Source organism: Enterobacter sp. WCHEn045836 (assembly GCF_003965585.1).
Classification (GTDB): Bacteria; Pseudomonadota; Gammaproteobacteria; order Enterobacterales; family Enterobacteriaceae; genus Enterobacter; species Enterobacter dissolvens.
On sequence record NZ_RXPT01000028.1, the window covers coordinates 1 to 43,574 of the forward strand.

37 protein-coding genes, 5 tRNA genes and 1 pseudogene are annotated in these 43,574 nt (G+C 55.0%); 26 read left to right on the forward strand and 17 right to left on the reverse strand.

The window, feature by feature from the left end; genetic code table 11:
- Positions 1-73: 73 nt before the first annotated feature.
- Positions 74-2,104 (reverse strand): alpha-amylase, encoded by a 2,031-nt coding sequence (locus EKN38_RS24190; protein WP_014830203.1) that lies wholly within the window; start codon positions 2,102-2,104, stop codon positions 74-76.
- A 314-nt stretch (positions 2,105-2,418) separates the two neighbouring features.
- Between EKN38_RS24190 and EKN38_RS24195 the strand changes: the two genes are divergently transcribed.
- The gene (locus EKN38_RS24195; RefSeq protein WP_014830204.1) at positions 2,419-3,243 is read left to right on the forward strand and encodes a protein bax; all 825 of its coding nucleotides are present in this window, start codon (positions 2,419-2,421) and stop codon (positions 3,241-3,243) included.
- A gap of 37 nt (positions 3,244-3,280) precedes the next feature.
- Here EKN38_RS24195 and xylR read toward each other — a convergent pair whose 3' ends face one another.
- The 4 genes from xylR to xylF all read right to left on the reverse strand — a co-directional run bounded on the left by xylR (position 3,281) and on the right by xylF (position 8,258).
- Complete coding sequence (gene xylR / locus EKN38_RS24200; protein WP_014830205.1) at positions 3,281-4,459, reverse strand: D-xylose utilization transcriptional activator XylR; 1,179 nt, start codon at positions 4,457-4,459, stop codon at positions 3,281-3,283.
- 33 nt (positions 4,460-4,492) lie between these two features.
- On the reverse strand, positions 4,493-5,674 hold the full coding sequence (xylH, locus tag EKN38_RS24205; RefSeq protein ID WP_014830206.1) for a xylose ABC transporter permease XylH: 1,182 nt from the start codon (positions 5,672-5,674) through the stop codon (positions 4,493-4,495).
- A complete protein-coding gene (locus tag EKN38_RS24210) occupies positions 5,652-7,193 on the reverse strand; it encodes a xylose ABC transporter ATP-binding protein (protein ID WP_014830207.1) in 1,542 nt (513 codons plus the stop codon). Before EKN38_RS24210 ends, xylH begins: the two co-directional genes overlap by 23 nt.
- Positions 7,194-7,265: 72 nt before the next feature.
- The gene (xylF, locus tag EKN38_RS24215) at positions 7,266-8,258 is read right to left on the reverse strand and encodes a D-xylose ABC transporter substrate-binding protein (RefSeq protein WP_014830208.1); all 993 of its coding nucleotides are present in this window, start codon (positions 8,256-8,258) and stop codon (positions 7,266-7,268) included.
- Between the two features lie 370 nt (positions 8,259-8,628).
- Here xylF and xylA point away from each other — a divergent pair, with 370 nt between their 5' ends.
- The 4 genes from xylA to EKN38_RS24240 all read left to right on the forward strand — a co-directional run bounded on the left by xylA (position 8,629) and on the right by EKN38_RS24240 (position 13,028).
- A complete protein-coding gene (gene xylA / locus EKN38_RS24225) occupies positions 8,629-9,951 on the forward strand; it encodes a xylose isomerase (protein WP_014830210.1) in 1,323 nt (440 codons plus the stop codon).
- Between the two features lie 59 nt (positions 9,952-10,010).
- A complete protein-coding gene (gene xylB / locus EKN38_RS24230) occupies positions 10,011-11,465 on the forward strand; it encodes a xylulokinase (RefSeq protein ID WP_014830211.1) in 1,455 nt (484 codons plus the stop codon).
- 103 nt (positions 11,466-11,568) lie between these two features.
- Positions 11,569-12,108 carry an isochorismatase family protein gene (locus EKN38_RS24235; RefSeq protein WP_014830212.1) on the forward strand — a complete coding sequence of 180 codons (540 nt, stop codon included), beginning with the start codon at positions 11,569-11,571 and terminating at the stop codon, positions 12,106-12,108.
- Positions 12,108-13,028: a GlxA family transcriptional regulator gene (locus tag EKN38_RS24240; protein WP_014830213.1), complete on the forward strand. Its 921-nt coding sequence runs from the start codon at positions 12,108-12,110 to the stop codon at positions 13,026-13,028. The genes EKN38_RS24235 and EKN38_RS24240 overlap by 1 nt, the downstream gene beginning before the upstream one ends.
- Here the strand turns inward: EKN38_RS24240 and EKN38_RS24245 are convergent.
- Positions 13,021-14,016 carry an acyltransferase gene (locus tag EKN38_RS24245; protein WP_014830214.1) on the reverse strand — a complete coding sequence of 332 codons (996 nt, stop codon included), beginning with the start codon at positions 14,014-14,016 and terminating at the stop codon, positions 13,021-13,023. The genes EKN38_RS24240 and EKN38_RS24245 overlap by 8 nt on opposite strands.
- Before the next feature lie 182 nt (positions 14,017-14,198).
- Here EKN38_RS24245 and EKN38_RS24250 point away from each other — a divergent pair, with 182 nt between their 5' ends.
- From EKN38_RS24250 to EKN38_RS24265, 4 genes are all read left to right on the forward strand, one after another.
- Positions 14,199-14,504, forward strand: a complete 306-nt coding sequence (locus EKN38_RS24250) for a YsaB family lipoprotein (protein ID WP_014830215.1) — start codon at positions 14,199-14,201, stop codon at positions 14,502-14,504.
- Between the two features lie 160 nt (positions 14,505-14,664).
- Positions 14,665-15,576: a glycine--tRNA ligase subunit alpha gene (gene glyQ, locus EKN38_RS24255; protein ID WP_003860141.1), complete on the forward strand. Its 912-nt coding sequence runs from the start codon at positions 14,665-14,667 to the stop codon at positions 15,574-15,576.
- 9 nt (positions 15,577-15,585) lie between these two features.
- On the forward strand, positions 15,586-17,655 hold the full coding sequence (glyS, locus tag EKN38_RS24260) for a glycine--tRNA ligase subunit beta (protein WP_014830216.1): 2,070 nt from the start codon (positions 15,586-15,588) through the stop codon (positions 17,653-17,655).
- A 232-nt stretch (positions 17,656-17,887) separates the two neighbouring features.
- Entirely contained in the window at positions 17,888-19,507 is a 1,620-nt protein-coding gene (locus EKN38_RS24265; protein WP_014830217.1) for an ABC-F family ATP-binding cassette domain-containing protein, read from the forward strand.
- Between the two features lie 46 nt (positions 19,508-19,553).
- On the opposite strand, the gene EKN38_RS24270 is transcribed toward EKN38_RS24265, so the two are convergent.
- On the reverse strand, positions 19,554-19,841 hold the full coding sequence (locus EKN38_RS24270) for an HTH-type transcriptional regulator (protein WP_013094972.1): 288 nt from the start codon (positions 19,839-19,841) through the stop codon (positions 19,554-19,556).
- A 331-nt stretch (positions 19,842-20,172) separates the two neighbouring features.
- On the opposite strand from EKN38_RS24270, the gene EKN38_RS24275 reads away from it, so the two are divergent.
- Positions 20,173-20,883: a DUF3053 domain-containing protein gene (locus EKN38_RS24275; RefSeq protein WP_014830218.1), complete on the forward strand. Its 711-nt coding sequence runs from the start codon at positions 20,173-20,175 to the stop codon at positions 20,881-20,883.
- 247 nt (positions 20,884-21,130) lie between these two features.
- Complete coding sequence (gene cspA / locus EKN38_RS24280; protein WP_003860775.1) at positions 21,131-21,343, forward strand: RNA chaperone/antiterminator CspA; 213 nt, start codon at positions 21,131-21,133, stop codon at positions 21,341-21,343.
- A gap of 58 nt (positions 21,344-21,401) precedes the next feature.
- Here the strand turns inward: cspA and ghrB are convergent, their stop codons facing one another.
- The 6 genes from ghrB to EKN38_RS24310 all read right to left on the reverse strand — a co-directional run bounded on the left by ghrB (position 21,402) and on the right by EKN38_RS24310 (position 27,402).
- Positions 21,402-22,376, reverse strand: coding sequence for a glyoxylate/hydroxypyruvate reductase GhrB (gene ghrB / locus EKN38_RS24285; RefSeq protein WP_014830219.1), 975 nt, complete (start codon positions 22,374-22,376; stop codon positions 21,402-21,404).
- 26 nt (positions 22,377-22,402) lie between these two features.
- On the reverse strand, positions 22,403-23,683 hold the full coding sequence (locus EKN38_RS24290; protein ID WP_014830220.1) for an MFS transporter: 1,281 nt from the start codon (positions 23,681-23,683) through the stop codon (positions 22,403-22,405).
- Positions 23,684-23,797: 114 nt separating this feature from the next.
- The gene (locus EKN38_RS24295; RefSeq protein WP_014830221.1) at positions 23,798-24,736 is read right to left on the reverse strand and encodes a sugar kinase; all 939 of its coding nucleotides are present in this window, start codon (positions 24,734-24,736) and stop codon (positions 23,798-23,800) included.
- A gap of 3 nt (positions 24,737-24,739) precedes the next feature.
- The gene (locus tag EKN38_RS24300) at positions 24,740-25,489 is read right to left on the reverse strand and encodes a sugar phosphate isomerase/epimerase family protein (RefSeq protein WP_014830222.1); all 750 of its coding nucleotides are present in this window, start codon (positions 25,487-25,489) and stop codon (positions 24,740-24,742) included.
- 104 nt (positions 25,490-25,593) lie between these two features.
- A complete protein-coding gene (locus EKN38_RS24305) occupies positions 25,594-26,610 on the reverse strand; it encodes a LacI family DNA-binding transcriptional regulator (protein WP_014830223.1) in 1,017 nt (338 codons plus the stop codon).
- 129 nt (positions 26,611-26,739) lie between these two features.
- Positions 26,740-27,402, reverse strand: coding sequence for an OmpA family lipoprotein (locus tag EKN38_RS24310; protein ID WP_014830224.1), 663 nt, complete (start codon positions 27,400-27,402; stop codon positions 26,740-26,742).
- Positions 27,403-27,566: 164 nt separating this feature from the next.
- Here EKN38_RS24310 and EKN38_RS24315 point away from each other — a divergent pair, with 164 nt between their 5' ends.
- Positions 27,567-29,894, forward strand: a complete 2,328-nt coding sequence (locus EKN38_RS24315) for a molybdopterin guanine dinucleotide-containing S/N-oxide reductase (protein ID WP_071841821.1) — start codon at positions 27,567-27,569, stop codon at positions 29,892-29,894.
- On the opposite strand, the gene EKN38_RS24320 is transcribed toward EKN38_RS24315, so the two are convergent.
- Both EKN38_RS24320 and tag read right to left on the reverse strand, forming a co-directional pair.
- A complete protein-coding gene (locus EKN38_RS24320; protein ID WP_014830226.1) occupies positions 29,857-30,303 on the reverse strand; it encodes an N-acetyltransferase in 447 nt (148 codons plus the stop codon). The genes EKN38_RS24315 and EKN38_RS24320 overlap by 38 nt on opposite strands.
- Positions 30,281-30,862, reverse strand: a complete 582-nt coding sequence (gene tag, locus EKN38_RS24325) for a DNA-3-methyladenine glycosylase I (RefSeq protein ID WP_014830227.1) — start codon at positions 30,860-30,862, stop codon at positions 30,281-30,283. The genes EKN38_RS24320 and tag overlap by 23 nt, the downstream gene beginning before the upstream one ends.
- 161 nt (positions 30,863-31,023) lie before the next feature.
- Here tag and EKN38_RS24330 point away from each other — a divergent pair, with 161 nt between their 5' ends.
- Positions 31,024-31,722, forward strand: a complete 699-nt coding sequence (locus EKN38_RS24330; RefSeq protein ID WP_014830228.1) for an autotransporter domain-containing protein — start codon at positions 31,024-31,026, stop codon at positions 31,720-31,722.
- Positions 31,723-31,827: 105 nt separating this feature from the next.
- Here the strand turns inward: EKN38_RS24330 and EKN38_RS26115 are convergent, their stop codons facing one another.
- Positions 31,828-31,962, reverse strand: coding sequence for a hypothetical protein (locus EKN38_RS26115; protein WP_257256371.1), 135 nt, complete (start codon positions 31,960-31,962; stop codon positions 31,828-31,830).
- On the opposite strand from EKN38_RS26115, the gene EKN38_RS24335 reads away from it, so the two are divergent.
- From EKN38_RS24335 to dppF, 8 genes and pseudogenes are all read left to right on the forward strand, one after another.
- The gene (locus EKN38_RS24335) at positions 31,961-33,163 is read left to right on the forward strand and encodes an MFS transporter (protein WP_014830229.1); all 1,203 of its coding nucleotides are present in this window, start codon (positions 31,961-31,963) and stop codon (positions 33,161-33,163) included. The two genes, EKN38_RS26115 and EKN38_RS24335, sit on opposite strands and share 2 nt — an antisense overlap.
- Before the next feature lie 239 nt (positions 33,164-33,402).
- Positions 33,403-35,097: a kdo(2)-lipid A phosphoethanolamine 7''-transferase gene (gene eptB, locus EKN38_RS24340; RefSeq protein WP_014830230.1), complete on the forward strand. Its 1,695-nt coding sequence runs from the start codon at positions 33,403-33,405 to the stop codon at positions 35,095-35,097.
- Between the two features lie 91 nt (positions 35,098-35,188).
- Positions 35,189-35,265: transfer RNA gene (locus EKN38_RS24345), tRNA-Pro, on the forward strand.
- Positions 35,266-35,885: 620 nt separating this feature from the next.
- Positions 35,886-37,493: a dipeptide ABC transporter periplasmic-binding protein DppA gene (gene dppA, locus EKN38_RS24350; RefSeq protein ID WP_014830231.1), complete on the forward strand. Its 1,608-nt coding sequence runs from the start codon at positions 35,886-35,888 to the stop codon at positions 37,491-37,493.
- Positions 37,494-37,654: 161 nt separating this feature from the next.
- A pseudogene (gene dppB, locus EKN38_RS24355) lies at positions 37,655-38,674 on the forward strand (dipeptide ABC transporter permease DppB).
- A 9-nt stretch (positions 38,675-38,683) separates the two neighbouring features.
- On the forward strand, positions 38,684-39,586 hold the full coding sequence (gene dppC, locus EKN38_RS24360) for a dipeptide ABC transporter permease DppC (protein WP_014830233.1): 903 nt from the start codon (positions 38,684-38,686) through the stop codon (positions 39,584-39,586).
- 10 nt (positions 39,587-39,596) lie between these two features.
- A complete protein-coding gene (gene dppD / locus EKN38_RS24365; RefSeq protein ID WP_013094994.1) occupies positions 39,597-40,580 on the forward strand; it encodes a dipeptide ABC transporter ATP-binding protein in 984 nt (327 codons plus the stop codon).
- On the forward strand, positions 40,577-41,590 hold the full coding sequence (gene dppF / locus EKN38_RS24370) for a dipeptide ABC transporter ATP-binding subunit DppF (RefSeq protein ID WP_014830234.1): 1,014 nt from the start codon (positions 40,577-40,579) through the stop codon (positions 41,588-41,590). The genes dppD and dppF overlap by 4 nt, the downstream gene beginning before the upstream one ends.
- A 44-nt stretch (positions 41,591-41,634) precedes the next feature.
- Here dppF and coaA read toward each other — a convergent pair whose 3' ends face one another.
- A complete protein-coding gene (gene coaA, locus EKN38_RS24375; RefSeq protein WP_126522944.1) occupies positions 41,635-42,585 on the reverse strand; it encodes a type I pantothenate kinase in 951 nt (316 codons plus the stop codon).
- 317 nt (positions 42,586-42,902) lie between these two features.
- On the opposite strand from coaA, the gene EKN38_RS24380 reads away from it, so the two are divergent.
- From EKN38_RS24380 to EKN38_RS24400, 5 genes are all read left to right on the forward strand, one after another.
- Positions 42,903-42,978, forward strand: a tRNA-Thr gene (locus EKN38_RS24380).
- An 8-nt stretch (positions 42,979-42,986) separates the two neighbouring features.
- A tRNA-Tyr gene (locus EKN38_RS24385) sits at positions 42,987-43,071 on the forward strand.
- 117 nt (positions 43,072-43,188) lie between these two features.
- Positions 43,189-43,263: transfer RNA gene (locus EKN38_RS24390), tRNA-Gly, on the forward strand.
- Positions 43,264-43,269: 6 nt separating this feature from the next.
- A tRNA-Thr gene (locus tag EKN38_RS24395) sits at positions 43,270-43,345 on the forward strand.
- Positions 43,346-43,463: 118 nt separating this feature from the next.
- Positions 43,464-43,574, forward strand: a 111-nt coding sequence (locus EKN38_RS24400) for a GTP-binding protein (protein WP_001336758.1), incomplete at its 3' end; no start/stop codon positions are given.

A 43,574-nucleotide genomic window follows, 5' to 3' on the forward strand; every position in this document is an offset into this window, starting at 1 on the left:
TAACATTCGTCGCTTTTGGTAAAAAATTACTGGGGATCCCTCAGCCCCTTGGGGAGAGGGTTAGGGTGAGGGGCTATTGATTTCCCGCCCAGACGACCATCACCTTATCGCCATTATGTTCCCGTAAGAATCCATACCCCTCTTTCAGCGAAAGCGTGGTTTGCTTGCCTTCACCTATCGCCGGATGGCGGGCGCGGAACTGACCCAGCGTTTGCCAGTGGGCGACGGTCAACGCCTGTTTGCCCGTCACATCCTGCCAGTTCATATCCGAGCGTGTTCCCTGCAGAGGATCGGAACCCGTCGGCCCAAACGGACGCTCTGATTCATCCCCATAATAGATTTGTACGCTGCCCGGCGCTAATAGCAGCAGCTCTGCCGCGCGCTGGCCCCCTTCGCGGAACAGGCGGGTGTCATGCGAGGAGAGATAGCTCAGGACGTTAAAGCTTTGCAGTTTTTCCGCCATCTGCTGCCAGGTCAGATCGATATCGGCCAGGCAGTTCACCGCTTTTGCCGCCTGCTCCTGATAATCGAAGTTAATCATCGCATCAAAGCCGTGGCGGTAATAATCGCTCTGCATGACCCCGTGGCCCCAGGATTCACCCGTCATCCAGAATGGCGCATTGTCGAGTTTTTTGTCCGGGTGAGCACCTTTCCAGGCTGCCAGCGCCTGGCTTGCCTGGTCCTTCAACTGCTGCCAGGCCGCCAGCTCAACGTGTTTTGCCGTATCAACACGGAAACCGTCAATACCATATTCGCGTACCCACTGGCTCAGCCAGTGCGTCAGGTAATCTCGCGGGGTGTATCCCGGGATAGCTTTGGCATGGGTATCGGCCTTGTGTTGATAGAAGTTCGGCAAACCGGATGGCGTGGTGGATTCCGTTTTCAGGTCGGGTAAAAACGCCAGCGACATGGTCAGGTCGTCAAAGCCTGGGTTGTCGTAATCACCAATATCGGTGCGGATCCATTTTTTACCCCACCATTTTTCCCATGCGGCTTTATCGCTGAAGTTAATGTAATCATTAAAGCTGTGCCAGCTTTGTCCTGTGCCCGGCTTCCAGTCCGTCCAGCGTTCACCCAGCGTTTTCTTCAGCTCATCACCCTGCAGATAGAGCGCGCCAAACTGGTACTCCTGCATGTCGGCAAGCGTCGCGTAACCCGCGTGGTTCATGACGATATCGAACAGAATGCGGATGCCGCGCTTGTGCGCTTCATCGACGAGATGACGTAAATCATCTTCGGTGCCCATGTTGGCATCAAGCTTTGTCCAGTCCTGCGTGTAGTAGCCGTGGTAAGCATAGTGGGGGAAATCCCCTTTGGTGCCACCGCCGACCCAGCCGTGGATCTGCTCAAGCGGGGAACTTATCCAGAGTGCGTTTATCCCCAGTTGTTGCAGATAATCAAGCTTGCTCGCAAGCCCTTTCAGATCGCCGCCGTGGAAGGTACCAATCTCCTGCATCCCATCTTTATGGCGACCATAGCTGTTGTCGTTGGTGGGGTCGCCATTCACAAAGCGGTCGGTCAGTACGAAATAGACGGTAGCGTTTTGCCAGCTAAACGGCGCGGGTTTGTCGGTTTCGGCGCGCTCAAGCAGCAGCAGGCCGTTGCTGTTGGCAGCAGGCTGAAGGGTAATTTTTCCCTGTTGTACCGTCGCGGTTTGTTTACTGTAGAAATCTCGCACCACGGAGCCTTCCGGGAACGTATTCCCCACCTCCAGCGTCAGCGGTTTTCCGTCCCATTTTGGACACTGGCGGATAACGTCTGCCACCGGCTGTTCTGCTGTGCTCTTGATGGTCAGCATCAGGGTTGGCGTGCCGGATCGGGTATCGACACGCATCTGGTACTCTCCGTCGCGGAACAGACGCCACTGCGGCGGCGTGCCGTCACACGGTTTGAGCGACAGCATCTCGTTGAGTTTTATCGCTTCTGTTGGCTGCCAGCACGTGTTGTCAAAACTCACTGTCAAAGGGCGCGTACCCTTCGCAAGCTTTGCCTGGCTGGTGAACACGCCGGTGCCTTCGGCGCTAAAGGCGCTAAATCCCGGTGATGACCAGTCGGCATGTGCCAGTGCGGGTAACATCAGAAAAGCCAGTGCGGTGCGTTTCATTCCATTTTCCTGTCGCGGCATTTTTGACCAGTGTGCCATCAGGTGTTGGGTAAAAACTCATCCCCCGGCGCTTTCTGCAAGGATGACGTGAGAGGATGAGTGATCCCGCGCAAAATTAGGCAGTTATCTGCGAGAACGCACACAAATTTTCAGAATTGATGTTTAAATGAGCACGTTTCAGGTGACATAGTTTCGGAATTGGACTATTTCTATACGTGCTCTTGAAGTCTATTTTTGATATGATTTGAGATTCCGCTCTCAAATTTGTGAAAAAAATAAGGTGTTGGAATGTTTATATCCGACCAGGAGACCTAATGATATCGACTCCCATTCGACGATATGGGGCCGCGATACTCATGTTACTCACCACGACATTTTCGGGTGGGGTGCTTGCGAAGACGCACACGGATACAACGAGTAAGAAAGCCCACGTAATAAAGACGACAAGTAGTAAGGTTAGCAGTAAACAAGAGTATTCTCGCAATAGTGCAAAGAGTAGTTCACTTCCTGATTTGCGAAAATACCCTTCCGGAACACCAAGGAAAAAAGCGTTTCTCCGGACGGTAATGCCTTACATCACAAGTCAAAACGCCGCGATTACGGCGGATCGTAACTGGTTGATCGCCAAACAGTACGATAGCCGCTGGACGCCGTCCGAGCGTGCGCGCCTGAAAGATATCGCAAAGCGCTACAAGGTGAGCTGGAACGGTAACACCCGTCGTGTGCCGTGGAATTCGCTCCTTGAGCGTGTCGACATCATTCCGGGCAGCATGGTCGCGACAATGGCTGCAGCCGAAAGTGGCTGGGGCACCTCGAAGCTGGCGCGCAACAACAATAACCTCTTCGGCATGAAGTGTGTGAAGGGGCGTTGTAAAAATGCGCCGGGTAAGGTGAAGGGCTACTCGCAGTTTGAATCGGTGAAGGATTCAGTGAACGCCTATGTGGTAAACCTGAACACGCATCCGGCCTACTCGTCGTTCCGTAAGTCGCGTGCTCAGCTGCGTAAAGCGGATCAGGAAGTGACGGCCAGTACGATGATCCACAAGCTGAAAGGTTATTCCACCCAGGGTCAGCGCTATAACAACTACCTGTTTGCGATGTACCAGGATAACCAGCGACTTATCGCCGCCCATATGTAATCCCAATAACGCCTTCCACTGGAAGGCGTTTTCTTTTCTACATCATGACTTCGCTGTGGCGTTCCCGATACTCTTTCGGCGTGTTGTCATACTCTTTACGGAACACCGAATAAAAATACTGCAGCGACGGATAGCCGCACATCTGCGAGATTTCGTTGATCGACAGCGACGTGGAAATGAGCAAACTGCGCGCTTTCTCCAGCTTCTCAGCGTGAATGACCGCATGGATGGTTTCGCCCACTTCCTCTTTAAAACGCTTCTCCAGATTCGAACGGGAAATACCCACGGAATCCAGCACCTGATCGACCTTGATACCTTTGCAGGCGTGGTTGCGGATGAAGTGCATCGCCTGGATGACCGCCGGGTCGTTCAGGGAGCGGTAATCCGTTGAGCGACGTTCTACCACGCGGACCGGGGGAACCAGCAGGCGCTGAAGCGGCAGGGATTCGTTATCCAGCAGACGATGCAGTAATTTTGCGGCCTGGTACCCCATCTGTCGGGTGCCCTGCGCCACTGAAGAGAGAGCCACGCGAGAAAGGTAACGGGTCAGCTCCTCGTTATCGATGCCAATCACGCACAGCTTTTCCGGCACCGGAATGTGCAAATGTTCGCAGACCTGCAATACGTGGCGCGCACGGGCGTCCGTCACGGCAATAATGCCGGTTTGCGGCGGCAGCGTCTGCAGCCAGTCAGCCAGACGGTTTTGCGCGTGCTGCCAGTTTTCCGGCGCGGTTTCCAGCCCCTGATAGACCACGCCGCGGTATTTCTCCTGGGCGACAAGCTGACAAAAGGCGTGTTCGCGCTCAACGGCCCAGCGTTTGCCGCTGGAGGCCGGTAAACCATAGAACGCAAAGCGATGGACGCCTTTCTCCTTTAAATGCAGAAACGCGCTTTCAACCAGCGCATGGTTATCGGTGGCGATATAGTGAACGGGAGGATAGTGCTCGGGCGAATGGTAAGAGCCGCCGACGCCCACAATCGGGACGTCGACGTCTGTCAGTAATTGCTCAATGACAGGGTCATCATAGTCAGCGATGACGCCATCGCCCAGCCAGTCTTTGATGTTCTCGAGTCGGGTGCGGAAATCTTCTTCAATAAAGATATCCCACTCGGATTGCGACGCCTGCAAATATTCACCAACGCCCTCTACCACCTGCCGGTCGTAAGCTTTGTTGGCATTGAATAACAACGTAATGCGGTGACGCTTTTCAAACATGGCTCGCTTCCCAAATAAGTCACAATACGGTTATCAGGCACGCCGCTTGGTGGCAGAGTCCATCCAGACTGCCAGCAAAAGAATGGCCCCCTTGACGATATACTGCCAAAACGTCGGGACGTCCATCATACTCATCCCGTTATCCAACGAAGCCATGATAAATGCCCCCATCACCGCACCCGCCACGCTGCCGACACCGCCCGCGAGGCTGGTACCGCCAATGACGCAGGCGGCGATAGCATCCAGCTCGGCAATGTTCCCGGCTGACGGGGAACCCGCCCCGAGACGCGAGCTGAGGATCAACCCGGCGATAGCCACCATCAGGCCGTTAATGGCGAACACCGCCAGCTTGGTGCGCTCTACGTTAATGCCTGACAGACGGGCGGCCTCAAGGTTGCCGCCGATGGCGTAAATACGGCGGCCAAACGCGGTGCGCGTGGCCATAAACATGCCGCCCAGCAGCAAGAGGGCCAGCAGGAGAACCGGCGTAGGCACGCCGCGATAGTCATTCAGGAGCCAAATCGCGCCGAGCACGATCACCGCTGTCAGCGCCTGACGTCCCACCACGGATGTTGATGGGGAGGAGGCAAGACCCAGCGACTGACGGCGCATACGGCCACGCCACTGCCAGGCCACGAACGCCAGCAGCCCGACCACGCCGAGGGTAAAGCCCACGCTATCGGAGAGGTAGCTCTGACCTATCTGTGACATGGCCGCGCTGGTGGGGGAGACGGTGGTGCCGTTGGTGATACCAATCAATACGCCGCGGAAGGCCAGCATTCCTGCCAGAGTAACAATGAACGACGGGACTTTCCGGTAGGCAACCCACCAGCCATTCCAGGCGCCAAGGACCAGACCCAACACCAGCGTCACCGCCACGGTCAGCGGCAGCGGCCAGCCAAGCCAGACGTCAAAAATGGCCGCGACGCCGCCGAGCAGGCCCATCATCGACCCGACCGACAGATCGATTTCCGCCGAGATAATGACGAAGACCATGCCCACGGCAAGAATGCCGGTGATGGCAGTCTGGCGTAGCAGGTTAGAGACGTTACGCGCGCTCAGGTAGGAGCCATCGGTCATCCACGTAAAGAACAACATAATGGCGATAATCGCCGCGATCATCACGAATACCTGCAGATTCAGCGCTTTTAACCCCGCGAATGCGCCGGGCGTCTGAACAGCGACTTTGATATCAGACGGATTGCTTTTCGACATGACGTTCGCTCCTTAAAGCGGCTTCCATCACCTGCTCCTGCGTCAGGTTCTGGTTAATCAGATTGGCTTTCAGTTTGCCCTCGTGCATGACCAGCACACGGTCGCTCAGGCCGAGCACTTCGGGTAATTCAGAGGAGATGACAATGACGGCAATCCCTTGCTGTACAAGCTGATTAATCAGTTTGTAGATTTCGTACTTCGCACCGATATCAATGCCACGCGTCGGCTCATCAAGGATCAATATGCGTGGATTGAGGAGCAGGCAGCGCGCCAGAATGGCTTTTTGCTGGTTGCCTCCGCTCAGGCGTCCAATGGCCAGTTCCGGTGAGGATGTTTTCACTTTGAGGCGGGCGAGAGACTGCAGAATGCACTGTTGCTCAGCGGCATCATCAAGGCTGCTCAGCGCGCCGGAGAACTGATCGAGTGCCGCGAGCGTGATGTTTTTACCCACCGCCATTACCGGCACGATGCCGTCTTTTTTGCGGTCTTCCGGCACCATGGCAATTCCGTGGGCAATCGCCTGCTGGCAGTTGTCGATTTTTACCGGCTTACCATCGATATAAACCTTACCTTCCCAGCGCCCTGGCCAGACGCCGAACAGGCACTGTACGGCTTCAGTCCGCCCGGCACCGACGAGCCCGGCAACACCGAGAATTTCACCCCGGTGCAGGGAAAAGGAGATGTTGTTAACGCGTTTGATATGGCGGTTAACCGGGTGCCACGCGGTCAGGTTCTCCACGCGTAATACTTCATCACCCGTTGTGTGAGGTTCATTCGGGTAAAGGGCCGTCAGCTCGCGCCCCACCATCATGGTGATGATGTCATCCTCGCTCATGCCTTCGGCTTCTCGTGTGCCAATGTGTTGGCCATCGCGGATCACGCAGATGGTGTCAGAAATGGCTTTGACCTCGTTGAGCTTGTGCGAAATGTAGATGCAGGCGATACCGTGGTTTTGCAGATCGCGGATGATATCCAGCAGGACGGCCGTTTCCTGTTCGGTGAGAGAGGCCGTGGGTTCGTCGAGGATCAGCAGCCTGACCTGTTTGTTCAGCGCCTTAGCGATTTCAACCAGCTGTTGCTGCCCCAGACCCAGGTCTCCCACGCGGGTATCTGGCGAAATGGCCAGACTGACCTGCGCCAGCAGTTTTTCACAGCGTAGCGTCATGGTGTCGTAATCCAGCACGCCGCGTCGCGAAATTTCGGCCCCGAGGAAAATATTCTCCAGCACGGTGAGATGCTTCACCAGCGCCAGCTCCTGGTGGATGATGGCGATACCCTTACGTTCAGTATCGCGAACGTGGGTGGCCTGAATGACCTCACCGGCAAAGACAATTTCACCTTCGTAGCTGCCATGCGGATAGATCCCGCACAACACTTTCATCAGCGTCGACTTACCCGAACCGTTTTCGCCGCAGAGCGAAACCACTTCACCAGGATTTAGCCGCAGGCTCACGTTATCGACCGCTTTCACCGCGCCAAAACGCTTGGTGATGCTCTTCATTTCAAGTAAATAAGGCATAACTGCTCCACATGACCCGAGGTAAAAACAGTACAAGTCGATGCGCCCCCGCAGGGCAGGGGCTGCGCTGGATTACAGTTCACTCTTCTTGTGGAAACCGTCTTTGATGACGGTGGCGTCAATGTTCTCTTTATTGACTTCAATTGGCGTGAGCAGGCGAGCCGGCACATCTTTCAGACCGTTGTTCAGCGTCGCGTCGGCTTTCGGTTGTTTACCGTTCCCCAGCTCTACGGCGATCTCCGCAGCCGTGTTGGCCAGTTCAGTGATGGGCTTATACACCGTCATGGTCTGGGTGCCCGCGATGATGCGTTTGACACCGGCGAGATCCGCATCCTGGCCTGAAATGGCCACTTTCCCGGCCAGCCCTTGGGCGCTCAGCGCCTGAATGGCACCACCGGCTGTGGCGTCGTTGGAGGCGACGACGGCATCAATTTTGTTGTTATTCGCGGTTAGCGCGTTTTCCATAATTTTCAGCGCATTTTCAGGCAACCAGCCGTCCGCCCACTGATCGCCAACCACTTTAATCTTGCCGCTGTCGATATACGGCTTGAGGACTTTCATCTGGCCTTCGCGGAACAGTTTGGCGTTGTTATCCACCGGCGAGCCGCCCATCAGGAAATAATTGCCCTGCGGCACTTTATCGACCAGGCTTTTTGCCTGCAGTTCACCCACTTTTTCATTGTCGAACGAAATATAATAATCAATGTCCGCATTATTAATCATGCGGTCATAGGCCAGGACTTTTATCCCTTCTTGCTTCGCTTCTTTCACGACGTTGCTTAATACCTGGCCGTTATAAGGGATAATGACCAGTACATCAACGCCACGGTTAATCATATTCTCAATTTGCGACATCTGCGTTTCTTCGTTGCCATTTGCAGACTGCACAAACACACTTGCGCCAAGTGATTCCGCTTTTTTAACAAAAATATCGCGATCTTTTTGCCAGCGTTCCAGACGCAGGTCATCAATCGCCATGCCAATTTTGACCTCTTTGGCATGTCCTGCAAAGCATGCAAGGAGGAGAGTAGTGCAGAGCGTTAGGGTCAGGTTCTTTATCTTCATAATTATTAGGCCTTTTGTAGGGGTATGTGTTGCTGAGATAAAAGAAACATTCACTGCTGAGACGCAGCAAATTTTTAACGCGGAAAGGCGGGCTGGCAATTACAGATTTTTATCTTCTCATTACGATATTTGGTTTATTTCTGAATTTATGACCGCGATCGGATTTTAAAATACGTAAGGTCTTAATTACATTTGATTATGGAATCTGCGCCGAAAAATAGTTTGCTTGCGCATTATTTTGCGAGCCAGCGCACAGTTGCGCATTCTCTCAATAGCAGTGTGAAATAACGTAATTGAGCAACCCAAAATGTCTATTCACTATTACTCCTGTATCAACGACTCGCCGCATACCCTGATTATGGAGCTCAATATGCAAGCTTATTTCGACCAACTCGATCGTGTTCGTTACGAAGGCCCGAAAACGACCAATCCTTTAGCATTTCGTCACTACAACCCGGATGAGCTGGTGCTGGGTAAGCGCATGGAAGATCATCTGCGCTTTGCCGCCTGTTACTGGCATACCTTCTGCTGGAACGGCGCCGATATGTTCGGTGTGGGTTCCTTTGACCGCCCGTGGCAACAGCCGGGTGAGGCTATCGAGCTGGCGAAGCGCAAAGCGGATGTGGCATTTGAATTCTTCCACAAGCTGAACGTGCCGTATTACTGTTTCCATGACGTGGATGTGTCGCCGGAAGGCGCATCGCTGAAAGAGTACCTGAACAACTTTGCGCAGATGGTGGATGTGCTGGCGGCGAAGCAGCAGCAAAGTGGCGTGAAGCTGCTGTGGGGCACAGCGAACTGCTTCACCAACCCTCGTTATGGCGCCGGAGCGGCAACTAACCCGGATCCGGAAGTGTTTAGCTGGGCGGCCACCCAGGTCGTGACCGCAATGAATGCCACGCATCAGTTGGGCGGCGAGAACTATGTTCTGTGGGGCGGCCGTGAGGGTTATGAAACCCTGCTGAATACCGACCTGCGTCAGGAGCGCGAGCAGATTGGCCGCTTCATGCAGATGGTGGTTGAGCATAAGCATAAAATCGGTTTCCGCGGCACGCTGCTGATTGAACCGAAGCCACAGGAACCAACCAAGCACCAGTACGATTACGACGTCGCGACCGTGTACGGCTTCCTGAAGCAGTTCGGCCTGGAAAAAGAGATTAAAGTTAACATTGAAGCCAACCATGCCACCCTGGCGGGTCACTCTTTCCATCACGAAATTGCGTCTGCCATTGCGCTGGGCATCTTCGGCTCGGTCGATGCTAACCGTGGTGATGCACAGCTGGGCTGGGATACCGACCAGTTCCCGAACAGCGTGGAAGAGAATGCGCTGGTGATGTATGAAATCATCAAAGCGGGTGGTTTTACTACCGGCGGTCTGAACTTTGACGCCAAAGTACGTCGTCAGAGCACCGATAAATACGATCTGTTCTACGGCCACATTGGCGCGATGGATACCATGGCGCTGGCGCTGAAAGTCGCTGCGCGCATGATTGAAGACGGTGAGCTGGATAAACGTGTCGCGAAGCGTTATAGCGGCTGGAACAGTGAACTGGGCCAGCAAATTTTGAAAGGCCAGTTATCGCTGGCGGAAATTGCGAAGTACGCTGAACAACATCAGCTGGCGCCGCAGCACCAGAGCGGACACCAGGAACTGCTGGAAAATCTGGTCAATCACTACCTGTTCGACAAGTAAAAACGTAGGCCCGGTAAGCGGAAGCGCCACCGGGCATTTCTGTCAAAGGAGCCACCACAATGTATATCGGGATTGATCTTGGCACATCGGGTGTGAAAGCCATCCTCTTAAGCGAGCAGGGTGACGTGTTAGCAACGCAGACTGAAAAACTGCAGGTTTCGCGTCCGCATCCGTTATGGTCGGAACAGGACCCGGAGCAGTGGTGGCTGGCGACGGATCGCGCAATCAAGGCCTTAGGTGAACAGCACAGTCTGCGTGAGGTCACCGCGCTGGGTATCGCCGGACAGATGCACGGCGCTACGCTGCTGGACAGCCAGCATCGCGTGCTGCGCCCTGCGATCCTCTGGAATGATGGCCGCTGTGCGGAAGAGTGCGTACTCCTTGAAGAGCGAGTGCCTGCGTCCCGTGACATCACCGGCAACCTGATGATGCCCGGCTTCACCGCGCCGAAGCTCCTCTGGGTGCAACGCCATGAGCCGGCGATTTTCCGTCAGGTGGCGAAGGTCTTACTGCCAAAAGATTATCTGCGTTTTCGCATGACGGGGGATTTTGCCAGCGACATGTCCGACGCCGCCGGCACCATGTGGCTCGACGTGGCGAAACGCGACTGGAGCGAGGCGATGCTGGATGCCTGTCATCTCACCCGTGAGCATATGCCCGCACTCTTTGAAGGCAGCGAAATTACCGGCACCTTACAGTCCGCCGTTGCGGAACGCTGGAATATGCCTGCTGTGCCGGTGGTGGCCGGCGGTGGGGATAACGCGGCGGGCGCCGTGGGTGTCGGGATGGTTGATGCGGGGCAAGCCATGCTGTCTCTCGGCACCTCTGGCGTCTATTTTGCCGTCAGCGACGGATATCGCAGCAACCCGGAAAATGCGGTGCACAGTTTCTGCCATGCGCTGCCAGGAAAATGGCATTTGATGTCGGTGATGCTCAGTGCAGCGTCTTGCCTGGACTGGGCGGCGAAGCTGACCGGGATGGCCGATGTTCCGGCATTGATTACCGCAGCACAGCAGGCGGATGAAAATGCCGGTACCGTCTGGTTTTTACCGTATCTCTCCGGTGAGCGTACGCCGCACAACAACCCGGAAGCGAAAGGGGTGTTTTTTGGTTTAACCCATCAGCACGGTCCTGCGGAACTGGCGCGTGCGGTTCTGGAAGGCGTGGGCTATGCGCTGGCGGACGGAATGGACGTGGTCCATGACTGCGGCCTGAAACCAGCAAGCATCACCCTGATCGGCGGTGGCGCACGTAGCAGCTACTGGCGCCAGATGCTTTCTGATATCAGTGGATTGCAGCTGGACTATCGTACCGGGGGTGACGTGGGCCCGGCGCTGGGTGCCGCGCGGCTGGCGCAGATAGCCATGAACCCGGAAAAACCGCTTTCGCAACTGTTGCCACAGCTCACGCTGGAACAGGCTCATCTGCCCGACGCAACTCGCCACGCGCGATATGCTGAAAGGCGCGATGTGTTCCGCAAAATCTATCAGCAGTTGCTGCCGCTGATGTCATAAGCGTGATTGTCTGTCAGAGGCACGAGGATGTCCTTTTTTGGTCTGTCCGTGTGCCTGTTTCCTCGCCAGTATGTACGCATACCCACTGGCGAGGAGATTCATCATGTCACGTATTGCATTAATCAACATCGATACCCAACAGTCTTTTCATCACCGCGATTACTGGCAGGAGCAAGATATGCCGGCCTTTCAGCAGGCAATGCTGGGGCTGACAGAAGGCTGTCAATCACGCGGCATTCCCGTCGTCGATATTTTCCATGTGGATGAAAACGGCCCTTTCTCACTGCAAAGCGGCTACGTCAAACCGATGACCTTTTTACGTCATCAGCCGGATGTGGTTTTCCAGAAACACGTCCATAATGCCTTCACGGACACGGGCCTGGATCGCTGGCTGCGCGAGCGCGATATCAACCAGCTGATCGTGTGCGGCATTCGCACTGAACAGTGCTGCGAAACCACCGCACGGGTGGCATCCGATCTGGGTTATGCTGTGACCTTTGTTAGCGAGGCAACGCTGACGTTTCCCATGACGTACAAGGGAATTACCCTTAGCGCAGCGGAAATTCGTCATCGTACCGAAGCGGTACTGTCTGGGCGTTTTGCCGGAATTAAAACGGTAGCGGAGACGCTGGAGTCACTGTAATGCGCATCGACGTTTGGTTCGTTATGTTGCCCGGGGTGTTGTCATTAGACATGACCGGCCCGGCAGAAACCTTTGTCCTGGCAGGCGATGCCTTTCGTCTGCATTACATTGGCCCGCAACCTGAGGTTCAAACGTCGATTGGTTTGATGATGAGCGGTATCACGCCATTGCCGGAAAGGCTTCCGGAAGGGAGCCTGCTGGTTCTGCCCGGTGTAAGCGACTCCCGCGTTCAGTTTTCTACGCCGCAGGCGATGCAGATCCAGCACTGGCTGATGCGCCTGCAGCCGGCTATTCAGCGCCAGGATATCACCGTGATGTGCGTCTGTTCAGGGGCATTGCTGGCAGCAAAATCAGGGCTGCTGAACAACCGGCAGTGCACAACGCATCATGAAGTTATCGGGCGTTTACGTGCTGCCGCCCCTACGGCGACGATTAAAGAGAACCGGATATTCGTGCAGGATGAGAATGTCTGGACCAGCGCAGGGATCACCTCGGGTATCGACCTGGCGCTGCATATGATTAACCGCCTGTGCGGCCCAGAAAGGGCCCTGGCTGTGGCGCGCGAGATGGTGGTCTGGTTCCGCCGGTCCGGGGACGATCCGCAGCTATCGCCATGGTTACGCTACCGCAATCATCTTCATCCGGCTATCCATCGTGCTCAGGATGCGCTGACCGCAGACCCACAAAAAGCCTGGAACGTGCCGGATATTGCCGCGCTGGCGCATGTCAGCCCGCGCCATTTAACCCGCCTGTTCCAGACGCATTTGGGGATAAGCGTTCGTGATTACCTGGAACAGCTGCGTCTGGCGGTGGCGGAGCAGTGGTTATTGCAGGGGCGTGGCGTGGAGCAGGCCTCCCTGGCGGCAGGGTTTTCCTCCCCGCGCCAGTTTCATCGGGCCCGACAGCGCGTCGTCAACTGACGAAGCGGCGGGTGTCTACCTTCTGTAGCAGCATCGACAGCAGCAGGCTTACGACCAGTGTGACGGAGAAAATCCAGACGATATCCACCACTGGCCAGCTTTTGAGTTCAACGCCTCTCGTGCGTAGCGCATGGATCACCAGCGCGTGAAAGCCGTAAATGCCCAGCGAGTGCCGCGAGATAAACCCCAGCACGGGAAGAGGGCGCGCGTTCAGGGTGTTTTTAACGAGCGTCAGCAGGGAAACGGCACAGATGAAGACTATCGGCCCGCAGTACAGATACCAGGTATCAGCAAAATTGCCGCGCCATTGCAGCTCATGCAACGTCCCGCGTGAAATGACAATCACGCCGATGATAAACAACGCCCCACATAGCCAGTTGATGCCGCGCTTTTGAGTATCCATCATGCCGATAGCACGTCCCAGCATGCCGTAAATTACGTAGTAAAAGGTATCGCCATTGATGTAAAGGTTTACCGGCAGCCACTCAAAACCGTCAATTTTTTGTGAGACGGTATTCGGGTTGGCGATGATGCCAATCACCACCATCAGCGCCAGAAGCATCTTTCCGCTGACGTTTTTTACCTGAATCAACGGTGATACCAGGTAGATAACGATAATGGCGAAGAAAAACCACAGGTGATAAAACACCGGCTTTTGCAGCAGATATTTGAGTGACAGGCCGGGGTTAATTGAGGTGAATAGCGTGATGTAAATCAGCGCGACGGCGCTATAAAACCCCAGGCATGCGGCGATGCGGATGAAGTGTCGCGGTTGCGCGCTACGCTCGCCAAAAAAGAGAAAACCGGAAATCATAAAGAACAGCGGCACGCTCACGCGCGACGCGGAGTTGAGAATATTCGCGATATCCCAGTCAACGGGGCTGATACTGTGTGCGTTTGTGACATACCATGTCGTCGCGTGGATCATGACCACCATCAGACACGCTATTCCTCGCAGATTATCAATCCAGTTAATTTTTGACTGCATCAGTTCCTCTTTTCCCTGTAAATAGAGTGTGACTGCTATTGTGTAAAAGTCTTTCCTTGGAAAAATCTGAGTTTTAATACGCGGACTTGTATGGCAAACGCGAGATTCGCAGAATGCCAGACCGTAATCTATAAAAGCTTTGCTACTAAAAATAACAGCCACTGACCAGGGCGGTAATAAAAATGATGATGAAACGTGTGGGGTCACTCTTTCTGCTGGTGGTACTGGCCGGATGTAGTGCGCCTCAGGAAGCACCGGTGCAAAAAGCGCAGCAGGGCAAGATCAGCCCGGAACGCTCCCTGAATATGGAACAGCTGTGTAAAGATCAGGCGGCTCATCGCTATAACCTGGACGCACAGAAAATTGATGTCATCGGCTTTGAGCGCTTTCAGGGCAGCTATGAGCTGCGGGGCCATACTTCTCGTAAAGAGGGCTTTGTCTGCTCGTTTGATGCGGACGGCCAGTTTTTGCATCTCTCCATGCGCTAACCTGCTCGCATAATCGACAGCCAGACGCCCGCCGCGTTCTGGCTCGTACGCTTATTTCCCAATTTTCCCTAAACAACCCCGTTTCGTACTGTATATCTTGCAGCCAGCGGGTATACTGGTCCCTTCCATTTAAAACCACACGTATCCAGCACGAAATACTATGCAAAAGTTTGATACCAAGACCTTCCAGGGCCTGATCCTGACCTTACAGGATTACTGGGCTCGCCAGGGCTGCACCATTGTTCAACCTTTGGACATGGAAGTCGGCGCAGGCACCTCACACCCGATGACCAGCTTGCGCGCGTTGGGGCCAGAGCCAATGGCGACTGCTTATGTGCAGCCTTCCCGTCGTCCGACCGATGGCCGTTACGGCGAAAACCCAAACCGTCTGCAGCACTACTATCAGTTCCAGGTGGTGATTAAGCCATCGCCAGACAATATTCAGGAACTGTACCTTGGGTCACTGAAAGAGCTGGGTATGGATCCAACCATTCACGACATTCGTTTCGTGGAAGATAACTGGGAAAACCCAACGCTGGGTGCCTGGGGTCTGGGTTGGGAAGTGTGGCTGAACGGCATGGAAGTGACGCAGTTCACCTACTTCCAGCAGGTTGGCGGTCTGGAATGTAAACCGATTACGGGTGAAATCACCTACGGCCTGGAACGTCTGGCCATGTACATTCAGGGCGTAGACAGCGTTTACGACCTGGTCTGGAGCGACGGCCCGCTGGGTAAAACCACTTACGGCGACGTGTTCCATCAGAACGAAGTGGAGCAATCCACCTATAACTTCGAATACGCGGACGTGGACTTCCTGTTCACCTGCTTCGAGCAGTACGAGAAAGAAGCGCAGCAGCTTCTGGCGCTGGAGACTCCGCTGCCGCTGCCTGCCTACGAGCGTATTCTGAAGGCCGCCCACAGCTTCAACCTGCTGGACGCCCGCAAAGCGATCTCCGTGACTGAACGTCAGCGCTACATTCTACGTATTCGCACCCTGACCAAAGCCGTTGCAGAAGCGTACTATGCGTCCCGTGAAGCCCTTGGCTTCCCGATGTGCAACCGAAACAAATAAGAGGCGGCCATGTCTGAGAAAACTTTCCTGGTGGAAATTGGCACCGAAGAGCTGCCACCAAAAGCCCTGCGCAGCCTGGCTGAATCTTTTGCTGCGAACGTGACTGCCGAGCTGGATAACGCTGGCCTGGCGCACGGTAAAATTGAGTGGTTTGCTGCTCCGCGTCGTCTGGCGCTGAAAGTGGCTAACCTGGCGGCGTCACAGCCGGATCGTGAAGTGGAAAAACGTGGCCCGGCGATTGCCCAGGCGTTCGACGCGGAAGGCAATCCAAGCAAAGCCGCAGAAGGCTGGGCGCGTGGTTGCGGCATCACCGTTGACCAGGCCGAGCGTCTGACCACGGATAAAGGCGAATGGCTGCTGTATCGCGCTCACGTAAAAGGTGAACGCGCCGAAGCGCTGCTGCCAGACATGATCGCCACTTCGCTGGCTAAGCTGCCCATTCCTAAGCTGATGCGCTGGGGCGCGTCCGACGTACACTTCGTGCGTCCGGTACACACCGTGACCCTGCTGCTGGGCGACACCGTTATTCCGGCGACCATTCTGGGCGTGGCATCCGATCGCGTGATTCGCGGTCACCGCTTCATGGGCGAGCCAGAGTTCACCATCGACAATGCCGACCAGTATCCGCAGATCCTGCTGGAGCGCGGTAAAGTCATTGCTGACTACGAACAGCGTAAAGCCAAAATCAAAGCCGATGCAGAAGAGGCGGCGCGCAAGATTGGCGGTAACGCTGACCTGAGCGACAGCCTGCTGGAAGAGGTCACCTCGCTGGTGGAATGGCCGGTTGTGCTGACCGCGAAGTTCGAAGAGAAATTCCTCGCGGTTCCGGCAGAAGCGCTGGTGTACACCATGAAGGGTGACCAGAAATACTTCCCGGTTTATGCCAACGACGGCAAGCTGCTGCCAAACTTTATCTTCGTGGCGAACATCGAATCGAAAGATCCGCAGCAGATTATCTCCGGTAACGAGAAAGTGGTACGTCCACGTCTGGCGGATGCGGAGTTCTTCTTCAACACCGACCGTAAAAAGCGTCTGGAAGATAACCTGCCGCGCCTGCAGACCGTGCTGTTCCAGCAGCAGCTGGGTACGCTGCGCGACAAGACCGACCGTATCGCGGAGCTGTCCGGCTGGATCGCCCGTGAAATTGGCGCGGACGTTAACCATGCCACCCGTGCGGGTCTGCTCTCCAAGTGCGACCTGATGACCAACATGGTCTTCGAGTTTACCGACACCCAGGGCGTCATGGGCATGCACTACGCGCGTCACGATGGCGAAGCGGAAGATGTGGCGGTAGCCCTGAACGAGCAGTATCAGCCGCGCTTTGCAGGCGATGAACTGCCGTCTAACCCGGTAGCTTGTGCGGTCGCGATTGCCGATAAGATGGACACCCTGGCGGGTATCTTCGGTATCGGTCAGCACCCGAAAGGGGATAAAGACCCGTTCGCGCTGCGTCGTGCGGCGCTGGGCGTGCTGCGTATCATCGTTGAGAAGAACCTGAACCTCGATCTGCAGACTCTGACCGAAGAAGCGGTGCGTCTGTACGGTGACAAGCTGACCAATGCCAACGTGGTGGATGACGTGATCGACTTTATGCTCGGTCGCTTCCGCGCGTGGTATCAGGACGAAGGTTACACCGTGGATACCATTCAGGCGGTGCTGGCGCGTCGTCCAACGCGTCCGGCTGACTTCGATGCGCGTATGAAGGCGGTTTCTCACTTCCGTACGCTGGAAGCGGCATCTGCCCTGGCGGCGGCGAACAAGCGTGTCTCCAACATTCTGGCGAAATCTGACGAAACGCTGAACGAGCGTGTGAACGCCGCGACGTTGAAAGAGCCGGAAGAGATCGCCCTGGCGATGCAGGTTGTGGTGCTGCGTGACAAGCTGGAGCCATACTTCGCAGAAGGCCGTTACCAGGAAGCGTTGGTAGAGCTGGCGGAGCTGCGTGACGTTATCGACGCCTTCTTCGAGAAAGTGATGGTTAACGTGGAAGATAAAGATCTGCGTATTAACCGTCTCTCTATGCTCGAAAAACTGCGTGAGCTGTTCCTGCGCGTGGCGGATATTTCGCTGCTGCAGTAATGTGCCCGCCGGGCATGTACAGGCTAAAAACCCGCTTCGGCGGGTTTTTTTATGGCGTACCGGTGAAAATTTAATCTTGAAATGGTCAACACATTACCGCTATCCTTACCGGCGTTAACTTTCTCCCTCAGGAGCGCATTCCGAAAATGAACAAACACGACTGATGAATTTCGATCCTTGCTAAACGCGACCGCGTCGGCAGGGGATGTTTTGATTTCATTCAGGAGTGTTTATGGCTCATTTTGCGCAGTCCCCTTCTTTTATTTTGCATCAGGTCACCTGTCAGTTTGCGACGGGCGATACCCTTTTTGGTCCACTGAATCTCTCTCTGGCTCCGTCCCTGTGCGCGCTGGTTGGGCGTAACGGCAGCGGAAAAACGCGTCTGCTGCGTATGCTGGCGGGGCTGGATGAACCTGCCAGCGGTCATATTGAGCGTTTTGTCTCACATGTCTATGTGGCGCAGCAGCAGGATATCTCCCCGCAGACAACGCTTGCTGAACTGCTCGGTTACGACGCGATTTTTGCCGCGCGTAAGCGCATCGATCGCGGTGATTACCAGCCTGACGATCTGGAGACGCTCGACGGCTACTGGGATTTAGCCGAACGCCTGAGCGAGGCGTTTGTCCATGCGAAACTGCCATCGTTTGACCCCAATAAACCTGCCGCCGAATTCAGCGGTGGCGAGCGGATCCGCGCGCTGCTGTGTGGTGCCTTTACGGCTGAAGCGGATTTCCTGCTGCTGGACGAGCCCACCAACCATCTGGATCGACAAGGCCGGGCGTGGTTTTACGACCAGCTGAGTCGTTATCAGGGCGGTGCGCTGGTTGCCTCCCACGATCGTGAGTTGCTGGCGCAGATGCCGCGTATTCTTGAACTGAGCGCCTCCGGGCTGCGCAGCTATGGTGGCAATTACGCAGACTATAAACAGCAACGTGATGCCGAACAGCAGGCTGCCCGCGCGGCGCTGGAGCATGCGGCAACGGAGCGCAAACGCACCCGCGCACGAATGCAGAAAGAGCATGACGACAGCCAGCGGCGCTCGGCGAAGACTTTGCGTACGGTCGATACCCTGAATATCGCGTCGTTTGAGCGGGTCAAATACAAAGGCGCGGCAAAGGAACGTATTGGCACATGGAAAAAGCAGCACAGCGAACAAAACGATGCGCTGAATGCCGCGGTCAACAAGGCGCGGGAACGGGTGGAAGAAGATGCCCCGGTCATGTTTACCCTGCCGGGAAGCCAGATTGCCGAGGGGAAACAGGTGCTGGTGCTGGAGGAACTGCAATTGCCGCATGTCTCACTTCCGCCAATGCACTGGCGGATGGACGGCCCGATGCGCGTGGCGCTCAGGGGGCCCAATGGCTGCGGGAAATCAACGCTGTTGAAAGTGATCCTCGGTGAAACCGCACCCCGTGCAGGCAGCTGCAAGGTCTCGGTAACGTGTGCGTATCTCGATCAACACCTGTCGCAGCTGGATCTGACGCAGTCGGTGATGGCGCATCTCAATCTGAGCAATACGCCGCTGGAAGAGGGGGCGTTGCGTACCCGTCTGGCACAGCTTCAGCTGGGGGCGGATAAAGTCTCACTCCCACTGGCAGCGCTGAGCGGAGGTGAACGTCTGAAAGCCGCTCTGGCCTGCGTATTGTGGCGCGAGAACGCCGCGCAGCTGTTGCTGCTTGATGAACCGACCAACCATCTGGATCTGGCATCGGTCCAGGCGATTGAAGCGGCCCTGGCCGGTTTCCCGGGGGCACTGCTGGTGGTGTCACACGATGAAGGCTTTCTGCAAGGGTTAGCGTTAACACATCAACTGGTGTGGGGGGAGGCGGGTTGGCGTTGTGAAAGCCTTTAAAACACAAGCCCCCGCAAAGGCGGGGGCGGTAACTCACTTTACTGCATCATGCTATCTGTTTGCTGAGTGCAGGGTTGGCCTGAATCAGGCGCATCAGCTTTAACTCGGTTGGCGTGGGTTTCTCTCGTTTCGACTCCCACTCCAGCACCATCGCCACGCTGACACCCATCGCTCTGGCGAATTCATCCGTTTTTAGTCCTGTCCCTTTGCGCAATTGCTCATATTCTGTAAAGGGATTGGATTTTTGTTGCAGGGTAACGGTCTGCGGCACATCTTTAAAAATAATCTGTTCCAGGCTGCTCAGCAGCTCAAACTCAGGATCTTTATATTCCATTGAGAACTCCTCTTAAATCACACACCGGGATCAAGAACATCAGAGAGCCCATTAAGAATAGTCCCTAATACAGACGAGGGATCGTTGTGGTTGTGATTAATCGTGCGGGTGCTGTCGCTTTACGCGTTTCAGCCATATGGATAGTTATGCTAATTACCTGATTAACCATATGTCGGCTTCGCCAGGTATTTTTTTGTAAAGGCTAAGAAATAAAACGGCAATAGCCGTTTTGCATGAAAAGAGTATCTTGCGACGCTGACCTGGACTATCCTTGTCAGCGTTGGGCACGCGTGTGCCGGTGTGCGCTTTTTTGGGTGAAAGGAGTAATGAAATGGCGACAGGAAAGTCCTGCTCTCGCTGGTTTGCGCCTATTGCGGCGTTGTTAATGGTTGTTAGCCTGAGTGGGTGTTTTGATAAAGAAGGCGATCAGCGCAAGGCGTTTATCGATTTTCTGCAGAATACAGTGATGCGCAGCGGCGAGCGTTTGCCGACGCTGACTGCGGATCAGAAAAAACAGTTTGGCCCCTTCGTGTCTGATTACGCCATTCTCTATGGTTATTCACAGCAGGTGAGCCAGGCGATGGACTCCGGTATTCGTCCGGTTGTGGATAGCGTTAACGCCATTCGTGTCCCGCAGGATTATGTGACCCAGCGTGAACCGCTGCGCCAGTCTAACGGTGCGCTCGGTGTGCTGAGCCAGCAGTTGCAGAATGCAAAAATGCAGGCTGATGCGTCACGTTCCGCGCTGAAACAGGGCGACGATCTCAAACCGGTCTTCGACAAAGTGTATGAGAAAGTGGTGACCAAACCGTCTGACGCCATGCAACCGCTGATCCCGGCCGCGCAGATCTTCACGCAGCAGCTGGTTCAGGTGGGGGATTTTATCTCCCAGCAAGGGACTCAGGTGAGTTTTGTTGCCAACGGTATTCAGTTCCCGACCTCACAGCAGGCAAGTCAGTACAATACGCTGATTGGGCCGCTGGCCTCCCAGCACCAGGCCTTTAGCCAGGCGTGGAGTGCGGCCGTCGCTGCCACAGAATAAACCGAAAAAACCCCGCTTCAGGCGGGGTTTTTTTACTGATGTCGAAAATAACGCTTGTCATTCCTCTACCACATCGGTATAACTGTTCGCGTCGGTTTGTTACACAGACCTAAAGCAGTTTAGTAAAGCAGTCCAGATTGTTATCCATAGATACCCTTCGTTGTGACCCTTCCTTCATCGCTTAAAAATCTGTAACGCAATCCATCAAGCCGGAAGGCTCAATATATTTGTTAATTAAGGTAATTCTATGTCTGCTAAAATGACTGGTCTGGTAAAATGGTTCAACGCTGATAAAGGTTTCGGCTTCATCACTCCTGACGATGGCTCTAAAGACGTGTTCGTACACTTCTCTGCTATCCAGAACGATGGCTACAAATCTCTGGACGAAGGTCAGAAAGTTTCCTTCACCATCGAAAGCGGCGCTAAAGGCCCAGCAGCTGGTAACGTTGTAAGCCTGTAAGCTTCCAACCCAGTAGCAAAGAATTTAAAAACCCGCCTTCTGGCGGGTTTTTTCGTTTCTACTGTTGGACCTGGGGATTGACGCAGTTTTTCTCCACGTTTCCACGCAGCGCGGCGATCAGATTTTCCACCGCGGTGGCCGCCATGTTGTAACGCGTCTCATGCGTGGCAGAGCCGATGTGCGGCAGCGCGACAACATTCGGTAGCGACAGCAGCGGGGAATCTACCGGCAGCGGCTCCTGTTCAAACACGTCCAGACCGGCCGCGTGGATCTCGCCATTTTGCAGCGCCGCAATTAACGCCTTCTCATCCACGACCGGACCACGACCCGCGTTGATGAAAATGGCCGATTTCTTCATCTTTTCAAACGCCGCTTTGCCAATCAGATGACGGGTTTCGTCCGTCAGAGGCAGGATCAGACAGACAAAATCCGCTTCCTGCAACAGCGTATCTAACTCGCAATAACGGGCGTTGAAGCGTTCTTCGGCTTCACTGTGATGGCGACGCGCGTTATACAGAATCGGCATGTTAAAGCCGAAATGTGCACGCTGTGCCAGGGCCAGACCGATCCGGCCCATGCCCACAATCCCCAGCGTTTTGCCATGAACATCCACCCCGAACCAGTCCGGGCCGATGCTTTTTGTCCATTCGCCCGCTTTGACGCGCCCGGCCACTTCCACCACACGGCGGGCAGTACTGAGTATGAGCGCCATCAGCGTGTCGGCCACGGTCTCCGTCAGGGCATGAGGTGTATGCATCAGCAGGATCTTGCGGGCGTTGAGGGCGTCCACGTCAAAATTGTCGTAACCCACGGAAACGGTTGAGGTAGCACGAAGCTTCGGCATTTTTTCCAGCAACGCCACATCCACTTTTTCGCTTGAACCCAGCAGGCCTTCGGCACGGGCGAACACATCGGCGTGTTGTGCCACGGTCTCCGGACTTAGGTTCTTCACCTGTGTGACGGTGAAGTGTTCTTCCAGGCGTTTTTGCAGATCATCAGGCAGTGCTTTATACAAAATGACGGACGGCTTCATGCTTATCTCCGTTGATTTTTAAAGATTCAGGCGTGGCGTGCGCCGACGGGAATTTGTTGATTATTAGCAGGCTTAACAATCAGAGTAAGCCACACAGAGGCGAAAAGTGCCACCCCCATAAAAATGTATGAGGCTGACGGGCTGCCGGTTGCACCGTTCAGGTAACCGACAAACCACGACCCGCAGAACGACCCCAGCGCACCCATACTGTTAATCAGTGCCATGGCACCGCCTGCCACGTTACGCGGCAGCATCTCCGGGATGATCGCAAAGAAGGGACCATACGGGGCGTACATCGCCGCACCGGCAATCACCAGCAGCGTATACGAGGCCCAGAAGTGGTTAGTGCCCACGGCCCAGGAGCCAATGAAGGCAAAGGCAGCGATCAGCAGCAGTGGCCAGACAAACAGTTTACGATTTTGCAGTTTGTCCGATGCCCAGGACGCAATGATCATCGCTATGGTCGCCGCCAGATACGGGACGGATGACAGCCAGCCCACTTCGACCATGCCGAGGTTTTCACCGCCGCTGCGGATAATGGACGGCAACCACAGCACGAAACCATACACGCCGATGCTCCAGGTAAAATACTGCGCACACAGCAGGATTACGTTGCGGGAACGGAAGGCTTCGCCATAGTTACGCACCGCCTTCAGCCCTTGCTGTTCTTTATCCAGCTGCGCCTGCAGGGCAGCTTTTTCATCTTCGGAGAGCCATTTCGCCTGAGCAGGCTTATCTTTTACCAGCACCCACCAGCAGAAGGCCCAGATGATTGCCGGCACCCCTTCGATGATAAACATCTCGCGCCAGCCGAAAGACTGGATCAGGTAGCCGGACACCACTGACATCCACAGCACGGTGACCGGGTTACCGAGGATCAGGAAGGTATTCGCACGGGAGCGTTCAGATTTGGTAAACCAGTTGCTGATGTAGATCAGCATGGCCGGCATAACCGCCGCCTCAACTACCCCAAGGATAAAGCGAATGGCGGCCAGGGCAGGGATATTATTGACTACGCCGGTCAGTGACGCGCAGGCACCCCACAGGATCAGACAGATGAAGATCAGCTTACGCACGCTGCGGCGTTCGGCATAGATTGCGCCGGGGATCTGGAAGAAGAAGTAGCCCAGGAAGAAGAGGGCGCCCAGCAGAGACGAAATACCTTTGGTGATCCCGAGGTCTTCGGTGATCCCCGCGGCGGATGCGAAACTGAAGTTGGCACGATCAAGGTACGCCAGGCTGTACGTGATAAACACGATTGGCATGATGTACCACCAGCGTTTTACTGCATTGGTCGAACTGTTCATAGGCTTGCCTCTGTTGTTGAGGTTGTTACCGCCGTTGTCTGTAGGGTACACGGTGGTTTAATTATATGTGCGGGTCGTTGCCCTCACCCTGGCCCTCTCCCATGGGAGAGGGATTTACTCGTTAAGCTGTGCGCGCGTCGGCAATCCTTCACTGTCACCCTGCACCTGAATGGCCAGCGAGCCGATCCAGTTGCCCCGAGCGATAGCCTGCGGCAGCGGTTTGCCTTCCAGCAGGGCGCTTATGACCCCGACGGCAAAGCCATCACCCGCACCGACGGTATCGACCACGTTCTCAACCTTCACGGCTGCGACGGCGCCTTGCTCGCCATCCGCTGTTTTAAACCATGCGCCATCGGCACCGGTTTTCAGTACCACCGCTTTTACCCCTTTATTCAGGTAAAAATCGGCAATCCCTTCCGGTGTGTTTTCACCGGTGAGGATTATTCCTTCTTTCACGCCCGGAAGAACCCAGTCAGCCTGGAACGCCAGACGGTTCAGCTTCTCGACCATCTCCGCCTCGCTTTTCCACAGCACCGGGCGCAGGTTAGGATCAAAAGAGATCGTCTTACCCTGGGTCTTCATGGTGGTCGCGGCATGATCGAGCAGCTCATATGAGCTGGCTGACAGCGCGGCTGCCACGCCGCTCAGGTGCAGATGGCGTGCACTCGCAAAGTAGTCGGCGTGATAATCTTCCACCGAGAGATGGCTTGCCGCCGACCCTTTGCGAAAGTATTCCACGATGGGATCGGTTCCATTTTCGACTTTCGATTTCAGCTGAAAGCCGGTCGGGAAGCGTCCATCGAGCGTCACGCCTGCGGCATCAATCCCCTCTTTTTTCAGCGAATCGAGAACGAAGTGACCAAAGCTGTCATCACCCACGCGGCTGACCCAGCCTGTTTTCAGGCCAAGGCGTGCCAGCCCCGTCGCCACGTTCAGCTCTGCGCCAGCCACGCGTTTGATAAAGTGCTCTACCGTGCTCAGCTCACCGGTTTCGGTGGCAACAAACATCGCCATGGCTTCACCGATAGTGATGACATCCAGCGTCTTGTGCATGGTTTACTCCTCGCGCAGCAGGTTAACGTAATGGCGGGTGACGGCGGTTAAGTCCGCCCCTTCCAGCGGGAACTCGATCCCGCGTGGGGCATCGGCAGGAAGCTGACTGAGCAGAGCCAGCCAGCGCGCATCGGCGCGATCCGGCGCGACAGCGCGGAACTGCGCTTTATGCGGTACGGCAGCTTTCACGTGGATATAGCTGACCGCCGGAGCCAGATGGTGTGCCGCTTCTTCCGGCGAGTCGCCAACCCACAGCCAGTTTCCCATGTCGAACGTCAGCGTAACGGGGAGCGCCATTTCCCGGCAGGCGGTCTGGAAGCGCTGCATCGGCGCAAGCTGGCCGCAGTCCGTCTGGTCGTTTTCGACCACCAGCGCCATGCCGCTCTCATTGAGCAGGGTACGCAGAGCGTCTGGCGGTTGCGTGTCGCTGAAATGTCCCAGAGAAACCTTCAGCCACAGGGCGTTCAGCGTGCTGGCTTCGGAGAGATAGCGGGGAAGATCGGGATTGAGGGTACCGTCGGGCATAAACAGCGCAGCGGGCGCGGAATAACACGCCAGCAGACCCAGCAGCTCGATAGATTCACCCAGCGCAGGTAGCGCCAGTAACTCTTCGTTGCTGAACAACTCCCGACGGATTTCTACGCCGTCGGCCCCCGCGCCCGCAATCACGGGCAGCATTGCCCGTTGACCACCCGCCTGTCGCACCTGTTCCGCGCCATACGCGGCGGTAACCACCATTATTTTCCTGCCCATCTTTGGACTCCATCCAACGCACATCGATACTATTACGCTAGATGGAACCGGTTCCAAAGAAAAGTTCAGGATGTTGAATTTATGATCGACATCACAAGGGGAAATTAACGGGCTGTGGAGCCGCGAACAATCAGCTCGCCGGAAAACACCTGCTCGCGCACGGCATCGCTGATCCCTTCAATGCGACGAACCACTTGTTCAACAGCGGCATAGCCGATTTGCCAGGTGGGTTGTTTCAGCGTGGTAATGCCTACGCCGGCCAGTTCAGCCCACTCCAGTTCATCGAAGCCCAGCAGACCGATATCGCTGCCCCAGTGCAGACCAATGCGTTTGAGTGAGCGGGCGACCTGGAGGGTCAGCGCCCCGTTGGCGGAGATGACGGCTTTGCGCATTCCGCGGTGGCGGGTGTGGAACTGGCGCAGGGTATTGTCGAGCTGGTCGGCTTCATGAAGCGGGGTTTCGGCATTTTCGGCGATCACGCCAGGATAGCGCTCAAGCGTGGCGCGAAATGCGCTCAGTCGCTCGCGACGGGTATTCACCATGCCCAGCGGTTCGCTCAGGAACAGGATTGCTTCGAAGCCCTGTTCGATCAGATGTTCGGTGGCAGTCGTGGCCGCCTGGGTGTTATCCAGCCCGACGACGTCGCAGGCGAACTCCGGGATTTTACGGTCGATAAGTACCATCGGCAGGGAAGATTGCTGTAGCCGGTTTAACCCTTCCTCCCGCATCCCCACGGCATTGACCACGATACCTTCCACCTGGTAGCTGCGCAGCAGATCGAGATAATGCAGCTCCTGATCAACCTCGTTGTTGGTGTTACAGACCAGCGGGGTAAAACCTTTCTCGCGACAGGCGGCTTCGATACCGCTCAGCACGTTTACCGAGTAGGGGTTGGTAATATCGGCGATGATAAGTCCGATAAGACGGGTACGGCCACGTTTAAGCCCGCGCGCCATGATGCTGGGGCGGTAGTCGAGATCGGCAATGGCCTGCTCAATTCGTGCCAGCAGCGCATCGGAAAGCAGGTGTTTCTCGCCGTTGAGATAGCGTGAAATACTGGTTTTACCGGTTCTGGCGGCTTTCGCCACGTCGCTGATGGTGGCCCGCGTTGGTTTGCTCATCACTGAATTCCCTGACTTTAGTGAGAATACCTTAGCGGGAAAATCAACGATGGCAAGGGGTTCATGCCGGGGTGTGCGGTCTGATGCCCTCACCCCGACCCTCTCCCATGGGGAGAGGGGGAAATGCGATTACTGAATTGGACTTAACGTAATTTCAACGCGACGGTTCTGCGCTTTGCCTTCCGCCGTGCTGTTGCTGGCGATAGGGTTTGCCGGGCCCATGCCGCTGGTGCGGATACGGGTCGCTTCAACGCCCTGGGTGATCAGCGAGCTGGCTACGGAATCAGCACGCTGCTGAGACAGACGCATGTTCAGATCCTGGCTGCCGGTGCTGTCGGTGTAGCCAATCACGTTCACGGCGGTCTTGTTGTACTCTTTCAGCACCATCGCCACGCCGGTCAGGGTGTTCGCACCGGCTGGTTTCAGCGTTGCGCTGCTGCTGTCGAAGGTCACGTTGTTAGGCATATTCAGGATGATGTTGTCTCCGCTGCGCGTGACGCTCACGCCGGTGCCTTTCATTTTGTCGCGCAGTTTCGCTTCCTGTACATCCATGTAATAACCGACGCCGCCACCGAGCGCTGCGCCTGCCGCTGCGCCAATCAGCGCGCCTTTACCGCGATCTTTTTTGGAGGAGGAGAGCGCACCGACACCCGCCCCGACCAGTGAACCGATACCCGCGCCGATGCCGGATTTACCCGCTTCGCGTTCACCGGTGTATGGGTTTGTTGTGCAGCCAGAAACAGCCAGTGCACCGCTCACCAGAGCGGCAATAACGAGTACGCGTTTTTTCATCTTCTTTCCTTAATCCTTTTTATTCTTTGCCACGACGGACGTGGCAGTTGATTATGACGTCCGGATACGGAGAAAATTCCGGGGATAACTCTGAAATTTGTGACAAACCATAAACGGCCTCAATAACAAGACCGTAAACCTGCACGCAACCAGGAGCGCACGCTTTGAGCACCTCAACAAAAACCATTCTGACCGCCGCCCACTGGGGACCGATGCTGGTTGAAACCGACGGCGAAAATGTCCTGTCTTCCCGTGGGGCATTGCCAACACAACACCCCAACTCTTTACAGACCGTCGTTCGCGATCAGGTGCACAGCAAAACCCGCGTGCGCTGGCCGATGGTGCGTAAAGGATTTCTGGCTTCGCCGGACAAGCCGCAGGGCATTCGGGGACAGGATGAGTTTGTGCGTGTGAGCTGGGATGACGCGCTGGCGCTGATCCACGCCCAGCACAAGCGCATCCGCGACAGCTACGGGCCTGCATCCATTTTTGCCGGCTCTTACGGCTGGCGATCCAACGGCGTGCTGCATAAAGCATCGACATTGCTGCAGCGCTACATGAGCCTGGCTGGCGGCTACACGGGCCATCTGGGGGATTACTCCACTGGCGCGGCGCAGGCGATCATGCCGTACGTCGTCGGCGGTAATGAGGTTTATCAGCAGCAGACCAGCTGGCCGCTGGTACTGGAGCATACCGAGGTGGTGGTGCTGTGGAGTGCCAACCCTCTCAACACGCTGAAAATTGCCTGGAATGCTTCCGACGAGCAGGGTATTGGCTATTTTGATGCGCTGCGCAAGAGCGGTAAGCGCATCATCTGTATTGACCCCATGCGCTCTGAAACCATGGATTTCTTTGGTGACAGCGCCGAATGGCTTGCCCCGCATATGGGTACCGACGTGGCGATGATGCTGGGTATCGCCCATACGCTGGTGGAGAATGACTGGCACGACGCCGACTTCCTCGCGCGTTGTACTTCGGGCTTCGACACATTCGCCGATTATTTGACGGGTAAAACGGATGGTGTTGCCAAAACGGCAGCGTGGGCAGCCGATATTTGTGGCATTCCTGCGGACAAGCTCCGTGAACTGGCAGCGTTGTTCCATGAAAACACCACGATGTTGATGTCCGGTTGGGGCATGCAGCGCCAGCAGTTTGGCGAGCAGAAACACTGGATGCTGGTGACGCTTGCCGCGATGCTCGGGCAAATTGGTACCCTGGGCGGTGGGTTTGGGCTCTCATATCACTTCGCCAATGGCGGCAACCCCACCCGCAGAGCCGCCGTGCTGGCCTCCATGCAGGGGTCGGTACAGGGGGGTGTTGATGCTGTCGATAAAATTCCGGTGGCGCGTATTGTTGAAGCCCTGGAAAACCCGGGCGGGTTTTATCAGCACAACGGCCTGGATCGTCATTTCCCGGATATTAAATTTGTCTGGTGGGCGGGCGGGTCGAATTTCACGCACCATCAGGACACCAATCGTCTGATCCGCGCCTGGCAGAAGCCGGAGCTGGTGGTCATTTCGGAATGCTTCTGGACCGCCTCGGCCAAACATGCCGATATCGTACTGCCGGCCACCACCTCGTATGAGCGTAACGATCTCACCATGACCGGTGACTACAGCAATCAGCATATGGTGCCAATGAAGCGCGTGGTGGCACCGCGTGATGAAGCGCGGGATGATTTTGACGTATTTGCGGAACTGAGCGAACGCTGGGAAGCGGGCGGTCGTGAGCGTTTCACCGAAGGGAAAACCGATCTTGAGTGGCTGGAAACGTTCTATCAGATTGCCGCTCAGCGCGGTGCAGCTCAGGGCGTGACGCTGCCGCCGTTTGCTGAATTCTGGGAAGCGAACGCGATATTTGAAATGCCGGAGAGCGAGCAGAACGCGCAGTTTGTCCGTTTCGCTGATTTCCGTCGCGACCCGGAGAACCATCCGCTGAAAACCGAGAGCGGGAAGATCGTGATCTACAGCGAGCGCATTGCCCGCTTTGGGTACGCGGATTGTCCTGCGCATCCGACATGGCTTGAGCCGGACGAGTGGCACGGCAATGCCCAGCCGGAGCAGCTCCAGGTGTTATCCGCACACCCTGCACATCGTCTGCACAGCCAGCTTAACTATACGTCGCTGCGGGAGCAGTATGCAGTCGCCGGGCGGGAGCCGATCACGCTTCATACTGAAGATGCGAAAGCGCGCGGGATTGCCGATGGTGATGTGGTGCGCGTCTGGAACCACCGTGGGCAGGTATTGGCTGGGGCGGTGGTGAGCGACGGAATCAAACCTGGCGTGATTTGCATCCACCAGGGGGCGTGGCCGGATCTGGCTCTGGACGAGGGCGGTATTTGTAAAAACGGTGCCGTTAACGTGCTGACCAAAGATCTCCCCAGCTCGAAGCTGGGGAATGGCTGCGCGGGCAATACGGCGCTGGCCTGGGTCGAGAAATATCAGGGTCCTGAGCTTACCTTAACGGCGTTTGATCCGCCTGCCAGCTCATGATCCACGTCGGGTGTTGGGTATCCTCCTGCCAGGCGCTGTCTTCGATGCGAAAGCCCTGGGCATGGTAGAAATTCACCGCCCGGACATTTTTCTGATACACCTCCAGGCTTAAGTGCGGAAAGCGCTGTTGAACGTGGTTCAGCAGCGCACGCCCGATGCCTTTCCCGATGTACGTCGGTGCGACAAACAGTGCGCCGATAAACTGAGACTGCATCACGCTGATAAATCCGTAAGGTTCGCCATCCTGTTCCCAGACCCAGGTTTCTGCTGAAGGCAGGTAAACGTCCCGCACCATGGCCTCGTTCTCTTTCCAGTAGCTCGCCTTGATAAACGGGTGCGCCTCGGTGGTGCTTTCGAGCCATAGGCTCAAAAGCGGCGCGGTATTCTCACTTTGCCATTTGCGGATCATGATGGCCTCCTGGGTGACAGAAGCAGCCGGTAACATGGTCATTGACCAGGCCACAGGCCTGCATAAAGGCGTAGCAGATGGTGGAGCCGACAAACTTAAAGCCGCGTTTTTTCAGCGCTTTCGAGAGTGCGTCTGAGGCCGGAGTCGAAGCGGGAATTTCTGCGAGCGTGGTGGCCTGCGTGATTTGCGGATCGTTATTCACAAACGTCCAGACAAACTCTGAGAACGATTCACCGTTTTGTTCCATTGCCAGGTAAGCCCGTGCATTGCCGATGATGGCCTGGATCTTACCGCGATGGCGGATGATACCGGCATCCAGCACCAGTCGCTCCACGTCGTCGTCGGTCATCGCGGCGACCCGGACGGGATCGAACTGATGGAAGGCATTGCGGTAGTTTTCCCGTTTCTTCAGTACCGTAATCCATGACAAACCCGCCTGCTGACCCTCCAGGCAGATCATCTCGAAAAGCTTTTTGCCGTCCGTTTCCGGCACGCCCCATTCCCGATCGTGATAGTCGATATAGAGCTGATCCTGGCTTACCCAACCGCAACGTTGCATCGGTTTTCTCCCTTATGACACGGTTATCGCTATAAATTTCATTCCGTCAGGCTTGACGTGTCTAGTATAAAGACAATAGTTAATACAGGGCCATAAGCCCTAACACTCTTCCTGAACAATGATAAAAATCGCCGAATTCGGCTCTCTCTGGAGTCGCTTTGATGATGATAAAAAAAATCAGTGGTCGCCATGCTGTTTCTGGCCTGGTGGGGATCTCAGCCTGTTTGTTTTTTTGTCACTCAGCATTTGCCTGGCAACAGGAATATATCGTTTCAGACCCGCAAAGTAATACGACGGAACGTTATACATGGGATGCGGATCACCAACCGCGTTATGACGATATCCTGACTGAACGCATTCAGTCCTCACAAAACGCACCGGGGCTCGCTCTGAATCTGCCGTCTGGCTTGACGCCAGCCGGGGCCATGAGCGTCGGCTGGAATTTTCCGCTTTCAGGCCGTATAACGACCGGCCCGGTAGTGGCGTGGCGTTATGACGGCACGACGTCGATGATGATCAATGAGTTTGGTGATAGCGTGACAACTCAGGCGTTGACCGACCCTCTCTGGCATGCCAGCGTGAGTACGCTTGGCTGGCGCGTGGATACGCACTATGGCGATCTCCGTCCCTGGGCGCAGATTAGCTATAACCAGCAGTATGGTGAAAACCAGTGGAAGTCCCAGTTTGGGATGCCGCAAACGCCCGCCCTGGCCCAAAATGGGAACTGGATGGATGTCACCGTAGGCACCGATATTCCGTTCAACACGCATATGGCGGCGTATGCCTCCTTAGCGCAGGGGGAGGGCGATACGACGGGAGAAGCGTTTCTGTACACGCTGGGCGTGAGTGCAAATTTCTGACGTTGTAACTTTTTAAAACGTAACGATAACATATTAAATACAATATCCATGGGGTTTGTAGCGATAGCAGGCACTAACAAACGTTCGCTTCATTCCCCGACAAGGTCATTCATTCCTGATTCCAGGCATTTCATTCCGTTCCTCCTGCATTTCATGCCGTTTTCCCCCAGGCGGATCAGGGTTTTGTTTATCGTTGTCCTCAGCAAATTCCCTTACTTTTTCTTGCAGGACAACTGCCATGAATACATCTTCCTACAACCGTACACGCTGGCTGACACTTTTTGGCACCATCGTCACCCAGTTTGCGCTGGGCTCGGTCTATACCTGGAGCCTGTTTAACAGTGCGCTGTCCGACAAGCTCGGCGCGCCGGTCAGCCAGGTGGCGTTCTCTTTCGGTTTACTGAGTCTTGGGCTGGCGTTGTCCTCTTCCGTCGCAGGCAAGTTGCAGGAGCGGTTCGGCGTGAAGCGCGTCACGATGGCCTCTGGGATCCTGCTGGGATTAGGCTTTTTCCTGACGGCACATTCCAACAACCTGATGATGCTCTGGCTGAGCGCCGGAGTACTGGTCGGTCTGGCGGACGGTGCCGGTTATCTGCTGACGCTGTCAAACTGCGTTAAATGGTTCCCGGAGCGTAAAGGGTTAATCTCTGCGTTTGCCATCGGCTCTTATGGTCTGGGCAGTCTTGGATTTAAATTTATCGACTCTCATCTGCTGTCTTCTGTGGGGCTCGAAAAAACCTTTATGATCTGGGGCGCTATTGTTCTGGTGATGATCCTGTTTGGCGCAACCCTGATGAAAGATGCGCCGCAGCAGGAGGTAAAAACCGTTAACGGCGTGGTAGAGAATGACTTCACCCTGGCACAATCCATGCGTAAACCCCAGTACTGGATGCTGGCGGTGATGTTCCTGACGGCCTGTATGAGTGGTCTGTATGTGATTGGTGTGGCAAAAGATATCGCGCAGGGCATGGTTAAGCTGGATGCCATGACGGCGGCAAACGCGGTGACGGTGATCTCCATCGCTAACCTGTCTGGTCGTCTGGTGCTGGGGATCCTGTCCGATAAAATTGCCCGCATCCGTGTGATTACCCTTGGACAGGTGGTGTCGCTGGTGGGAATGGCGGCGCTGCTGTTTGCGCCTCTGAATGAAGTGACCTTCTTTGCGGCGATTGCCTGCGTGGCCTTTAACTTCGGCGGTACCATTACGGTGTTCCCGTCACTGGTGAGCGAGTTCTTTGGTCTGAACAACCTGGCGAAAAATTACGGCGTCATTTACTTGGGGTTCGGTATCGGCAGTATTTGCGGTTCGTTAATTGCGTCACTGTTCGGCGGATTCTATGTCACCTTCTGCGTGATATTCGCCCTGTTGATTATTTCGCTGGCCCTGTCGACGACGATTCGACAACCGCAGCGCGAAGTGTTTAACGAAGCGCATGCATAACCTGACTGAAAGAGGCTTTAACGGCCTCTTTTATTTCTTTCCGATACGCTTCCAGACTTGTTATTTTGTAAAAATTTGCACCGATCACATTCTCTGCTGCCACTTTTCTCCCCCGCTGTGGTCTACTTACCGCGCTTGTAGACGTTTCTGATAACGCTTTCTTACGCATTTACTTACTCTGTCTGCTTTCTCACTGAGATTCGGCGGGTCTTTATACCCCTTCCCCCAGGGTTGTTTGAATGAAATACATTAGGTCTATTACCCAGCAAAGATTGTGTCTGATGCTGGCTGTCTATATCGGATTATTTCTGAATGGCGCGGTGCTGTTCAGACGAGTGGAAGGTTATTTCGAAGACCTCACCGTAAGAAATGGAATTTTTGCTGCTATTGAAGTGTTCGGCTCCGTCCTCGCTACATTTTTCCTGCTACGCTTGCTTTCACTCTTTGGCCGCCGCACGTGGCAAATTCTGGCCTCGCTGGTGGTGATTATTTCCGCCGCTGCCAGCTATTACATGACCTTTATGAACGTGGTCATTGGCTACGGTATTGTTGCGTCGGTAATGACCACCGACATTGACCTCTCTAAAGAGGTGGTAGGAAAAGGCTTTATTGTCTGGACAATTTTGACCTGTCTAATCCCACTCTTCTTTATCTGGAGTAATACCTGCCGCTATACGTTATTGCGCCAGTTGCGCACTCGCGGACAGCGGATCCGCACTGTCGCTGTGGTCCTGCTGGCCGGTTTGCTGGTATGGGCGCCTATCCGCCTGATGGAAAAACAGCAAAGAAAAGTCGAAAAAGTGACGGGCGTGGATATGCCAAGCTACGGCGGCGTAGTCGCCAACTCTTATCTGCCGTCCAACTGGCTGTCGGCGCTAGGTCTTTATGCCTGGGCGCAGGCGGACGAATCCAGTGATGTGAAATCGCTGGTTAACCCGGCCAAAAAATTCACTTACCAGGCTCCTGCTGATGGGCTGGATGATACTTACGTGGTTTTTGTTATCGGCGAAACGACGCGCTGGGATCATATGGGCATTCTCGGTTATGACCGCGATACCACCCCAAAACTGGCGCAGGAAAAGAATCTGGTGGCTTACCGCGGCTACTCCTGCGATACCGCGACGAAGCTGTCGTTGCGCTGTATGTTTGTGCGTGAAGGCGGTGCGAGCGATAACCCTCAGCGTACCCTCAAAGAGCAAAACGTGTTCGCTGTGCTGAAGCAGCTTGGCTTTAGCTCCGACCTGTTCGCCATGCAAAGCGAGATGTGGTTCTATACCAACACGTTGGCGGATAACATCGCCTATCGCGAGCAGATTGGCGCCGAGCCACGTAACCGTGGAAAGAGTGTCGATGATATGTTGCTGCTCCAGGAGATGTCACAGTCTCTGAAAAATCATCCCAAGGGAAAACATCTCATCATTCTGCATACCAAAGGATCACATTACAGCTATTACCAGCGTTACACTCGAGATTTCGCGAAGTGGCAACCGGAGTGTGTCAGCATTAATGCGAGCTGTAGCAAGGAAGAGTTAGTAAATGCTTTCGATAATACCGTTCTCTATGTGGATACGTTCCTCAGCCGTGTGATTGATGAGTTGCGTGATAAGAAAGCGATTGTCATCTATGCGGCAGACCACGGTGAATCCATTAACGAAAAGGAACATTTGCACGGTACGCCGCGCAAACTGGCACCGCCGGAACAGTTCCGTGTACCGATGATTATGTGGATGTCAGATAAGTACCTGGAAAATCCTGACAAAGCCAAAATGTTTGCCCATCTGAAACAGCAGGCCGACATCAAGGTACCGCGTCGTCACGTTGAACTATACGACACCATTATGGGCTGCCTGGGTTATACCTCGCCGGACGGGGGGATTAACGAGAATAACAACTGGTGTAAACTGCCTGAAAGCAGCCAGAAAGCCGCGCAGTAGCTTGCCTGGCGAGTTTATCGCCAGTTGAATGGCTTTTTTAAATTAAGGGATTGACGGGGGCGCACCTCAGCAGTAAGATGCGCTCCGCATTCGGCGAGTAGCGCAGCTTGGTAGCGCAACTGGTTTGGGACCAGTGGGTCGGAGGTTCGAATCCTCTCTCGCCGACCACATTTAAAAAAGGGCTAACCGCAAGGTTAGCCCTTTTTGCATTAACGCTTTATTCATACAGATTATTCAAAACGCCCCTTAGCCCTGCTTCTCCCTGTCTGTTAGTGATTTTGTGACATAATCCATTGTATTTTTTTATATATAGATTGATCTTTTTTCGCGTTGCTTATGGATAACCTCAGCATTTTTCGCTGTGCGTTTTAACGTTCGCGGTATTTAGTGCTCAGATAATCACCGTTCTGCAAGAAAATTTACCCATTCTGAATAAAAGTTAATCACTGATTGTTGCGAAATATGAAGATAATTGTGCTGCAACATGGCGAGTAGCATAAATTTCCCTGCTGAAAACTGGCGCTCATAGTTTTTTTAATCTTTGTTTGCGGTTTCTCACACTCAGCGTAAATCCCCGTCACCTGTATTGACGTTTTCACATTCTGTTGACAGATTGTAGGGCACGAGGGGCATTTCAGGGACGATCTGCGCTGCAACTCAAACGCTCTTCTGAAAGGATTCTCCATCCCTTTAACGCCTTCGGGCATCACCGACCGGACCGGGTAAAAAATAAATAAAGGTCAGGCGGCGTAACACAACAAAGCAAAACATCACATTGGAGCAGAATAATGAGTATTTCCTTGAAGAAGTCAGGGATGCTGAAGCTTGGTCTGAGCCTGGTGGCTATGACCGTGGCAGCAAGCGTACAGGCAAAAACCCTGGTTTACTGTTCTGAAGGCTCGCCGGAAGGCTTTAACCCACAGCTCTTTACCTCTGGTACGACTTACGACGCAAGCTCTGTGCCGATCTATAACCGTCTGGTTGAATTCAAAACCGGTACCACGGAAGTTATTCCTGGCCTGGCGGAGAAGTGGGACGTTAGCGAAGACGGTAAAACCTATACCTTCCACCTGCGCCAGGGCGTGAAGTGGCAGGACAGCAAAGAATTCAAACCAACGCGCGACTTCAACGCCGATGACGTTGTGTTCTCCTTCGATCGTCAGAAAAACGCTCAGAACCCGTACCACAAAGTGTCCGGCGGTAGCTATGAATACTTCGAAGGGATGGGTCTGCCAGACCTGATCGCTGAAGTGAAAAAAGTTGACGATAAAACCGTGCAGTTCGTGCTGACTCGCCCGGAAGCGCCATTCCTGGCTGACCTGGCCATGGACTTCGCCTCTATCCTCTCTAAAGAGTACGCGGACAACATGCTGAAAGCCGGTACGCCGGAAAAAGTGGACCTGAACCCAATCGGTACCGGCCCGTTCCAGCTGCTGCAGTACCAGAAAGACTCCCGTATTCTGTACAAGGCGTTCCCGGGTTACTGGGGTACCAAGCCACAGATCGACCGTCTGGTCTTCTCCATCACGCCTGATGCGTCTGTGCGTTACGCAAAACTGCAGAAAAACGAATGCCAGGTTATGCCCTACCCGAACCCGGCTGATATTGCCCGCATGAAGCAGGACAAGAACATCAACCTGCTGGAGCAGGCTGGCCTGAACGTGGGCTATCTCTCCTTCAACACCGAGAAGAAACCGTTTGATGACGTGAAAGTGCGTCAGGCGCTGACCTATGCGGTGAACAAAGAAGCGATCATCAAGGCCGTTTACCAGGGCGCTGGCGTTGCGGCCAAAAACCTGATCCCACCAACCATGTGGGGCTATAACGACGACGTTAAAGACTACAGCTACGATCCTGAGAAAGCGAAAGCGCTGCTGAAAGAAGCCGGTCAGGACAAAGGCTTTACCGTAGAGCTGTGGGCGATGCCGGTACAGCGTCCGTACAACCCGAACGCACGCCGTATGGCTGAAATGGTGCAGGCTGACTGGGCGAAAATTGGCGTTCAGGCCAAGATTGTCACTTACGAGTGGGGTGAGTATCTGAAGCGCGCCAAAGCAGGTGAGCATCAGGCGGTGATGATGGGCTGGACCGGTGACAACGGGGATCCGGACAACTTCTTCGCTACCCTGTTCAGCTGCGCGGCGGCTAAAGACGGTTCTAACTACTCTCGCTGGTGTTACAAGCCGTTTGAAGACCTGATCCAGCCGGCGCGTGCCACCGACGATCACAACAAACGTATTGAACTCTACAAACAGGCACAGGTTGTTATGCACGATCAGGCTCCGGCTCTGATTGTTGCTCACTCCACCGTGTACGAGCCAGTGCGCAAAGAAGTGAAAGGCTACGTGGTTGATCCGCTGGGCAAACACCACTTCGAAAACGTTTCTGTTGAATAATCAGTAGGGTGTTTTCCCTCTCCCTGTGGGAGAGGGCAGGGGTGAGGGGCGTGCCATGCTAGCCCTCACCCTAACCCTCTCCCGCGGGAGAGGGAATTTACATTTGTGAGCAATACAGACGTCACGCCACTGGTCGTGCGTCTTCAGAGAGAATCCGGGTTATGTTGCAGTTCATCCTCCGACGTCTGGGACTTGTCATCCCCACGTTTATCGGTATCACCCTTCTCACTTTTGCCTTCGTCCATATGATCCCCGGCGACCCGGTAATGATTATGGCGGGCGAGCGTGGTATTTCCCCTGAACGTCATGCGCAGCTGCTGGCTGAACTCGGCCTCGATAAGCCGATGTGGCAGCAGTACCTCCATTATATTTGGGGCGTCATGCACGGCGACTTAGGGATTTCACTGAAAAGCCGTCTTCCGGTGTGGGACGAGTTCGTGCCGCGTTTTAAAGCGACACTGGAGCTTGGCATCTGCGCCATGATTTTCGCCACTGCGGTGGGTATCCCTGTTGGGGTGCTGGCCGCCGTTAAACGTGGCTCTATTTTTGACCATACCGCCGTGGGCCTGGCGCTGACCGGCTACTCCATGCCTATCTTCTGGTGGGGCATGATGCTGATTATGCTGGTCTCGGTGCAGCTTAACCTGACGCCGGTCTCCGGACGCGTCAGCGATATGGTCTTCCTCGATGATTCCAACCCGTTGACCGGCTTTATGCTGATTGATACGGCTATCTGGGGCGAAGAGGGCAACTTCATTGATGCGGTCGCGCATATGATCCTGCCCGCAATGGTGCTCGGCACGATCCCTCTGGCGGTGATCGTGCGTATGACCCGTTCCTCCATGCTGGAAGTGCTGGGCGAGGATTATATTCGTACCGCGCGTGCCAAGGGCCTGACGCGTATGCGAGTCATCATCGTACATGCGCTGCGTAACGCCATGCTGCCGGTGGTGACCGTTATTGGTCTGCAGGTGGGTACGCTGCTTGCAGGTGCGATCCTGACCGAAACCATCTTCTCCTGGCCGGGCCTTGGCCGCTGGCTGATTGACGCACTGCAACGCCGTGACTATCCGGTCGTGTAGGGTGGTGTATTGCTGGTCGCGACGATGATTATTCTCGTCAACCTGCTGGTCGATTTGCTGTACGGCGTGGTGAACCCGCGTATTCGTCATAAGAAGTAAGGGGCCATCATGTCACACGTTTCTGAAAATAAAGTGGTTGCTGCACCGGTTCCAATGACGCCGCTGCAGGAATTCTGGCACTACTTCAAGCGCAACAAAGGCGCGGTGGTGGGGCTGGTTTATGTCTCTATTATGATCCTGATTGCGGTGTTTGCGAACGTGCTGGCACCGTATAACCCGGCCGATCAGTTCCGTGATGCTCTGCTTGCGCCACCGGCATGGCAGGACGGCGGTAGCCTTGCCCACCTTCTGGGTACCGATGATGTGGGTCGCGATGTGCTGTCACGTCTGATGTACGGCGCGAGGCTGTCGCTGCTGGTCGGCTGTCTGGTGGTGGTATTGTCGTTGATCATGGGGATCGTCCTCGGCCTGGTCGCGGGGTATTTCGGCGGTATCGTTGATAACATCATCATGCGTATTGTCGACATCATGCTGGCGCTGCCAAGCCTGCTGCTGGCCCTGGTGCTGGTGGCGATATTTGGCCCGTCGATCGGTAACGCCGCGCTTGCGCTGACCTTTGTGGCACTTCCTCACTACGTGCGTTTAACCCGTGCGGCGGTGCTGGTGGAAGTGAACCGCGATTACGTCACGGCGTCTCGCGTGGCAGGTGCCGGTGCGTTGCGCCAGATGTTCGTCAATATCTTCCCGAACTGCCTTGCGCCGCTGATTGTTCAGGCGTCGCTCGGTTTCTCTAACGCCATTCTTGATATGGCCGCTCTTGGCTTCCTGGGCATGGGTGCGCAGCCGCCAACACCGGAGTGGGGCACGATGCTCTCCGACGTGTTGCAGTTCGCACAAAGCGCCTGGTGGGTTGTTACCTTCCCGGGTCTGGCAATCCTGCTGACGGTGCTGGCATTTAACCTGATGGGTGATGGCCTGCGCGATGCACTTGATCCCAAACTGAAGCAGTAAGAGGCACGAAATGGCGTTATTAAATGTAGATAAATTATCGGTGCACTTCGGCGATGAAGGCACCCCGTTTCGCGCCGTGGACCGCATCAGCTATAGCGTAAATCAGGGCGAAGTGGTTGGCATTGTTGGGGAATCCGGTTCCGGTAAGTCAGTAAGTTCGCTGGCGATTATGGGGCTGATTGATTACCCGGGCCGCGTGATGGCGGAAAACCTGCAGTTCAATGGTCAGGATCTGAAGCGCATTTCCGAGAAACAGCGCCGCCAGCTGGTGGGCGCGGAAGTGGCGATGATCTTCCAGGATCCGATGACCAGTCTGAATCCCTGCTACACCGTAGGCTTCCAGATTATGGAGGCGATCAAGGTTCATCAGGGGGGTAACAAGAAAACCCGTCGTCAGCGCGCGATCGACTTGCTGAACCAGGTGGGGATCCCTGATCCGGCATCGCGCCTTGATGTCTACCCGCATCAGCTTTCCGGCGGGATGAGTCAGCGTGTGATGATCGCGATGGCGATTGCCTGTCGGCCAAAACTGCTGATTGCCGATGAGCCGACCACAGCGCTGGACGTGACCATCCAGGCGCAAATCATCGAGCTGCTGCTGGAACTGCAGCAGAAAGAGAATATGGCGCTGGTGCTGATTACGCACGACCTGGCGCTGGTGGCCGAAGCGGCACACAAAATCATCGTGATGTATGCAGGACAGGTGGTGGAGACCGGAAGTTCGCACGATATCTTCCGCGCACCGCGTCATCCGTATACGCAGGCGCTTTTACGTGCGCTGCCGGAGTTTGCTCAGGACAAAGCGCGTCTGGCGTCGCTGCCGGGCGTTGTCCCGGGCAAATATGACCGACCGCAGGGTTGTCTGCTTAATCCGCGCTGCCCGTATGCGACCGACAAATGCCGTGCAGAAGAGCCTGAGCTGAACCAGCTGGCTGATGGTCGTCAGTCGAAATGCCACTACCCACTCGATGATGCCGGGAGGCCAACACTATGAGTACGCAACAGGCCACCACGCAACAACCGCTGTTGCAGGCTATCGACCTGAAAAAACACTACCCGGTGAAGAAGGGGATTTTTGCCCCTGAGCGCCTGGTGAAAGCGCTGGACGGCGTCTCCTTTACCCTCGAACGCGGCAAAACGCTGGCGGTGGTCGGGGAGTCCGGCTGCGGCAAATCAACCTTAGGCCGTCTGCTGACGATGATTGAAACGCCTACCGGCGGTGAACTCTATTATCAGGGACAGGATCTGCTCAAGCACGATCCGCAGGCGCAGAAGCTGCGCCGCCAGAAAATCCAGATTGTGTTCCAGAACCCGTACGGTTCATTGAACCCGCGCAAGAAAGTGGGGCAGATTCTGGAAGAGCCGCTGCTGATTAACAGTAATCTCAGCAAAGAGCAGCGTCGTGAAAAAGCGCTGGCGATGATGGCGAAAGTCGGCCTGAAAACTGAGCATTACGATCGCTACCCGCATATGTTCTCTGGCGGTCAGCGCCAGCGTATCGCCATCGCCCGTGGTCTGATGCTCGACCCGGACGTAGTGATTGCCGATGAACCGGTCTCAGCGCTCGACGTTTCCGTACGCGCACAGGTGCTGAACCTGATGATGGATCTGCAGCAGGAGCTGGGGCTGTCTTACGTGTTCATCTCCCACGACCTGTCGGTGGTAGAGCATATCGCTGATGAAGTGATGGTCATGTATCTGGGGCGCTGCGTGGAGAAGGGGACAAAAGACCAGATCTTTAATAATCCTCGTCATCCGTACACCCAGGCGCTGCTGTCTGCGACGCCGCGTCTGAATCCGGACGATCGTCGCGAGCGTATTAAGCTGACCGGTGAACTGCCAAGTCCGCTGAATCCACCGCCGGGATGTGCGTTCAACGCCCGCTGCAGCCGCCGCTTTGGCCCTTGCACCCAGCTACAGCCGCAGCTGAAAGATTATCGCGGTCAGCTGGTGGCCTGCTTTGCGGTCGATCAGGATGAAAACGGCGAAAAGCCGCAGGCGTAAACAAAAAAACCGGCGTTAAGCCGGTTTTTTTTATGTCCGCTTACCTATTTCCGCAAACGAATCTGATCGACAGCGTGTTTCTCACTCTTGGTGAGGATCAGGCTTGCAAGCTCGCGTGTCGGGAGAATGTTCTCTTTCAGGTTTACGTAGTTGATTTCGTTCCACAGCCCGGTCGCCACCTTAACCGCCTCTTCTTCAGAAAGCTGGGCATAGTGATGGAAATAGGAGTCCGGGTCAGTAAACGCCCCTTCGCGGAACTTCAGGAAGCGGTTGATATACCAGTTTTGCAGCAAATCTTCTGGCGCATCGACATAAATAGAGAAATCGACGAAGTCAGAGACAAACACATGATGTGGATCGTGAGGGTAATCCATCCCGCTTTGCAGAACATTTAACCCTTCCAGAATCAGAATGTCTGGCTGCACCACCGTTTTGTCTCCGCCCGGGATGCGATCGTAGATCAGGTGCGAATAGACCGGCGCCGTGACGTTAGGCACGCCGGATTTCAGGTCAGAGACAAATTTCACCAGACGGTGCATATCATAAGAGAGCGGGAAGCCCTTCTTCTTCATCAGCCCGCGTTCTTTTAACACCTCATTCGGGTGCAGGAAGCCGTCGGTCGTGATCAGCTCCACGCTGCGGTGTTCTGGCCAGCGGCTCAGGAGAGCCTGCAGGACACGCGCGGTGGTGCTTTTACCCACCGCCACGCTGCCGGCAATACTGATGATATAAGGAATGCGTTGACCGTTGGTACCGAGGAACTGCTCCAGCACCGCCTGACGGCGCAAGTTGGAACTGATATAGAAGTTAAGCAAGCGAGAGAGGGGGAGATAAATTTCTGCCACCTCTTCCAGGGACAGATCTTCGTTTATCCCTTTTAACCGTGCGATTTCACCTTCCGTCAGCGTCATAGGGACGGAATCACGCAGGGCAGCCCACTGGCTGCGGTTAAAGTGAAGATAAGGCGTCATTAACGTTTGCTCTTTTTTGCTCATAAGCATGCTTCAGCGAGCCAGCACAACACTGCCGGATCATGGCTCATCACACAGTTAATTTTGGACAATGGGCAGGAGGTTAACACCAGATGACAGGAATAATAAGAAAAAAGATGGAAAGCGCTGCGTTACGCGGGAGCCATCACGCTACGGTGTATACAGTGCAAAAGCCACGTTTATGTTGAATATTTGACCGTGAATGACTACTTTTACAGCGCCTGGCGCATACTTCGCATAAAATGTGAGCGAAAGAACGTTTTATGCAAATTTTTAGTTGCATGACCGCGCAGGTATCCATAGAATGCGCGCTACTTGATGCCGACTTAGCTCAGTAGGTAGAGCAACTGACTTGTAATCAGTAGGTCACCAGTTCGATTCCGGTAGTCGGCACCATCAAGTCCGGTGGGGTTCCCGAGCGGCCAAAGGGAGCAGACTGTAAATCTGCCGTCACAGACTTCGAAGGTTCGAATCCTTCCCCCACCACCACTTTCTGGCAGCGTAAATGCCGCCGGAGCTGGTTTAAAAGCTGAATCAGCTCGAACTTAAAAAGAGAGAAATCTCTTTTTTTGTTACAGAAAGAACTGGGTAGCCGAGTTTCAGGATGCGGGCATCGTATAATGGCTATTACCTCAGCCTTCCAAGCTGATGATGCGGGTTCGATTCCCGCTGCCCGCTCCAATACGTGCTGATATGGCTCAGTTGGTAGAGCGCACCCTTGGTAAGGGTGAGGTCCCCAGTTCGACTCTGGGTATCAGCACCACTTCACTTCTCCTTCCCGTTTCTCTCTGTTTCAATTTTACTTTATTCAACAGTTCAGGCATTTCGCCTGGTTGATGTGGTGATATCACCGATTTATCCGTGTCTTAGAGGGACAATCGATGTCTAAAGAAAAGTTTGAACGTACAAAACCGCACGTTAACGTCGGTACTATCGGCCACGTTGACCATGGTAAAACAACGCTGACCGCTGCAATCACTACCGTTCTGGCA

Coding starts and splice junctions, on each gene's coding strand:
- EKN38_RS24190 (WP_014830203.1), bottom strand. CDS start 2,104: ATGAAACGCACCGCACTGGCTTTTCTGATGTTACCCGCACTGGCACAT.
- EKN38_RS24195 (WP_014830204.1), top strand. CDS start 2,419: ATGATATCGACTCCCATTCGACGATATGGGGCCGCGATACTCATGTTA.
- xylR (WP_014830205.1), bottom strand. CDS start 4,459: ATGTTTGAAAAGCGTCACCGCATTACGTTGTTATTCAATGCCAACAAA.
- xylH (WP_014830206.1), bottom strand. CDS start 5,674: ATGTCGAAAAGCAATCCGTCTGATATCAAAGTCGCTGTTCAGACGCCC.
- EKN38_RS24210 (WP_014830207.1), bottom strand. CDS start 7,193: ATGCCTTATTTACTTGAAATGAAGAGCATCACCAAGCGTTTTGGCGCG.
- xylF (WP_014830208.1), bottom strand. CDS start 8,258: ATGAAGATAAAGAACCTGACCCTAACGCTCTGCACTACTCTCCTCCTT.
- xylA (WP_014830210.1), top strand. CDS start 8,629: ATGCAAGCTTATTTCGACCAACTCGATCGTGTTCGTTACGAAGGCCCG.
- xylB (WP_014830211.1), top strand. CDS start 10,011: ATGTATATCGGGATTGATCTTGGCACATCGGGTGTGAAAGCCATCCTC.
- EKN38_RS24235 (WP_014830212.1), top strand. CDS start 11,569: ATGTCACGTATTGCATTAATCAACATCGATACCCAACAGTCTTTTCAT.
- EKN38_RS24240 (WP_014830213.1), top strand. CDS start 12,108: ATGCGCATCGACGTTTGGTTCGTTATGTTGCCCGGGGTGTTGTCATTA.
- EKN38_RS24245 (WP_014830214.1), bottom strand. CDS start 14,016: ATGCAGTCAAAAATTAACTGGATTGATAATCTGCGAGGAATAGCGTGT.
- EKN38_RS24250 (WP_014830215.1), top strand. CDS start 14,199: ATGATGATGAAACGTGTGGGGTCACTCTTTCTGCTGGTGGTACTGGCC.
- glyQ (WP_003860141.1), top strand. CDS start 14,665: ATGCAAAAGTTTGATACCAAGACCTTCCAGGGCCTGATCCTGACCTTA.
- glyS (WP_014830216.1), top strand. CDS start 15,586: ATGTCTGAGAAAACTTTCCTGGTGGAAATTGGCACCGAAGAGCTGCCA.
- EKN38_RS24265 (WP_014830217.1), top strand. CDS start 17,888: ATGGCTCATTTTGCGCAGTCCCCTTCTTTTATTTTGCATCAGGTCACC.
- EKN38_RS24270 (WP_013094972.1), bottom strand. CDS start 19,841: ATGGAATATAAAGATCCTGAGTTTGAGCTGCTGAGCAGCCTGGAACAG.
- EKN38_RS24275 (WP_014830218.1), top strand. CDS start 20,173: ATGGCGACAGGAAAGTCCTGCTCTCGCTGGTTTGCGCCTATTGCGGCG.
- cspA (WP_003860775.1), top strand. CDS start 21,131: ATGTCTGCTAAAATGACTGGTCTGGTAAAATGGTTCAACGCTGATAAA.
- ghrB (WP_014830219.1), bottom strand. CDS start 22,376: ATGAAGCCGTCCGTCATTTTGTATAAAGCACTGCCTGATGATCTGCAA.
- EKN38_RS24290 (WP_014830220.1), bottom strand. CDS start 23,683: ATGAACAGTTCGACCAATGCAGTAAAACGCTGGTGGTACATCATGCCA.
- EKN38_RS24295 (WP_014830221.1), bottom strand. CDS start 24,736: ATGCACAAGACGCTGGATGTCATCACTATCGGTGAAGCCATGGCGATG.
- EKN38_RS24300 (WP_014830222.1), bottom strand. CDS start 25,489: ATGGGCAGGAAAATAATGGTGGTTACCGCCGCGTATGGCGCGGAACAG.
- EKN38_RS24305 (WP_014830223.1), bottom strand. CDS start 26,610: ATGAGCAAACCAACGCGGGCCACCATCAGCGACGTGGCGAAAGCCGCC.
- EKN38_RS24310 (WP_014830224.1), bottom strand. CDS start 27,402: ATGAAAAAACGCGTACTCGTTATTGCCGCTCTGGTGAGCGGTGCACTG.
- EKN38_RS24320 (WP_014830226.1), bottom strand. CDS start 30,303: ATGATCCGCAAATGGCAAAGTGAGAATACCGCGCCGCTTTTGAGCCTA.
- tag (WP_014830227.1), bottom strand. CDS start 30,862: ATGCAACGTTGCGGTTGGGTAAGCCAGGATCAGCTCTATATCGACTAT.
- EKN38_RS24330 (WP_014830228.1), top strand. CDS start 31,024: ATGATGATAAAAAAAATCAGTGGTCGCCATGCTGTTTCTGGCCTGGTG.
- EKN38_RS24335 (WP_014830229.1), top strand. CDS start 31,961: ATGAATACATCTTCCTACAACCGTACACGCTGGCTGACACTTTTTGGC.
- EKN38_RS26115 (WP_257256371.1), bottom strand. CDS start 31,962: ATGGCAGTTGTCCTGCAAGAAAAAGTAAGGGAATTTGCTGAGGACAAC.
- eptB (WP_014830230.1), top strand. CDS start 33,403: ATGAAATACATTAGGTCTATTACCCAGCAAAGATTGTGTCTGATGCTG.
- dppA (WP_014830231.1), top strand. CDS start 35,886: ATGAGTATTTCCTTGAAGAAGTCAGGGATGCTGAAGCTTGGTCTGAGC.
- dppC (WP_014830233.1), top strand. CDS start 38,684: ATGTCACACGTTTCTGAAAATAAAGTGGTTGCTGCACCGGTTCCAATG.
- dppD (WP_013094994.1), top strand. CDS start 39,597: ATGGCGTTATTAAATGTAGATAAATTATCGGTGCACTTCGGCGATGAA.
- dppF (WP_014830234.1), top strand. CDS start 40,577: ATGAGTACGCAACAGGCCACCACGCAACAACCGCTGTTGCAGGCTATC.
- coaA (WP_126522944.1), bottom strand. CDS start 42,585: ATGAGCAAAAAAGAGCAAACGTTAATGACGCCTTATCTTCACTTTAAC.